This is a genomic window from Okeania sp. SIO1H4 (genome assembly GCF_010672695.1).
Classification (GTDB): Bacteria; Cyanobacteriota; Cyanobacteriia; order Cyanobacteriales; family Microcoleaceae; genus Okeania; species Okeania hirsuta.
Genome location: NZ_JAAHGB010000027.1, coordinates 1 through 57,671 on the forward strand (window position 1 = coordinate 1; position 57,671 = coordinate 57,671).

Annotated in this window: 47 protein-coding genes and 3 pseudogenes; 25 read left to right on the forward strand and 25 right to left on the reverse strand. The window is 35.9% G+C overall.

Features of this window, described 5'->3' with window-relative positions; translation table 11 throughout:
- Nucleotides 1–713: 713 nt before the first annotated feature.
- A complete protein-coding gene (locus tag F6K06_RS18130) occupies nt 714–1,643 on the reverse strand; it encodes a peroxiredoxin (protein ID WP_124143921.1) in 930 nt (309 codons plus the stop codon).
- 296 nt (nt 1,644–1,939) lie between these two features.
- On the opposite strand from F6K06_RS18130, the gene F6K06_RS18135 reads away from it, so the two are divergent.
- Both F6K06_RS18135 and F6K06_RS18140 read left to right on the forward strand, forming a co-directional pair.
- Nucleotides 1,940–4,102 (forward strand): NHLP bacteriocin export ABC transporter permease/ATPase subunit, encoded by a 2,163-nt coding sequence (locus F6K06_RS18135; RefSeq protein ID WP_124143920.1) that lies wholly within the window; start codon nt 1,940–1,942, stop codon nt 4,100–4,102.
- 662 nt (nt 4,103–4,764) lie between these two features.
- Nucleotides 4,765–5,430, forward strand: coding sequence for a hypothetical protein (locus F6K06_RS18140; RefSeq protein ID WP_124143919.1), 666 nt, complete (start codon nt 4,765–4,767; stop codon nt 5,428–5,430).
- Here F6K06_RS18140 and F6K06_RS18145 read toward each other — a convergent pair.
- The 3 genes from F6K06_RS18145 to cruF form a co-directional block, all read right to left on the reverse strand.
- On the reverse strand, nt 5,415–6,611 hold the full coding sequence (locus F6K06_RS18145; RefSeq protein ID WP_287242354.1) for a DNA cytosine methyltransferase: 1,197 nt from the start codon (nt 6,609–6,611) through the stop codon (nt 5,415–5,417). The genes F6K06_RS18140 and F6K06_RS18145 overlap by 16 nt on opposite strands.
- A gap of 435 nt (nt 6,612–7,046) precedes the next feature.
- Nucleotides 7,047–8,225 (reverse strand): 2'-O-glycosyltransferase CruG, encoded by a 1,179-nt coding sequence (gene cruG, locus F6K06_RS18150; RefSeq protein WP_287242357.1) that lies wholly within the window; start codon nt 8,223–8,225, stop codon nt 7,047–7,049.
- Between the two features lie 129 nt (nt 8,226–8,354).
- Complete coding sequence (cruF, locus tag F6K06_RS18155; protein WP_287242360.1) at nt 8,355–9,293, reverse strand: gamma-carotene 1'-hydroxylase CruF; 939 nt, start codon at nt 9,291–9,293, stop codon at nt 8,355–8,357.
- A gap of 814 nt (nt 9,294–10,107) precedes the next feature.
- Between cruF and F6K06_RS18160 the strand changes: the two genes are divergently transcribed.
- From F6K06_RS18160 to F6K06_RS18185, 6 genes are all read left to right on the forward strand, one after another.
- Nucleotides 10,108–11,280 (forward strand): F420-0:Gamma-glutamyl ligase, encoded by a 1,173-nt coding sequence (locus tag F6K06_RS18160; protein WP_124154778.1) that lies wholly within the window; start codon nt 10,108–10,110, stop codon nt 11,278–11,280.
- 231 nt (nt 11,281–11,511) lie between these two features.
- A complete protein-coding gene (locus tag F6K06_RS18165; protein WP_287242363.1) occupies nt 11,512–12,807 on the forward strand; it encodes a GNAT family N-acetyltransferase in 1,296 nt (431 codons plus the stop codon).
- A 759-nt stretch (nt 12,808–13,566) separates the two neighbouring features.
- Nucleotides 13,567–14,055, forward strand: coding sequence for a Holliday junction resolvase RuvX (gene ruvX, locus F6K06_RS18170; RefSeq protein WP_124143915.1), 489 nt, complete (start codon nt 13,567–13,569; stop codon nt 14,053–14,055).
- Nucleotides 14,056–14,476: 421 nt separating this feature from the next.
- Complete coding sequence (locus F6K06_RS18175; protein ID WP_124143914.1) at nt 14,477–15,049, forward strand: DUF3727 domain-containing protein; 573 nt, start codon at nt 14,477–14,479, stop codon at nt 15,047–15,049.
- 139 nt (nt 15,050–15,188) lie between these two features.
- Nucleotides 15,189–16,277, forward strand: a complete 1,089-nt coding sequence (mltG, locus tag F6K06_RS18180; protein WP_124143913.1) for an endolytic transglycosylase MltG — start codon at nt 15,189–15,191, stop codon at nt 16,275–16,277.
- Between the two features lie 162 nt (nt 16,278–16,439).
- Nucleotides 16,440–16,988 (forward strand): YqeG family HAD IIIA-type phosphatase, encoded by a 549-nt coding sequence (locus tag F6K06_RS18185; RefSeq protein WP_124143912.1) that lies wholly within the window; start codon nt 16,440–16,442, stop codon nt 16,986–16,988.
- 696 nt (nt 16,989–17,684) lie between these two features.
- Here the strand turns inward: F6K06_RS18185 and F6K06_RS18190 are convergent.
- The gene (locus F6K06_RS18190; protein ID WP_124143911.1) at nt 17,685–18,287 is read right to left on the reverse strand and encodes a glyoxalase-like domain protein; all 603 of its coding nucleotides are present in this window, start codon (nt 18,285–18,287) and stop codon (nt 17,685–17,687) included.
- 152 nt (nt 18,288–18,439) lie between these two features.
- Here F6K06_RS18190 and F6K06_RS18195 point away from each other — a divergent pair, with 152 nt between their 5' ends.
- Entirely contained in the window at nt 18,440–18,907 is a 468-nt protein-coding gene (locus F6K06_RS18195; protein ID WP_240038835.1) for a gamma-glutamylcyclotransferase, read from the forward strand.
- 265 nt (nt 18,908–19,172) lie between these two features.
- Here the strand turns inward: F6K06_RS18195 and F6K06_RS18200 are convergent, their stop codons facing one another.
- From F6K06_RS18200 to F6K06_RS18210, 3 genes are all read right to left on the reverse strand, one after another.
- Complete coding sequence (locus tag F6K06_RS18200) at nt 19,173–19,649, reverse strand: anti-sigma factor (RefSeq protein ID WP_124143910.1); 477 nt, start codon at nt 19,647–19,649, stop codon at nt 19,173–19,175.
- A gap of 203 nt (nt 19,650–19,852) precedes the next feature.
- Nucleotides 19,853–20,509 (reverse strand): sigma-70 family RNA polymerase sigma factor, encoded by a 657-nt coding sequence (locus tag F6K06_RS18205; protein WP_124143909.1) that lies wholly within the window; start codon nt 20,507–20,509, stop codon nt 19,853–19,855.
- A 385-nt stretch (nt 20,510–20,894) separates the two neighbouring features.
- A complete protein-coding gene (locus F6K06_RS18210; protein ID WP_287242372.1) occupies nt 20,895–21,377 on the reverse strand; it encodes a molybdenum cofactor biosynthesis protein MoaE in 483 nt (160 codons plus the stop codon).
- A 74-nt stretch (nt 21,378–21,451) separates the two neighbouring features.
- On the opposite strand from F6K06_RS18210, the gene F6K06_RS18215 reads away from it, so the two are divergent.
- Nucleotides 21,452–21,631, forward strand: coding sequence for a hypothetical protein (locus F6K06_RS18215; protein ID WP_287308925.1), 180 nt, complete (start codon nt 21,452–21,454; stop codon nt 21,629–21,631).
- Between the two features lie 351 nt (nt 21,632–21,982).
- Here the strand turns inward: F6K06_RS18215 and F6K06_RS18220 are convergent, their stop codons facing one another.
- A complete protein-coding gene (locus F6K06_RS18220; RefSeq protein ID WP_124147429.1) occupies nt 21,983–22,978 on the reverse strand; it encodes an aspartate carbamoyltransferase catalytic subunit in 996 nt (331 codons plus the stop codon).
- A gap of 138 nt (nt 22,979–23,116) precedes the next feature.
- Here F6K06_RS18220 and F6K06_RS18225 point away from each other — a divergent pair, with 138 nt between their 5' ends.
- The 3 genes from F6K06_RS18225 to F6K06_RS18235 all read left to right on the forward strand — a co-directional run bounded on the left by F6K06_RS18225 (nt 23,117) and on the right by F6K06_RS18235 (nt 24,486).
- Nucleotides 23,117–23,266, forward strand: a complete 150-nt coding sequence (locus tag F6K06_RS18225; protein ID WP_161564729.1) for a hypothetical protein — start codon at nt 23,117–23,119, stop codon at nt 23,264–23,266.
- Nucleotides 23,253–23,528, forward strand: coding sequence for a WD40 repeat domain-containing protein (locus F6K06_RS18230; RefSeq protein ID WP_124147430.1), 276 nt, complete (start codon nt 23,253–23,255; stop codon nt 23,526–23,528). The genes F6K06_RS18225 and F6K06_RS18230 overlap by 14 nt, the downstream gene beginning before the upstream one ends.
- Nucleotides 23,529–23,742: 214 nt before the next feature.
- Nucleotides 23,743–24,486, forward strand: coding sequence for a sulfite exporter TauE/SafE family protein (locus F6K06_RS18235; RefSeq protein WP_287242374.1), 744 nt, complete (start codon nt 23,743–23,745; stop codon nt 24,484–24,486).
- A 349-nt stretch (nt 24,487–24,835) separates the two neighbouring features.
- On the opposite strand, the gene F6K06_RS18240 is transcribed toward F6K06_RS18235, so the two are convergent.
- Complete coding sequence (locus tag F6K06_RS18240; RefSeq protein WP_287242376.1) at nt 24,836–25,066, reverse strand: hypothetical protein; 231 nt, start codon at nt 25,064–25,066, stop codon at nt 24,836–24,838.
- 13 nt (nt 25,067–25,079) lie between these two features.
- Between F6K06_RS18240 and F6K06_RS18245 the strand changes: the two genes are divergently transcribed.
- On the forward strand, nt 25,080–25,454 hold the full coding sequence (locus F6K06_RS18245) for a PEP-CTERM sorting domain-containing protein (RefSeq protein ID WP_287242378.1): 375 nt from the start codon (nt 25,080–25,082) through the stop codon (nt 25,452–25,454).
- A 780-nt stretch (nt 25,455–26,234) separates the two neighbouring features.
- A complete protein-coding gene (locus F6K06_RS18250) occupies nt 26,235–27,146 on the forward strand; it encodes a choice-of-anchor L family PEP-CTERM protein (protein ID WP_287242380.1) in 912 nt (303 codons plus the stop codon).
- Nucleotides 27,147–27,573: 427 nt separating this feature from the next.
- Here F6K06_RS18250 and F6K06_RS18255 read toward each other — a convergent pair.
- A pseudogene (locus tag F6K06_RS18255) lies at nt 27,574–27,787 on the reverse strand (IS701 family transposase); the annotation flags it as partial.
- A 545-nt stretch (nt 27,788–28,332) separates the two neighbouring features.
- On the opposite strand from F6K06_RS18255, the gene F6K06_RS18260 reads away from it, so the two are divergent.
- The 7 genes from F6K06_RS18260 to F6K06_RS18290 all read left to right on the forward strand — a co-directional run bounded on the left by F6K06_RS18260 (nt 28,333) and on the right by F6K06_RS18290 (nt 33,432).
- A complete protein-coding gene (locus F6K06_RS18260; protein WP_124143905.1) occupies nt 28,333–28,593 on the forward strand; it encodes a hypothetical protein in 261 nt (86 codons plus the stop codon).
- A 6-nt stretch (nt 28,594–28,599) separates the two neighbouring features.
- The gene (locus F6K06_RS18265; protein WP_124143904.1) at nt 28,600–29,427 is read left to right on the forward strand and encodes an A24 family peptidase; all 828 of its coding nucleotides are present in this window, start codon (nt 28,600–28,602) and stop codon (nt 29,425–29,427) included.
- A 296-nt stretch (nt 29,428–29,723) separates the two neighbouring features.
- Entirely contained in the window at nt 29,724–30,704 is a 981-nt protein-coding gene (gene accD / locus F6K06_RS18270; RefSeq protein ID WP_124143903.1) for an acetyl-CoA carboxylase, carboxyltransferase subunit beta, read from the forward strand.
- Nucleotides 30,705–30,758: 54 nt separating this feature from the next.
- Nucleotides 30,759–30,944 carry a translation initiation factor IF-2 N-terminal domain-containing protein gene (locus F6K06_RS18275; protein WP_124143902.1) on the forward strand — a complete coding sequence of 62 codons (186 nt, stop codon included), beginning with the start codon at nt 30,759–30,761 and terminating at the stop codon, nt 30,942–30,944.
- 131 nt (nt 30,945–31,075) lie between these two features.
- A complete protein-coding gene (gene psbV / locus F6K06_RS18280; protein WP_124143901.1) occupies nt 31,076–31,567 on the forward strand; it encodes a photosystem II cytochrome c-550 in 492 nt (163 codons plus the stop codon).
- Between the two features lie 153 nt (nt 31,568–31,720).
- On the forward strand, nt 31,721–32,224 hold the full coding sequence (gene psbV2 / locus F6K06_RS18285; RefSeq protein ID WP_124143900.1) for a photosystem II cytochrome PsbV2: 504 nt from the start codon (nt 31,721–31,723) through the stop codon (nt 32,222–32,224).
- Nucleotides 32,225–32,733: 509 nt separating this feature from the next.
- Nucleotides 32,734–33,432: a rhomboid family intramembrane serine protease gene (locus tag F6K06_RS18290; protein WP_124143899.1), complete on the forward strand. Its 699-nt coding sequence runs from the start codon at nt 32,734–32,736 to the stop codon at nt 33,430–33,432.
- Nucleotides 33,433–33,781: 349 nt separating this feature from the next.
- On the opposite strand, the pseudogene F6K06_RS18295 reads toward F6K06_RS18290, so the two are convergent.
- From F6K06_RS18295 to F6K06_RS18325, 7 genes and pseudogenes are all read right to left on the reverse strand, one after another.
- Nucleotides 33,782–34,086: pseudogene (locus F6K06_RS18295) on the reverse strand (IS1 family transposase); the annotation flags it as partial.
- A 252-nt stretch (nt 34,087–34,338) separates the two neighbouring features.
- Nucleotides 34,339–34,691: pseudogene (locus F6K06_RS18300) on the reverse strand (IS1 family transposase); the annotation flags it as partial.
- A 482-nt stretch (nt 34,692–35,173) separates the two neighbouring features.
- Nucleotides 35,174–37,375, reverse strand: coding sequence for a tyrosine-protein kinase domain-containing protein (locus tag F6K06_RS18305; protein ID WP_287242389.1), 2,202 nt, complete (start codon nt 37,373–37,375; stop codon nt 35,174–35,176).
- 128 nt (nt 37,376–37,503) lie between these two features.
- Nucleotides 37,504–39,018, reverse strand: coding sequence for an SLBB domain-containing protein (locus F6K06_RS18310; protein WP_124144563.1), 1,515 nt, complete (start codon nt 39,016–39,018; stop codon nt 37,504–37,506).
- A gap of 240 nt (nt 39,019–39,258) precedes the next feature.
- Nucleotides 39,259–39,981 carry a cyanoexosortase B system-associated protein gene (locus F6K06_RS18315; RefSeq protein WP_124144564.1) on the reverse strand — a complete coding sequence of 241 codons (723 nt, stop codon included), beginning with the start codon at nt 39,979–39,981 and terminating at the stop codon, nt 39,259–39,261.
- Between the two features lie 370 nt (nt 39,982–40,351).
- Nucleotides 40,352–41,236 carry a cyanoexosortase B gene (gene crtB / locus F6K06_RS18320; RefSeq protein WP_124144565.1) on the reverse strand — a complete coding sequence of 295 codons (885 nt, stop codon included), beginning with the start codon at nt 41,234–41,236 and terminating at the stop codon, nt 40,352–40,354.
- Between the two features lie 524 nt (nt 41,237–41,760).
- Nucleotides 41,761–42,885: a DegT/DnrJ/EryC1/StrS aminotransferase family protein gene (locus tag F6K06_RS18325; RefSeq protein ID WP_124144566.1), complete on the reverse strand. Its 1,125-nt coding sequence runs from the start codon at nt 42,883–42,885 to the stop codon at nt 41,761–41,763.
- 707 nt (nt 42,886–43,592) lie between these two features.
- Here F6K06_RS18325 and recA point away from each other — a divergent pair.
- A complete protein-coding gene (gene recA, locus F6K06_RS18330) occupies nt 43,593–44,675 on the forward strand; it encodes a recombinase RecA (protein WP_124144585.1) in 1,083 nt (360 codons plus the stop codon).
- A 335-nt stretch (nt 44,676–45,010) separates the two neighbouring features.
- Here the strand turns inward: recA and F6K06_RS18335 are convergent, their stop codons facing one another.
- The 6 genes from F6K06_RS18335 to F6K06_RS18360 all read right to left on the reverse strand — a co-directional run bounded on the left by F6K06_RS18335 (nt 45,011) and on the right by F6K06_RS18360 (nt 55,074).
- A complete protein-coding gene (locus tag F6K06_RS18335; protein ID WP_124144567.1) occupies nt 45,011–45,889 on the reverse strand; it encodes an alpha/beta fold hydrolase in 879 nt (292 codons plus the stop codon).
- 1,701 nt (nt 45,890–47,590) lie between these two features.
- Nucleotides 47,591–47,956: a DUF1815 family protein gene (locus F6K06_RS18340; RefSeq protein ID WP_124155091.1), complete on the reverse strand. Its 366-nt coding sequence runs from the start codon at nt 47,954–47,956 to the stop codon at nt 47,591–47,593.
- Nucleotides 47,957–48,852: 896 nt separating this feature from the next.
- On the reverse strand, nt 48,853–49,065 hold the full coding sequence (locus F6K06_RS18345) for a DUF2839 domain-containing protein (protein WP_124144569.1): 213 nt from the start codon (nt 49,063–49,065) through the stop codon (nt 48,853–48,855).
- A gap of 424 nt (nt 49,066–49,489) precedes the next feature.
- Nucleotides 49,490–51,028: a helicase C-terminal domain-containing protein gene (locus F6K06_RS18350; protein ID WP_287242398.1), complete on the reverse strand. Its 1,539-nt coding sequence runs from the start codon at nt 51,026–51,028 to the stop codon at nt 49,490–49,492.
- Nucleotides 51,025–52,551, reverse strand: a complete 1,527-nt coding sequence (locus F6K06_RS18355; RefSeq protein ID WP_287242401.1) for a pentapeptide repeat-containing protein — start codon at nt 52,549–52,551, stop codon at nt 51,025–51,027. Before F6K06_RS18355 ends, F6K06_RS18350 begins: the two co-directional genes overlap by 4 nt.
- 966 nt (nt 52,552–53,517) lie before the next feature.
- A complete protein-coding gene (locus F6K06_RS18360) occupies nt 53,518–55,074 on the reverse strand; it encodes a pentapeptide repeat-containing protein (protein WP_287242404.1) in 1,557 nt (518 codons plus the stop codon).
- Nucleotides 55,075–55,110: 36 nt separating this feature from the next.
- Here F6K06_RS18360 and F6K06_RS18365 point away from each other — a divergent pair, with 36 nt between their 5' ends.
- Nucleotides 55,111–55,959 carry a prephenate/arogenate dehydrogenase gene (locus F6K06_RS18365; protein WP_124144465.1) on the forward strand — a complete coding sequence of 283 codons (849 nt, stop codon included), beginning with the start codon at nt 55,111–55,113 and terminating at the stop codon, nt 55,957–55,959.
- 6 nt (nt 55,960–55,965) lie between these two features.
- On the opposite strand, the gene F6K06_RS18370 is transcribed toward F6K06_RS18365, so the two are convergent.
- Nucleotides 55,966–57,030 carry an AI-2E family transporter gene (locus F6K06_RS18370; protein ID WP_124144463.1) on the reverse strand — a complete coding sequence of 355 codons (1,065 nt, stop codon included), beginning with the start codon at nt 57,028–57,030 and terminating at the stop codon, nt 55,966–55,968.
- Between the two features lie 335 nt (nt 57,031–57,365).
- On the opposite strand from F6K06_RS18370, the gene F6K06_RS18375 reads away from it, so the two are divergent.
- Entirely contained in the window at nt 57,366–57,560 is a 195-nt protein-coding gene (locus F6K06_RS18375; protein WP_287242407.1) for a hypothetical protein, read from the forward strand.
- The last annotated feature ends 111 nt before the right edge of the window (nt 57,561–57,671 follow it).

A 57,671-nucleotide genomic window follows, 5' to 3' on the forward strand; every position in this document is an offset into this window, starting at 1 on the left:
AAGACCCAGCTAAATGTCCTTTGAACTCTTATCCAATAATGGTTTTGAGCTGCTTGTAACCCTGTGAGGTCAAGGGCATTATTGGGTTTTTAGTCATTTGTCAAAAAAATTAGATGCGTTTTCCCTGTGATGGTGTGGATGAGCGATCGCTTACCTACCACCCTCACCAATAATGATGATTATGATCACAAATTATCTCAATTTTTCACACTCGCCTATAGCCTTTAAACCTTTATTTAACAATGTTTTTGAAGTGTTTGTCACCCCGTGAGGCTAAGATACTCATCATAGCTTTTACAGCGTATTTCATATTAGTGAGGTACACCAGTTGCGGGCCAAATGCCCGCAATACAAACACTTTAGCGAATAATTAATAATTAATAATTAATAATTAAATAATTCTGGTTTAAAGTCTCCCCTTTGAAGGGGAAAAAAGCGGTTGAGGGATGGCGTTAGCGGAGCGGCTCTGTCAAGAGCTAGTCCCCTCGCCATATCCAATCAACCAAGACAGCGGTCGATCTTCGGAGCTTCCCGAAGGATGGGATGGCGAGGTCTCCTCGCCATATCCAATCGACCAAGAGAAGAAATAATATTTCCTTATATTCAATTCCGTAACGGTTTTAACCAGAGGTAATTATCAATTATCCATATCAATTATCAATTAATTAACATTCATCTTTGTACCTCATTTACCTTCAATCTACTATAAATTCCTAAACTCGATTATAGCTATTCTCCCCCTGATTAATTTTATTAATAAACCACATTGGCATTAACCCAATCCATTTTTCTTGAATAACTCCATCTTTCAAAACAACTGCTGTAGGTACTACCTCTATCTTCAATTTTTTATACAACCTTTTATCTACTGCAACAACGGGAAAATTCAAAAAATAACTATCTACAAAATATTGACCTTTTTGAATATCATCAGTATCGATTAATCCAACTATGGCTGGTAAATCATCTTGCCATTGCACTAACTTCAACACACCTAACCAATGTTTACATTGAGAACATTCAGGACTCATAAATACCACAATTACAGACCCAGACATTAGAGATTCTGAATCTTCTCCCAGCCATTCTAACCGCCATTTTCTGTTTTCTTGTAAAGGGGTAAAATCAAGATACGGACGACCATTTTCTTGCATATATTCTAGGGAGCCAGCAGCTAAAGCATAGCTAATGATAAAAGTTATTAATACTACCAGCCATTGCCACAAAACAGTAGGTCGATAAAGACCAAAAAATTCAGCAAATATTAACAGAAAAATATAAATAGCATTGAGAATTAAACTTTGGGTAGGAGTAATTTCTAACAAACCATTATAACAACCACAATCTTCAGTTTTACCAGTTGATGTACTCCAGTAAGTAAGCATTGATAAATTAAGTAATAATAAAATACTTAATGGCATGATTATGGTTGGTAAAACTCTTAAGATTAAAGCAATTCCTAAAGCTGATTCAATAGCAGTAAATGTAAGGGAAATAGGTATAATTAATTGAGTATTTATTAAATCTAGTTTGGCAATATGTTGGCTAAATTTCCAAGGTTCTATAATTTTGGCAATACCAGTAAAAAGAAAAATACTACCTACTATAGTTGAGGCGGTAGAAGCTAACGTAAATAATATCATATTCTAGATTTTTTTTGCTACTAAGGTTGATGTTTTGCTAAATAATGATTGCTATCATTGTATAATAACAATAGTTTGGAGCAAAACAGCAATTACAGGACTTACGCACGGAGACAAATAGACTGAGGGCGAATGCCATTCGCCCCTACATATGGTGTTTTTAAGGTAAATTTGCGTAAGTCCTGATTATGTCTACATCACCAACAAAAAATAAAATTAATTATTATCCATAAATTATTAATTATTTCTCCCTGTTCCCTGTTCCCTGTTCCCTGTTCCCTGTTCCCTGCTATACTATGAATCAAGACCTAAACCGACAAAAGACACAAGAAGCACTAATAGAATTAGCATCAGTGCTGCAACCGGAATTCAGTCAAATACCCCAAACAGGTACTCCCCTATTAATTGCTTTCGGTATAGTAACCAAAGCATTAGGCATAACTGTTAATTATATACCAAAAATAGAAACCGAAGAAACAGAAGCAGGATGGGAAGACCCCATAGAAGCGATCGCTAGTACCTCCCACATTCGCACCCGTCGCGTCACCCTCACAAATAAATGGTGGCAACAAGACTGCGGACCTCTATTAGCATACAACGAAGTCAAAAATCGACCAGTTGCCCTACTAAAAGCAGCAAACTATGAAATTTTTGACCCCATAGAATTTACCCGCATTCCACTCAACCAGACTACAGCTCAAGAATTAGCATCAATAGCTTACACCTTTTACCGCCCTTTTCCCAATAGAGATATTTTAGCCTTCGATATCTTCAAATTAGCTTTTAGAGGTAGATTTAAAGATTTGCTGACAGTTGCTGTCACTGGAGTCATAGCTACCTTATTAGGAATGTTGACACCAGTAGCTACAGGTATCATCATTGATAACGCAATTCCCGATGCCAACGAAAAATTATTAATAGAAATAGGTTTGGGTTTGTTAGCAGCTAGTTTTGGAGTAACAATATTTCAGTTAACCCGCAGCTTTGTCACTCTCAGATTAAAAACCATATCTAGCTCCACCATTCAAGCAGCAATATGGGACCGACTCCTCAAACTTACACCAGCCTTTTTTCGCGAATATTCTACAGGAGACTTAGAAAACCGCGTTTCTGCTATCAGTCAAATTCGCGACCGACTCACTAGCACTATCCTCACAACAATATTCACCAGCTTTTTCTCCCTACTGAATTTAGTATTACTATTCATCTATAGTTTTCCCCTTGCTCTCATCGCTTTTGCTATCGCTTGCCTCACCAGTTTTGTCACCCTATGGTCAGGAGCGATCGCCCGTAGCAAGTTACGCTCCTTTCAAGAAATATCAGGAGAAATATTCGGTTTGACAGTGCAACTCATTGGTGGAGTCTCAAAACTACGAGTTGCTGGTGCCGAAGAACGTGCTTTTGCTTATTGGGCAAAAAAATACAGCCAACAAACAAGACTAATGCTCGGTAAGCAACTCATTGAAGACTTAGTTACTGCCTTCAACACAGCTTTACCAACAATAAGCTCTATTTTACTGTTTACATTAACTGTTTATTTAATTCAAACAGAGGAAACAGTTTTATCCATAGGAAAATTTCTAGCTTTTAACACTGCATTCGGTACATTTATTAGTGGAGCGACAAACTTAAGCAAAACCATCGTCAATATTATAGAAATCACAATCTTATGGGAACGCGCTCAACCTATTTTAGCAGCAAAACCGGAAGTAGACATCAACAAATCTGACCCAGGGCAACTTTCCGGTAGGATAAAACTAGATCGTCTTAGTTTTAGATATCGTTCAAATACTCCACTTATTATTAATGATATTACCATTGAAGCAGAAGCAGGAGAATTTATTGCTCTTGTCGGACCTTCTGGCAGTGGAAAATCAACTATTGTACGGTTACTATTAGGATTTGAAACACCAGTAGCAGGAACTATTTATTATGATGGACGCGACTTATCAACCTTAGATGTATCAAGAGTGCGACGACAGTTAGGGGTGGTGTTGCAGAATGTAGGACTCAATAGTGCTTCCATTTTTGAGAATATTGCTTGCGGGGCGTTAGTAACGTTGGATGACGCTTGGGAAGCAGCTGAAATGGCGGGTTTTGCAGATGATATCGAAGAAATGCCAATGGAAATGAATACTATTGTGTCTGAGGGAGGGGGAAATTTATCTGGTGGGCAAAGGCAACGGTTATTAATTGCACGAGCGTTGGTTTTGAAACCCAGAATTTTGATTTTTGATGAGGCGACAAGTGCTTTAGATAATCGTACTCAAGCTATAGTAACTGAGAGTTTAGAGCAGTTGGGGGTAACTCGGATAGTTATTGCTCATAGGTTGAGTACGATTCGTAATGCTAACAGAATTTATGTTTTGCAAGGGGGAAAAGTTATACAGCATGGGAGTTTTGCAGAATTGGCAAATCGGGAGGGGTTCTTTGCTAATTTGATGGCACGACAGATGTAATTAGGGTTTGCGCTCAAAAGTTTTTTAGTAGGGGTAGGAGACAGGAGACAGGAGACAGGAAACAGGAGACAGGAGACACGGCAAATTTAGAGGAGGTAGAAGTAAGAATTGTCACTAAATTTTTTTGTCCTTGATTTGCCCAAAATGCTAACTTTTTGAACGTTTTTGACTAAAACAAGCGCACTTTTAGGGAAGTTCAGAAGGCTAAAACCTTTATCTATCAATGCTTTGATCATTAATCAGCAAGCCCTAATTATTGTTTATATCAAATCTGTTTTATTGGACATAAAAAATTCTCCAATCGTCATAACTACGCTCATCTTTGTAATTCTCTCTCCTCCTGACTCCTGACTCCTGACTCCTCCTGACCAAAAAATAAGGTCTCAAGCCTCCCCTTTCAAGGGGATGAAAAAAAATAGATTCAGTATTTCAAGCCTCCCTATTCCATTGAGGTACTGATAACTGATAACTGATAACTGATAACTGAAATGACTTAAGCATTCTATAACTGTTTAACCGGATTTGATATTATATAGCAAGGAAAGAGTTGGTTAGGACAGAGATTGATGATCGACCTGAGACAGAGAAAAGCTTTTTCCACTGTTCCCTGTTGCCTGTTCTCTGCTATAAAATATGGTTTGTTAAATTTAGTATGTATATAAATGATAGTCCAAGACGATAGTCGGGAAAAGGAATTAATTCAGTTATTTAATTTAGAAAAACCAGCTAACTCAACTCGTAGTGGAACAGATGCCATCTTAACTTTAAATAAACTAAAAATTCCTTTTGAATTAAAGTCAACTACAAAGACTTCTGTAACTACAGTTAGAGATTTTGGACCAGAGCATATTAAGAAGTGGAAAGGAAAACATTGGTTATTTGGTTTCTATGACAAAGGTGGTAAAAACCTAAAATATTGCTTGTATGCTTCCCCTAAAATGATGAATTCTTGGATTAGTGAAAAATCAGCTTATATCGCATCAGATTATAAACTTGCTCAATTAATACCAGAGCTGATTAGCATATCTTTATTATATGAAATTGTTGGGCAAAAAGAGATTTATACCCTCGAAGATGCTCAACGTTTGCACAAAAGACAATACACAATTCAAGAATATCAAAATAAAATGGATTTAGAATTTGGCTACTCTCCTGAGAGAATGCTTTTAATTTTAAGAGATAGATGTCAATATTTAATAGAGAGAGGTTCAACTTTAAATAATCCTCATATTCCAGCTTCATATTTTCAAGATTTGGAAAGAATAACTAATAATCATGCTCAACGTTTAAGAGAACTTGTAACAGAAGCTATTCAAGAAAATACCTGAGAAATAGATACTGCTATTTGATAAGCCATAGGTGGTGGTACGGCATTTCCAATTTGACCTAATGCTTGATAAACTGCACCAGAAAATTGCCAAGATTCAGGAAAACCTTGGAGGATTCCACAGTCAGGAACAGATAGCCTAAAATGATTATTTTTTGCTACAAATAAATGTGCATTTTCTCTATTTTTAGCTACTCCATTCGGCCAAATTTGTAATTTTTCCCAAGCCTTTTGTGCAGAAACGCTACTTAAAATAGAGGTAGTATGGCGGGGTCCAGTTAATCCACTTCTGAGAGTAGGTGATAAAGCATCAAATCCAATATTTGGTAATCCTAAAGCTTCACGAGTTCCCATACAACATTGTAATTTTTCTGGAGCTTCTAAATTATCAAAAATATTAAGTTGAATTGGTTTTTTAGATTTATTTTTTGGTAGATGATGCCAATAATGGGTAGGCTGAGGAAGTTGATATTTTCCTAAACATTTTTCATCACGAAAGCCAACTAAAAAAACCCGCTTTCTAATTTGTGGAATGCCAAAATCTGGAGCATTCAAGATAAATTTCGTGAGTTTATAGTGAGGAACTAAAGGAAACTCAATAACTTCTTCAACATATTTACTAAATTTTTTACTTATCAATGCAGTAACATTTTCTGCCACAAATATTAGAGGTTTAATTTCCAGCACAGCACGAATAAATTCGGGAAACATATCACGATTATCTTCCTGACCTTTTTGGCGACCAGCAACGGAAAAAGGTTGACAAGGTGGACCTCCATGGATAATATCAACTGTTCCACAATAGGAGCGCCAATCTATCTTTGTGACATCTCCCTTTTCACCTGAAAAAACTTGCCAATCTGGTCGAAGGTTACGCAAAGTATTACCAGCCTCCTTGAGAATATCGTAGGAGGCAATATGAGTAAAACCTGCTCGATCAAAACCAAGGTTAAGACCGCCACCACCACTAAATAAAGACAGGGTTCGCCATTTATTTCTAGGCATTTGTGGCATCAGTTTTTCAGGATTTAGATTGGGAATATTGATCGGATGAATAGGTTTTTGCCCTTCTCCATTTAAGGCTTGTTTTTTAGCACGACTAGATGCTTTTGAACGTTGTCTATAAATTTCTCTTTGCGCTTCGGTAATATTCCAACCATGATGGGATGATAGTGTTGACATTATACTAATTTGATAAATGTTTGCTACAAATAGTTAGGATATTTCTTAGGAGTCAGGAGTCAGGAGTCAGGAGTCAGAATGAATGGTTTCAATACCAGTTTTTAAGTCATCAGTTCTCTTTTTTTCTTGGTGCGCTATCATGTGCAACTGGCGTCATCACGGGGTCGCATTGCTTTGTCAAAGGAACATTTCCTGCACTTGTCTTTTGTCCCACTTATTATTCGCAACACTCTTTTTTCAAGTTGACATTAGACATCTCCAACAATAAAAAATCAAATCAATTATCGTACTCTTATTCATCAATTTTTTCCTCTACTTCCTACTCCCTATTTTTGTAGAGATGTCTATTAGGGAAAAGTTATAAGTTTTATCTTAATTGATGGCGTTGCTGAATCAAGGTATGAAAATAAAAATAATCTCAAGTAAGAGAGTATATTAACCATTATCATAAACTCTACCTCTCCATTTTTTAGGAGTTCTTATAGCAGATAAAAATATCCGCAAAACTGCAAAAGGATCTGCTAAAGGAGATAACCAAAATAACCAACCAACTTTAGCTTTACTTAAATCATAAGAAGGAGCGATCGCTAATAACAAAGCAAATCTAATTAATAGTAAAAATAAATTTAATCCAAACAATAAAAACCTGGAAGATAAAGAAACATCAACAGACAAACTAAACAATAAATAACTCAAAACTATCAACAAAGGTAAACCCTGCGTAGCTGACAATAACCAAAGGTCACTCCAAACTTGAGCAGTAGGGGAAGCATCCTTAAGGTCAAGCGATCGCCCCCACTCCTGCCAAGTTTCTGCCATACCCTCATACATCCTGACCTGCAAAACCTCCGCCCCATCCAAAAACCCCACCTTAAAACCTTGGGCAGCAATATTTCTAGCCAGAGTTACATCATCACAAAAAGAACCCTTAGCACTGCTATAACCCCCCACCTCTGACAACACCGAGCGCCGACACAGAAAACACTGACCATTGGCCATAACTCGTTCCGGCGTTTGTGCCCCCGTGCCAGTTGGTCCAAATCTATAGACTAACGTGATGAGTAAAGCAGGTTGTAGCCACAGTTCTCCTGGATATTTCAGAATAAATTGTGGCGACAACGAAATCAGGTCATAGTTTTCAGCTTCTGCCTTTTTGACCAAACTAGCGACCAACCCAGGGTTTGGTTGAATATCTGCATCGACCCCGAGAAACCATTCACTCTCTGGGGAGCTTCTCAAAAAGCCTGTATGCAAAGCCCACGGACGACCTACCCATCCAGAGGGCAAAGGGTCATCCGTAATTAAGCGAAATCTTGGGTCTGTTTCTGCCTTAGTTTTAACTATATATTGGGTATCATCTACCGAATTACTATCAACAATGATAAATTCCCGCACTTCGTAACTTTGCCGACTCAACCCCAGCAAACAGGGAGTAATGCGAGTGGCCTCATTAAGAGTTGGTATGACAACAGTTACTTTACCTACTAATTCTGGTGTGGGTGAGTCAGGTTTTAATGGTGGTTGGCGAGTAGGACCTTTAATCAGACGCGATAGTAAGATAGCTGTTGCTGGTAGTTGCAACAGTAGAATGACAAAAAAAAAGGCTTCAGGCATGATTTTGGATTCTATTGGGCAGTATTTTAGATTTTATATTATCTCTCAAACAAAGCCAAGAATTTATTCCTTCAAATACCTTTGCCCCTGGTGTTCTCTCTAAAATCTAAAATTGATATAACTTGTGAGTTATTTTACAGCCATATTTACCTGTGTCACAGGTACTTTTACCTGATCATCACTCATAGCATTGTCGAGGGACATATCCACCTCACTCAATTGATTAGCTGGAGATATCCACCACAGGGCGATCGCTGGAATTACCCCTAGCACTACACTCAAACAAGTAGGTAATAAGAATCTAGCATCTAAGGCAACGACAGTAATTGTTGCTCCAAAAGCAAAGTTAACTAAATAGGTAATGAGTGGCAGATTTAAATGTTGGCGGGACAATGAAATTGTTTTCTTGCGCCAAAACCAAGCAGCTACAGAGATATATATTGCACCTGTACCTACCCATCCCAATAAGTTGCGGTAAGGCATACCAAAGAAAGAGCCTTCCTCTTGAAATGTCCAAAACGGAAATGGTGCCTGACTCATGGCTGGGTCAAGGACTAAGTCCCAAGCTGTTAGAAGCATTGCTCCTGTAGCGATCGCTCCTACATGACGCAACCAAGAGCTAGAACTCTTAACCTGTAAACTACAACGAGCTAGTAAATAGCAAACTAATCCCATATAAAACCAAGATAAGGGAATTGTAAAAGGTACTAGACCTGCAATTTTGTATCCTAAGCCACTCAGGTAAGCATAATCCCCAAAAGGAAAACCCGTGCTCGTGCCCAATAGTTCGCTACTCAAAGATAGAAACACAGAAGGCAGCATAAAAGCCAGAGTTGTACCTATTCCTAAATTCCTCATGCTATACAAGGCAACTGCTAATGCTCCAAAGATAATGTAAGTTGCTCCTCCTCCTGCCATGCTCCATTGGAAAGCAGTCTGTCCTACCGGAGGCAAACTGATAATAATTTCAGGATTAGGTAGAACTATTAACAGACCTGCTAGTCCAAAAACTGTTGACAATATATGTACAAGTAATAGATAGCGTTCGGCAATCATAAGTTGCTTCATAAAAGTCCTATTTCTGAGTTCAAAAATCAGTAAATTTCTAGTTTTGTGTTCTTGCGAAAATACTCCAAATCTATTCTGTGCATCAGCAGCAGAGAGTTAGAAGTATTTTTTCTGAGTGGGACTAATTTTTTCTAGAAACCAATCCAGCAAGACACTATCTATTAGTTTACAAATCTTTACAAGAAAAAGAACCCCAATAACTTATATCTTTTGTTTGACTTTGTATTTTTAAAATTTGTTTTAATAAGTTCTCAGAAATTGAAGGTATGTTTTTGTATCATAAAGTATGATATATGTCAATATTTGTGGCGACCATAGTCGTCTGAATCAACATAGTACAATGCGGTGGAAATAGCCCAGTATAGTGCTACGCGCAAGTCAGAAGTTAGAAGTAATCCCTGATTTGAAATATCAAAAGCTTAAAACTCAGACAACGCAATATTTTTCTTCTTCCTTGTGCCTTCTGCTATAAATGAAAAGCGCTATAAACCCATCAGGGAAAAGATGAACGATAAATATAAATGCTTTTTCATACACTTGTTTTTAAACTATTCCCTGTTTCTAAGCTTATGCAAAAAGTCTCCTCTAAAATAAGCTGAATTTTCAAATAAGATTAAGGAAATTATATTAAGCAATACCAATTCACTTTAGAGATGTCACAAATAGTTTCAAATCTTAGATGTGAAATAATTTCCTGAAATTATTGTAGTGTCAAAGTTTTAAGCTTGTAAAATCTTATTTTTAACTTTTGACTTTTGACTTCTGTGAAACGGTATAAACTTAGTTCAAATAAATATTAACAGGAGATTAAGTGATTATAGAAATTTTCACAACAGGAATTATAGTCTTAACTATACTTCTAAGTTTAGGCTGGTTAGCACTAGAATTACAATATCGTAGTCGTCCAGGAAATGCTTTAGAACTAACCTCTGGAGAATGGCATTTAGCAGTTGCAGAACCAGAAAATTACCTATTAGTGGGTGAAATGGAATTATGCAACCGTACCAAAAGCTTAGAAATTATGGTGCCAGAAATACAAGCAGAGGTAAAACTGCTGTCTGGTGCAAGTTTAGAAAAAGTAAATTATCAAACTCAAATTATTCCCTTCCATGAAGATGCTCCAGCTAGACCCGATAACTATTGGTTTGCTTATATCGTTAAAGTAGGAAAAAAGACAAAACTGAAGATATCAATAGATATTCGTGGGGAAAATTTAGACCAACTCAAGTCAGCTTGGATTAAAGTCAATTATATTACCTATGGGCCTCAAGGTCGCATTCCCAAAACTCGCCATATTGTAGTACCTCTCAAATTTCCCGATCCTAAAGCTACTCCAAATCAGCGAGAAGCGCAAAATGCAACAGTATTTCCCATTCGCACTCATTTATTAACAGAGTTAGACGATCCGATAGAAATTGTCCAACGTTATGTCGTTCCTCATGCTCAACCAGGGGACATAGTTACCATCGGTGAAACACCCCTGGCCTTAATACAAGGTCGTTTTCGTCACCCTACTGACGTTAAACCGGGATGGGTAGCCAAACGTATCTGTTACTTCTTTCTGCCCACTTCAAGTCTGGCAACAGCCTGTGGGATGCAAACCCTGGTAGATATTGTTGGACCAATCAAAGTATTTATGGCCTTTTTAGGAGGTGCCATAGCCAAATTATTAGGGAAACCTGGTATGTTCTATCAATTTGCAGGAGAACAAGCCAGACTAATAGATGATGTTACCGGAACTTTACCTCCTTATGACCAATTTATAGTTTTAGGTCCAGAAAATCCTCAAAAATTAGTAGAACAAATACAAAAAGCAACTGGTCTGGGTGCAGCAATAGTAGATGTTAACGATTTGAAAGCAGTTAAAATATTAGCAGCAACCTCTAACGTATCTACTTCTTTATTAGAGGAAGCTTTAAGAAGTAATCCCGCAGGAAACGCGGATGAACAAACCCCAGTAGTTTTGATCAGGTCATCATCATCATAAAACAAGAAGTTGATGGAAATGAAGGCTAAAAAAGTGAAGATTACTGGAATGAGCAAGATATAAAGTATTACTAATGCTTATATAGCTAATCTTAAACAACTATAAACTCACGCCCATTTTAGTCATTCAAAATTATTTGAATGACTAAAAACTAATTTAGCCAAATTTCCAGCTCCACAAAAATCAAAACTTTATTTGATATCAGCACCTAAAAATCTAGAAGAAAAAATAATGAAACCTTTAACCCGCCAAAACAAAAGTCAGGTGGTCATCCGTCCCCTAGAGTACCGCGACCTAGAAGCTATCAAGAACCTATGTAGGGAAACTCCAGAGGTACAACACAACCATCGAGATGTTACCTTTAACCTCTCTCCTATTAGCTTAAGCCAGAAATTACCACAAATTAGTCGTTGGTACTGGCCTATAAAATTATTGAGCCTTTTCCCTAATCCCTGCAAATATTTGTTAATTTCCTATGTTGCAGAAGTAGATGGACAAATTAAAGGGGCAATCCAGGTCTCTCCTAGCAACCGCACTCGCAGCAGTTGGCGGGTAGAAGGAATAGTTACGGAAGAAACAGGGACTAACAGAGGAATAGGTTCTCAACTATTACGATACTGCTTTGAGAAAATTTGGGAAGCACGCACATGGTTATTGGAAGTTAATGTTAACGATAAAGAGACGATGGCCCTTTATCGCCAAAATGGTTTTCAGCCATTAGCTCAAATTACTTATTGGACAATTACTCCCCAACAATTACAAGAGTTAGCCCTTTCTCAGCCAAATTTACCAAACTTACTACCTGTGAGTAATGCTGATGCTCAGTTGCTCTATCAATTGGACACAGCATCTATGCCTCCTCTAGTACGGCAAGTATTCGACCGCCATATCCCAGATTTTAAAACTGGCTTTGTTAGTAGTTTAATAGAGGGAGTAAGGCAATGGCTAAATCATAATGAATTGGTTAGTGGGTATGTATTTGAACCCCAACGTAAGGCAGCGATCGGCTACTTTCAAGTACAATTATGTCGTGATGGTACACAACCACATATAGCTCAATTAACTGTACATCCAGCTTATACTTGGTTGTATCCAGAGTTATTATCTCAAATGGCAACGTTGGCTCAAGATTTTCCCGATCAATCTCTACAACTTGCTTCTGTTGATTATCAACCTGAACGTGAAGCATATTTAGAAAAGATAAAAGCTCAACAAATTGAACATTCTTTGTTGATGTCTCGTTCTGTTTGGCATAAACTTCGAGAGTCTAAGTCTGTTATTTCTGACCTCCAGTTTTCGGAAGTTCTTCAAGGTCTGCAACCAGTTCGTAAACCAGTTCCTAGTCGTAGTTCTTTGTTGAAAATGATGCAAAATAAACATGGTAAAAGTAATAATTCTCAGTTGAAAACTAATCATAATAATTATTATTGGGAAGCTACAAATGAGCAAGTAAATTCTCCATCGCCAACTATTTCTCCTAATTTAACAAGTGGAGAGGAAGATGATAATGGAAAATCTCATAAATGAGGAATTACTTGTGTCTAATTAATATTAATAGACATCTCCAACAATTAAATATATAGCAGTTTGTTTTGGTATATTTACAACTAAAATCTATGAGTTATTATCAAAAGTTGTTATAGATAAAATCTGTAACTAGACGAGTGCAAACTGCTATAAAATCAATTATTATCTATAAGTTAAATTATCAATTGCCGAAAAATTGTGGGTATGCGCCTCCCTTTTTAAAGGGATAAAAAAAGAGACTATTCTTTATGTCAAGCCTACTTATTGCAAAGGTACTGAAGTCCGCAGTTCCTCCGTTAGGAGGCTAATTGATTACTGATAATAGTGAAGTTTTCTCAGCAAATAATTAATAATTTCCAGCTTGAAGTCTTTCGGAACCAGGAGAAAAATAATTTAAGCATTCAGCTATTAGCTGTTAGGTGTCAGCTGTCAGCTCTCATGAGGCAGTTTTAATCAAAATAGACTGTTTCAGCCAGCTTTTATAGTAAAATTTAATTCTGACTCAATTAGTAAAGATTTTATCTAGAACTAAAAAAAAAGCAATAGCTGATGGCTAATAACTAACGGCTGAATGCTTACAAAAGAAAATTAAAATTATTTTGGTCAATCCTATCTGTTTTTCATAATAGAAGAGGTAATTGTTAATTATTAGTTATTAATTTTTGAACATCTCCAACTGACCAAGAGAAGGAATTAGAGATGTGTCATAAATCCAAATAATACAAATAATATAAGTAGAAGTAAGGAGTTGAATTTTCAATGCCTCAATCTCGAATTTCAGCCCTGGGTTTAGATGTAGGGAACAAACGTGTGGGGGTTGCAGGATGTGATGGTACTGGTTTAATTGCTACTGGTATTACTACTATTAGACGTACCTCTTTTCAAGAAGATATAGCTCAGTTAAAAATTATTGTCCAAGAACGTCAAGTACAAGTTCTGGTCGTAGGTTTACCATATTCTATGAATGGTTCTATAGGTTTTCAAGCGAAAAAAATACAAAAATATGCTCAAAGATTGTCACAAGCTCTGGCTCTACCTATAGAATATATTGATGAACGTTTGACTTCAGTTCAAGCTGAGGATATGTTGAAAGCTGCAAATATTTCTCCTTCTCAGAATAAACATTTAATTGATAGAAAAGCGGCAGCTTTGATTTTACAGCAATGGCTGGATGAACGTAGAAAACCAAATATTATTTCACAAGTAAATAATTCAATAGAGATAGATATAGAAAAACCTATTACATAGAAGAGAAATAAATTTAAATTGATGTATATAAAAAAATATAATAATATCTATAAATATAGCATTATGCAAGTATATTAAGACTATTTATGAACGCGAAATCTACACATTATCTGACTATTTTTAATTTTTTCAGTCTTTGTTTTACAGCAGATTCCAAGTATATGAATTACAAATATTAACAATTAAATGTTTGTAGCGCGGGCAAGATGCCCGCTAATCGAAAAATTGTTCAGTATTGAAATACATACTACTTACAGTTAATTGTATGCAGGTATATGGTAATTATCTAGCAGAATCTAAAAATCTGCCTACTGGTAATCAACAAAAACTCCATCTCTTAGACCTTGTTTGAAGCTTAATGAACAGAATTTATCTATACTTAGATCACTACTAAAGTGAAAAAATCATCAAAATACCCAAAATGTATTCATCCCCAGAATCACAAGAAAATGGACAATCTCCAGAAACTTATGTCACTTTAACTGATGAGGCAGAGCGATCGCTATGTTGTACTGTAGAGTATTCTATGGAGTTAGATAACCAAGAGTATGTAATGTTACTACCAGTAGACTTACCTATAGAAATCTTTACTTGGGCACAAGGAGATTTAGACCAAGCAAGTATTCCTGTAGGTGATGAAATGGAAATTGATCGAATTTTTGATACTGCCAAAGTTGTACTTGAAGAACAAAACCTCACACTTCAAAGAACAGCTATAACTTTAACTGTTACTGGGGATTTACCAGAATGGGATGAAGATGAACTAGATGAAGTAGATGAAAATGATGAAGAAGGTGAATATTACGAAGAGTTGGCCACTTTTTTATATAAAGACCAGAAATACGCAATATATACACCATTAGATCCATTTTTAATTCCAGCTCGTAAAAGCAATGATGGAAAACTAGAATTGCTTTCAGAAGAAGAGTTTCAGGAAATTCAGCCAATGGTTCAATCAATGCTAGAAGATCAACTTTTCCATGATATGGAATAGACTCTTTGGAATTTTGAGCAAATTAGGGTGATTTAATTAAATATTTAGATCTAAAATTATGCTCTAGAATAACCTAAAGAATCATCTTCGCTACAAACTCAGCTAAGAGAACCTTGAGGATAAAGTATTAACTAATCAAATGAGAAACAGTATTAAACTAATTTCCAATCGTGCCCTATTCTATTTGGCCATTCTGCCTGTAAGCTGTGGTATTTTCGCTTGGCAGGGATGGGCCTGGTGGAGTTGGGTTAGTGGCCCTCTAGTGACAAACACATCATCTACTCAGTCTCCAGAAGAAAATGCTGTAACAATTACAATTCCAGTTGGAACTTATGGTCAACAAATAGGTGAAGATTTAGAAGCTGCTGGTATTATTCGTTCTGCAACAGCTTGGAATTTCTGGGTCAAATGGTTGGGAATACAAAATCCCGATCTAGAATTTAAAGCAGGAACTTATAAATTATCACCGACAGAACCACTCAGCGCGATCGCAGATAAAATTCTAGAGGGAGATGTAGTTAAACTCAGCTATACCATTCGTGAAGGATGGTCAATTCAACAAATGGCTGAATATTTAGAAGCTCAAGGATTTTTTCCTGCTGCTGATTTTATTGCTGCTACTAGAAATATTCCTTATGATAAATTTCCCTGGTTACCAAGTAATATACCTCACTTAGAGGGTTATTTATTCCCAGATACTTATAAGATAGAAGCACAAAAAAATACTCCTGAAGCTATTATTAATCAAATGCTAGGGCAGTTTGAAAAAATTGCATTACCTGTATATCAGAAAAATCTGAATAATGCCGAAAATTTGAACCTCCATGAGTGGGTGACATTGGCGAGTATTGTAGAAAAGGAATCTGTAGTTTCTGAGGAGCGAGGTGTAATTTCCGGTGTATTTAATAATCGTTTGAAGAAAGGTATGAGGTTAGCAGCAGACCCAACAGTGGAATATGGCCTTGGTATCCGTCAAACAAAAGAGAAACCTCTTACCTATCGTCAGGTTGAAACTCCTTCTCCTTATAATACTTATCTTAATATTGGCTTACCACCAACTGCAATTGCTAGTCCTGGTTTAGCAAGTTTAGAAGCAACTCTTAATCCAGATGATACTGAATATTTATATTTTATGGCCAGGTATGATGGTACTCATATTTTCAGTCGTACTGCTGCAGAACATGAGGCTGCTATTGCAGAGGTAGAAAGAATGTTATCATCTCAGTAGCTAGTAGTTTTTTTTATTTTTTTTTGATGAGTAAGAAAGTCAAAATTAGCAGTTTATGAATAAATAACTTTGATGTATTTTATTTATACTGCGCTAATATTTTACTTTTGACTTTTAACTTATTTATTTAAAATTATTGTGATTATAATAAATATTAATTTTATGTCTTGGGGTAAACTTTTACAGCCAAATTTAGTTTTGGGAAACTCAATTTTAAGTCTAACATCGGGAATTATTCAAAAAAATCAAATTAAAGGGTTAGTTTTAGATGTAGATGATACTCTTGTACCAATTCGTGACAGTAACACTTCTCCTGAATTAAGTGAATGGGTAGAAGAAATTAGAACTATCACAAGTCTATGGTTAGTAAGTAATAATCTGAGTCAATATAGAATAAGTCGCATTGCCGAGTCTCTTAATATACCTTATATTGCTGGAGCTGGTAAACCTTCTCGTCGTAAATTAAAAAAAGCTGTTGATGCGATGAATTTACCAGTAGAACAAGTTGCAATGGTAGGCGATCGCTTATTTACTGATGTTTTAGCAGGAAATCGTTTAGGAATGTTTACTATTCTTGTTGAACCTATATCTAATATTGGCTCAGAATTTCCTAATTACGGGGTTCGCTCTTTTGAAATCAGGGTTTCTCAACTTCTAGGAGCATCTTTAAGTATGAGTGCCTATCGTTTAATGCCTGGAAATAAGAAATAATATCAAATCCGGTTAAACACTTATAGATTGGTTAAGTAAGGAGGAGTCAGGAGACAGGAGACAGGAGACAGGAGTTAGGGGAATTTAGAGGAGCTAGGAGTAATAATTGTCCCAAGATTGTTCTGCCCAACTCTTGTGTAAAATACTAACATCCATGAGCGTTTTAGACTGAAACAAGCGCACTGCAATTCGACGCCAAAAAGGCACTTGTCTTTATATGTCAATGCTTTTAGATTTAATCAACAGAGCAATAATTAGGGTTTGCTGAAAAAGTCTTATGGGTGAGGGTGGGAGACAGGAGACAGGAGGTAGGAGACAGGAGAAATGGGGATCAGCGAGGAGGTAGGAGTAACAATTGTAAGAATGATTTTTCTGCCCAACTATGCGCCTAAAATACGCTCCTTTTTGAGCATAAAGAGCTAAAAACTAGGCAATGCAATTCGACCCCAAAAAGACTAAAACCTTTATCTGTAAATACTTTTAGATTTAATCAGCAGAGCAATAATTAACTAGCTATCAGCTTTTAGCAGCTCTGATTGAAATCCCCTTCTAAACGTCAAAAAAAATGAACAAAGCTGAGTGCTGAGTGCTGAACGGTTCTTTAACAATAGGTTAAGGATGATAATTTTAAGATTATTAATATTATTTTGAGGTGGAATTTATTTCTTCTCAAAGCCGTTATTAACGGCTATATTTTTAGTTTTTGACTTCAGCTATTTCTATTATTTGACCATTCCAGTCTTTAACTAATAAATTCAGGGGTCTCTCAATTCTAATTTTGTATTTAATACCTCGCATTTGTACGCGCATTAATATTTGTTCTAAACAATCTTTATCAAAACAAACATGGCGTTGATTATTTTTTGTACCAAGACTTGCTCCACTAATAATATGTACCTGCGTGTTTTTCATCAATTGATACCACAGACCATCTGAAACTCCTGTTCCTTGGTTAGTAGTGCTTGGTCTGGAATAATCACTTGATAGATAAAGTGGATCTATACCTGTTGCACCTAATGTTTGTTCATAATTATAATAATAATGTAAAGGTACTTCTGCTACTGGTAAATCCAGCATTCCTTCATAAAACTGTTGAGCAAGGGCTAAATCTGAAACCATGATTGTGTGAACTTTCGGGGCGCTAGTAAGAAACATCCACATAGCTACAGCATAAGCTGCTAGTAGCATTACCATTATTCCTTGGGTAGAAAATAAACTATCAAGTGGTAGCTCTGGTAAAAAAGCGCCTAAAGTTAACTGGGGGAGTAGAAAAGCCATCATATTTACTACTAAAATCATTTAATCAGATATTAAGAATTACGATTGATTAATTTTTGTGGTCTTAGCATAAACTCTATTTAAGTTTAACCTTACTATTATATTATAGAGTATTCGTAGTACTCAACAGCAAATGCCGTTTCAGTAGCTTCGATATGTAACTAATAGATAGATTGTTTTACACAGCATCTGGTAGTTTTTACTTGTCTTTAGAAGGTAATTTCTTGAGAAGTAATTATGTGGAATATCTTCAAGTCTTTGTCTACGGTACTCTTAAACCAGGAGAGGTAAACTACAAATCCTATTGTGCTGAATATGTTGTGGATGCTTTTCCGGCAATAACTAATGGTCTATTGTATGAACTATCTTTTGGCTATCCAGCGATGACTAGAGGAGATATGAATGTATATGGATTTATCTTATCATTCACAAATCCAGACGTTTTGCTAGATTTGGATCGATTAGAGGATTATCATCCTGAACGTCATCCAACAGAAAACGAGTACCAGAGACAAAAAATTGATACTTTTGGAATTAATGGAGAATACTTATGGACTGTCTGGAGCTACTTAATGTTACCAGAAAAGGTTAATTTATTTGGTGGTAAATTACTGCCTAGTGGATTTTGGACAAACCATTGACGAAGTCAGATAGGGGAGCCGTCGGATTGGCGACGTACAGAAGTCAGAAGTCAGAAGTTAACCCACTCCTCGCCCCTCCCCCTCCCAGGAGGGGAAGTAGGGGATTTTGAGTAACCCTACAAAAATATTTCGCCTTAAAAGGCGTGGTGAATAACCCAATTATTTTGATAAACCTTTCCACTTCCAAGTATAATAAAATTTATAAATAAATATAGTCATATTAAAGGAATATAATTTGCTAACTACTTGTAATTTTACAATCTTATTATTGATTTTTCACTGGTGAAATTGGAGGTTGAGGAATTTTAAGTACTGGATCGTTTATAGTTAACATCACATTATTAGGATTCACTATTTCTATTACAGGCTCATTTAAAGCAATTTGTACAGTTTCAGAATTAGAATGTTCAGCTAGCTGCAGAATATTAGTCCGACTATTTGAGATTATTCCCGATATAAATGCTATACATAGAGCCGCAATAGCAGTACCACCTAAGACAAATTTCCGTTTTGATCTACGGTCGATTTTATCAAATACTCGATCAACCATTATCTCCACAGGTTCTACTTTTGGAGGTACTGGTATCCTTTGGAATTCAGAATGTAGTTGTAGTAGTCTTTGATAGAGGTGTTTTGCCACTGGATCTGTAGCAAGTAGAAGTTCTGCTTCTCTACGTTGTGATGGAGTTACTTCACCATCTAAATATGCACTTACTAATTCAAACCTTTCTTGTTCCATCATTTTTTTTCACCCTGAATTTGATTATCTAAGTTATTTGAATTAACATTTTTATTCATAGTCAACGCTACATAAAATTTTGATATTTTCTCAGAAAAGCTAATTGAATTATTTTTGTTTTACTCGATTAAATTTGATTAATATTTAGAGATTTATTTTGACTAAATTTCTACTCAAAATCAAATTACTTATTATATGTATATCATTCAAATATCTAGATATTTTTGGAGTTGTAATTGTAATCTTTGCCTAGCTCTAGCAATTCTTGATTTGACAGTACCTAGAGAAACTCCAGTAATTTCTGCAATTTCTTCATAAGATAAACCTTCTATTTCTCTCAAGACAATAGTTACCCTAAAGACTTCTGGTAGTTGAGAGATTGCATCCCTCAGATAATCATAAAATTCTTGTGTACTTAACTCTTCTTCTGGCCCTGGAGTATTTGTAGGAATCTCCCAATCTATAATACCATCATCTAAAGTCAGAGGAGCGTCTAACGATAGAGGAGGGGTAACTCGTTTTCGTTTCCGTAACTCATCATAAAACAGGTTAGTTGTGATACGACTGAGCCAACTCTTAAACTTTACTGGTTCTTGTAACTTTTTAATATTACGGTATACACGAATCCAAACCTCTTGAGCCAAATCTGAGCGGTCTTGCCATTCAGGGGCTAAATGATACAAAATTTTATCTACATGGAGTTGGTATCGATGTAGAAGTTCTGCAAAGATTGCACGATCTGGGCGATGACCTTGTTGGCAGCGCAGTACTAGATCGTAGTTAGAGAGTTTTTCAGGTGGCAATTCCACTTGCGAAAGGGTTTGTTCAACCTTAGACCAGGGTACAAATATATATTGATTCATCAGCGGAACTGGCTCAATAATTTTGTTATTTAGCTCTAGTTCCAATTAGACGAGAAATTTTTTCTAGAGTTCCCAATTATCCACAGTCAAAATTCAAAAGTCAAAATTCAAAAGTAAGAAAAAAAATTATAGTCGTTAATAGGAATTAATAATTCAGTAAGTATTTATGCTTAATATTTTCCTGAGAATTTAACTTTTGAGAAGTAATTTATACTGTATAAATATTTACCAACAATCAAAAATGTATACTACTTTTGATGTTACAAATTGACGTACCGAATGTGGGATAGTAGCGATCAGGAAATTTGTTAAATAACTTTTTCTCGACTTCCTTTTTTTTCTTTATTTAAATTGATTCTACTCCCAATTCCTGACTCTACTATCTCTATTGCTCTTCACAAGCTCCAATACTGACCCAACTACTTGACCCATCGGCCCAATGTTCTTTTTTCCATATAGGGGCTGTATGTTTCAAAGTATCAATGCCATAACGAGAAGCTTCAAAAGCTTCTGAACGGTGTGGACATCCGACAGCCACTAAAACACTTATTTCACCAATTTTTAAACGTCCCACTCGATGATGAATGACCACGGTCTCGACTTCTGGCCATTGACTACGAATTTCTGTAGAGATTTGCTCAAAAACTTTGATGGCCATAGGTTGATATGCTTGATATTCTAAGGCCACTACAGATTTGCCGTCTGTTTGATTGCGAACCATTCCGCTCATTACTACTACAGCACCATTAGCAGGATTATCCGCTAAAGTGTAGATTTCAGCAATAGATAAAGGAGCTATAGTAATAGCAAAATGATTTTGTTCTGGTTTGAGTTTGGTAGATAAAGGTACTTTTAAAATAGAATTCATAATATCAGTAATAATTTGTTTCCAATCATGTAAAAGCTATATTTATTCTAGCAAAATCTCCATGTTTTCATATCATGTCCGGTAGCATCGGTATTGTAAGCGTGAAGGTAAGGAAGAAGGAAGAAGGAAGAAGGAAGAAGGAAGAGGGAAGAGGGAAGAGGGAAGAGGGAAGAAGGCTTAAAAGCTTGAAAAAACCTAAATTTCCTGTAGATATTTACCCTTGGTTTTACACAAATGATAAAGTGCGGACATGATATCAGGGAATAATTCAGGAGTTAAAGAAAAATATTTATGATTTTTCTTCAGGAGTTATTTATTGCTTCAATTTTGTTTTTTTAGATATTTTTGCTTTCTTCAATAAAGTAATTCTATTTAAAATAATTTAAGTATAATTGTTTATATTCAGCAGTCTATATTGGTATTTATCAACTGAAGCATAATTCAAAAAATCGATAAAGTGCCTTTCTGCAAAAAGAAAATATTGCTGCTATATTATGGCATTTTTTAGAGAATGGTACACATTTATTTCTCCTCTTTGTGTTGCTTATTCCTTATTCTCTAAAATCTGTAATTTTGTACCTCACCAATATAATACTTAACTATATTCAAGATTCTGTTTTGCTTCCACCTAAAAGATATAGTAAAGCCATTCGTACAGCAATACCACTGGTGACTTGTTGAGAAATTAAACTTAACTCAGGGTCATCCATTAAGTCAGAACTAATTTCTACTCCTCGGTTAACAGGTCCAGGATGTAATAATTTGACTCCTGGTTGACAAAGTTTGAGGCGATCGCGTGTAATACCAAATAATTGATGATATTCTCGTAAACTAGGTAATAAAGATTCGCTCATCCTTTCTTTTTGGAGACGTAGGGTCATTACAAAATCAGCTTTTTCTAGAGCTGGTTTAATATCCCAATGTACAAATAATTTACTCGGTCTATTTTTGCCAAATTCGGCGAAATATTTAGGTAGTAAAGTAGGTGTTCCAGCTAAATGTACTTCGGCACCAGAAGCCGTCAAACTCCAAATGTTAGATCGTGCTACTCTAGAGTGGAGAATATCTCCCACAATAGCAATTTTTTTTCCTTCTAAAAGTTCTATTCTAGGTTGAGTTGAGTCTAACAACATACAGATAGTAAATAGGTCAAGTAAAGCTTGAGAAGGGTGTTCATGTTGACCATCTCCAGCATTCAGAATTCGCACTCCAGAACCATTGCGATCCATTTCCGAAGCGATCGCTGCGGGAACTCCAGCATCACGATGTCGAATGACCATCATATCTGTGCCCATTGCTAGATAGGTCATTGCTGTATCCAGAATAGTTTCTCCTTTGCTCAAAGAGGAAGTACCAGGGGCAAAATTTAGAGTATCCGCAGACAAACGTTTCGCAGCTAATTCAAAACTATTGCGGGTGCGTGTAGAAGGTTCAAAGAATAAATTTGCTACTACTAGACCTTGTAATGCAGGTACTTTCTTCATCCGGCGACCTAAAACTTCTTGAAAACTAGCTGCTGTTTGTAGTACAATATTATATTCATTGGGTGTAAATTCTGCTAGAGATAAAATATGACGATGAGTCCAGAGATTTGTAGACATTTTCAATTCAACTTTTGTGAGATGATTATCAGTTAATTAATTGGTTTCGATTAATATTATACGGGTTATAGAGATAGTTTTAGTAAAAAAAATCTGACAAAAAAATAGGAAAACAGTAGCTATCACCTAATTTTTTTTATGAATAATTACCAATATTATTTAGGTGGCTGTTTACCCGATGATGCTTCTAGTTATGTCAGACAAAAGGCTGATGAAGAGCTTGATCAAGGGATTAAAGCAGGTGAATTTTGTTTTGTATTGAACTCTCGACAAATTGGTTTCTGGTAGTACAGATGGGATATTGAGAATTTGGCATTTTGAAGGTACTTTGCTCAAAAGTTTGAATACTCATGAGGCTAATGTTTTAAGTGTGAGTTTTAGTCCTGATGGCAAAGTGTTAGTTTCTGCTGCTTCTGATGGCAAGATTATTTTATGGAATTTGAATCTGGATAATTTGTTGATAGAAACTTGTCAACAGGTATATGATTATTTACAAACTAATCCTAATGTGAGTGAGAGCGATCAACTTATATCATGTCCGTTTGAATAATTAGACTTTGGTGGAAGGAAGGCAGGAGGCAGGAGGCTTTAGTTATCTAGGATAGCAGGAGGCAGAAGGTTTTCTCAAGAGTGTCACCTTAATTTTATACACAAACGATGCTACCGGACATAATATTATTTGTGAAATCTAACTTGACATTAATTTTGCTGACTTCTGACTTGCGCATAGCGCTATAACTAATTATCCACACTTGATATGACAAATGAATCTCCAGACAGTGGTTTCCATATTTTTATCATTTTTCTTTGCAGCTTTTCTCAAAGGAATTACAGGATTAGGTTTTTCAACTATATGTTTGCCTACTATGGCAACCTTTCTCGATCCGAAAATAGCTATACCTTTAGTTATTGTACCTTCCCTCTCAAGTAACCTCCTAGTGATGGCACAAACTGGAAAGTTTCAAGATGCACTTAGTAATTTTTGGCCTATCTATGTCTCCACTTTCCCAGGGTTACTTCTGGGGGTATACGTTCTCAATTCTATAGAAGGTACAATTAGTCGAGCTATTCTAGGAGCTATTTTATTTTTCTATGCTCTATGGGCATTGCGCTCAAAATCTATTATCCTTTCTGAGAAAATGAGAACATGGCTGACTGTTCCTGTAGGATTGACAACAGGAGTAATAAATGGTATCACCGGTTCTCAGATTATGCCTATTTTGCCATTCTTACTCGCTTTAGACCTAAATAAAGAAACTTTTGTACAAGCGATCAATCTTTCTTTTACCCTTTCAAGTATGATTATGCTGTTTCTACTGGGCAAAATTGGATTGCTGCAGCCATCTTTGTTAGGTATTGCTGTAGTGGGTATTTTGCCAGTTGCTATAGGGATAAATCTTGGTAGTAGGTTGAGAAAAAGGTTGCCAGAAGAGAAATTTCGCACGGTGGTTTTGTTGTTTTTGTTGGTCGTTGGTTTAAGTTTGATTATTCGGTCTGTGGTTATTTAGCTATTCAGAAGATGCGTTGCATTTTATATTAGTGACGATAGAAAACATATCCTACAATTTAAAACAATTATCCCGATTTTTAAAGATTCAGTAAAGTTCCGGAAAAAGAGTTGAGATTTAGGAAAAATTGATGTTAACTACAAATACTTTAATATGAAGATTCGGTAAATTTTTGCATAATTTTTGACGGTTTTATGAAGATTCAGTAAATTTTTGAATAAACTCTTGCCATTCAAAAAAAATCTCTGCCATGATATATGTCATGGAGTTAATTACAGACTGCTAACTCACAGAAAACTGAACGAACAAATCAATTTAAGGATGGAGAATTAATTATGATGGTCAACAATCAGGCAAGCTCAAAAAAAATTTTAAACTTTTTACGGTCGTAGACCGTAAAAAGTTTAGCTGGTACTTTTGCTACTACCCTAGCAATTATTTCTTTTCCTTTAAAATCGGAAGCATTAACTTTTAATTTTGAGTTTAATGATGGTAATCCTGACAACATTGTAGGTAATGGAACATTTAGCTTTGATGGGGATATAGGCGATGGAACATTTAGTCTAAGCGATTTACCCAACTATGAATTTTCCTTGAGTTTTGGTGGAGATACCTTCACAAATACTGATATTGTTACTCCTTTAGAAGAAGTATTAGCCATTATTTCTACCAGTGAAAGTGATCGTTTTTTGAACTTCAGTAATATTAATCCTTCTGGTTCTGGAGATTTCGGTGGTTCTATAGATTTTATTAATTTCAATAACAGCAGTGAAACAGTACTTTCTTTTGAACCCCCTGGGTTTGAAGGAAATTTAGACCTTTATTTCACAGATAGTTACTTTGGCAACTATCAGGCTTCTATTAAGGTCAATGATGATACTGTCCAATCAACACCCGAACCAGCTTCAGTTTTTGGCTTGTTAGCTTTTGGTGCTATTGGTGCTGGTTCCAAGTTAAAGCGCAAGTAGAGTTATCAAGGTTATAAATATTAGGTGAGAGCGATCGCTTGTTAGTTTCAGGGGCGATCGTTTTTCATTTGGTTTCGATGGCAAGATTATTTTATGGAATTTGAATCTAGATGATTTGTTAATAGAAGCTTGTCAACAAGTATATGATTATTTGCAAACTAATCCTAATATCATAAACAGCGATCGACTTCTCTGTGATTATTGAAAAAAACTAAGTAATATGTCGTAAGTGATATGTCGTAAGTGATATGTCGTAGGTAAAAAAAATGGTCGTCTTGCATATGTTGCCTTGAATACTTATCTACTACTTTTGCAGTATGTGAAGAAGAAGTCGGGAGTTAGTAGCTAGATACAGTTCTTTATTTATAACTATTCCATCAATTTAGCTATTGGAGCGCATTCCCAATACTAATTACCGAAAAATTGTGGGTATCCGCCTCCCCTTTTAAGGGGATAATAAGCGGTCGTTAGCGCAGCTTCCCGTAGGGTGGGATGGCGAGGAGACCTCGCCATATCCAATCGACCAAGAGAAGAAAAATTTTCATGATTAGTCAATCCTCTTCTTTTCAAGGAGAGGTAATAATAAATAATTAATAATTAATTATTTATTAATTGTTGAACTGCCTTCACAGATATTACTAAATAAATATCACCACCTCTTCAAGATCCGGATCACAGTACAATCCCGAAAAATTACTGAAAATAAGAATATGTTGAGGAACAAACAAAGAACTCAACTATGTATTGTCAACATCTTACTTTTTTAGGGTCAATCTAATCATGACTATTTCACAATTCATCAAAAAACTTTCAGCAACCTTTGCTGGAACAGCTTTCGCTGCTCTCAGTGGCATCACAGCAGCTCAGGCAATTTCCATAACTCTCACCAATAACGGCAATGATTTAGTTAATGAAATCTTAGGCAGTGGGATTACCATTGCACCAGATTCTATCAACTATATAGGTACAGGAGGTGCTTCAGGAATTTTCACCAATGGATTATCATCTGGTATTGGCATCGATAGCGGTATTATTCTGACTACAGGTACAGCTACGGATGCCGAAGGTCCGAATAGTTCAGATCACCAAACTACCGATAATGGATTGCCTGGAGATTCAGATTTGGATGGGTTGATTCCTGGATTCACTACCGAGGATGCAACAATTCTGGAATTTGACTTTGAAAGTGAAGGAGGAGACCTTTACTTCAATTATGTATTTGCTTCTGAAGAATATGTAGAATGGACAAACTCTGAATTTAATGATGTCTTCGGTTTCTTCCTAAATGGAACCAATATTGCTCTAATTCCTGGTACATCTACTCCAGTTGCCATCAATACAGTTAATGGAGGAAAACCTCTAGGAACTAAAGCGAGTAACCCGGAATTTTTCAATAACAATGACCCTAGTGAGGGGGGGCCATTTTTTGATATAGAATATGATGGTTTTACTAATCTATTTACTGCCCAAGCATTAGGACTGAGTGCTGGAAGTCATCGTATTAGATTAGCGATCGCTGATGCTGGTGATGCGAAACTCGATTCTGCTGTATTTATCCAGGCAAATAGTTTTTCAGATATACCTATTGATCCTCAATCAATTGAAGATGTTCCTGAACCTTCTGTATTAATTGGATTATTAGTAGTTGGTTTTGCTGGTTCGTGGCTCAAGAAAAATATCAACAAAATTTAATATTATGTTTGTTGAATAGTTACAGCATATTCGAGATTAATGTGCTATAATTAAATCGGTAAATATTTTTTGCTTGTTCGATATCGGGCCTCCCCACCTTCCCGGCCTCCCTACTCCCTACTCCCTAAAACCATCAATACAATATATTTACTTCGTGTCTGTAAGAAACTGTTAAGTCTTAGATGGCATTTTTCTCGACATTTATGGACAACTGTTGACAAAATGTATAGGTATAACCGTCTTTTTTATATACAACTTTTAATTTGCTCACATGAACACTTTTTGCTTTCTGTCCTGGCACTGGGAAGTTAAAACTATTTGATTTTGAGAGAGGATTAACTCTACCTACTTCCTCAGTTTCAATGAAAGATACTAAATCTCCACTATTCCAACCTCAGAAATACCTGTGAGAAATGCTTAATCATGTTTCTGTAAAATTTGTCAAAGGTTTATGAGCACGGGCGTTTTCTCAGCCCTCCCATTAATTGTTGATACAGGATGAAATTATAGGCAGTAAAAACTAGAATAAAGTGACGCATTAAACTGGTTTTATTTATCACTTGATACTCTCTTAAACCTAACCAACCCTTCGCTTCTCTATAAAATTTTTCGATATAGTTTCTCTGGGAAAAAGTAGTAATATCATGTCCGGATAATTAGTGATCAAAAACTTCCTTCTTTTTTTATCCTGACTCCTGACTCGGTATTCATGACTCCTGACTCTTCCGTCGTTATTTATAAATATTCAACCGGCCATCATATAACTATCCATTCTCCTGTCACACTTTTATATGGTTTATTTGTAATTAAATAATCAATTTCAGTTGCCGATTTTACAGAACTACTATTCATCTTGGATAAATACGATACTTATATCTGAGCTTTCATAATTTAACTCGTGCACTAACGAAATGATACCATATTTATCAAACCAAAAGTAAATGAAAAGTCGCCCTCAAAGGACGAGACTTCAGAACCAGTTTTTCGGTGAAATAATCGTTCAAGATTAGTGTCAATAAAAATTTTCAGTTTGTATAATCTCAATCCATGACTGTAATGAAGTGTGTCCTATATTCTGTTTGCGTAGCATTTCCGAAAGAAAAAGGACCTCAGAATTACACACTCGATGGATGACTTGTGAAACAGTATCAGTCCTACTGACTACTTCTTCAAATCAGGGTTCCTCGTGGTAAAAGCTACACAAAAAAGACCAGTAAAATACTTAGATCCAACTATTGCTTTATTACTTCCCCCGTCCCTACAGAAATTGGCTAAACTACTCTATCGCACTTATCTGGAAACTCATCCTGATCTGCTAAGACATCCCTTTGGTGTAGCCATTAGTCCTGTAAGTTACAGAGCTAGTCTAATATTCTCCCATCAGCCAATTTTATTACCAGGTGAATTTTTCGTCCCTGTAGAACTAATTGAATCAAAAATTTATTAACCGAATATGGACTTACTGAGAATATGGCCTCTTACCCTAATTGTATTTGCCCTTGGTGCATCCATTGGCAGCTTTCTCAACGTCGTCATTTATCGCATACCTTCTAAATTATCTATACTCTTGCCTCCCTCTCACTGCCCCCGTTGTCAAAGTAAATTAAAACCCTGGGAAAATATCCCAATATTTGCTTGGTTATGGTTATGTGGACGTTGTGGCCACTGTGACAGTCCAATTTCTATCCGCTATCCCTTAGTAGAAGTCATTACAAGTTTCTTATTTTTGCTCGTTTTCTGGAAATTTGGAACTACAATTCCCACCTTAGGTTATTGGACTTTTTTTAGTTGGCTACTAGCTCTATCTATGATTGACCTAGACACCATGACTTTACCCAATCCTCTCACACAATCTGGATTAGTCTTAGGTTTAGGCTTCCAGTTGCTGACCATATTAGAGACAAATATTCAAGAAAATAATCTAATCAATTTTTTAATGGTTGGTATTATCGGCGCAGTCCTGGGTTTATGGTTGTTTGACTTAATCTCTATATTCGGTTCAATAGCTTTCGGGCAAACAGTTATGGGTGGAGGAGATGCCAAATTAGCAGCCATGATCGGAGCTTGGTTAGGTTGGAAATATCTACTATTAACTTGTTTTCTCGCCTGTACTATGGGAGCATTTGTAGGTGGAGGAGCGATCGCTTTAGGTTGGCTAGACCGAAAACAACCAATGCCATTCGGGCCTTTTTTAGCAATGGGAGCAGGTTTGACTGTTATGTGGGGTGATGGTATATTATCAACCTACTTCAATCTATTTTTCCCTGGATTCTCATCCTAATTTTTCTGGATGAAGTCAATTACTCTTAGATAGAGTGTATTACTCAGGAGATGTAAAGTATAGATATTTAGGGCTAAAACTTTTCTAAGCAGACAAAAATTAAGTAGAATAACCAGAATTTAAAGCCAAACTTTTTAAACTATGACAGAATTTTTTTGAATTAAAACGACCTTAGTTTATTTTGTATTAGCTGATAGTCATAGCTCTATATTGTATACTTATTAACCTGAATAGGTGAAAAACACAACGCTTTAGCAAAAATTTAATCACTTAATAATTAACTCTAATTTATTTTAATGTCTCTATTTGATTGGTTTGCAAATCGTCAAAAATCAGCCCAGAACTCTCAACAGAGACCTGAACGAGAAATTGCTGATGGACTTTGGATCAAATGTGAAGCTTGTGGTGCTTTAACTTACACAAAAGACCTCCAAGCTAATCAAATGGTTTGTCTCGAATGTGGATACCACATGAAAATATCCGGCAATGAGCGGATTCAGCATTTGATAGATAGTAACACATGGATGGCAATTAACGAAAAAATTAGAGGGACAGACCCTTTAAAATTTCGCGATCGCAAAGCATACAGCGATCGCCTCCAAGGATATCAAAGAAAAACAGGACTTTTAGATGCTGTACAAACAGGTATCGGCAACATCGAAGCTGAACCCGTAGCTTTGGGAGTGATGGACTTCCAATTTATGGGAGGAAGTATGGGGTCAGTTGTTGGAGAAAAACTGACTAGGTTAATTGAACAGGCGACTAAAGAGCGTTTACCCGTAGTAATTATTTGTGCTTCCGGTGGGGCCAGAATGCAAGAGGGAATGTTGAGCCTGATGCAAATGGCCAAAATATCTGGTGCCTTAGAATGTCATCGAGAAGAGAAACTGCTATATATTCCAGTTTTAACCCATCCAACTACAGGTGGCGTTACTGCAAGTTTTGCCATGCTTGGAGATATTATTATCGCTGAACCAAAGGCAACAATAGGTTTTGCGGGACGACGAGTTATTGAACAAACTGTCCGTGAAAAGCTACCTGAAAACTTTCAAACCTCTGAATATCTATTGGCACATGGTTTTATAGACATAATAGTACCTCGTACTCAGTTAAAGAAAACTCTGGCTCAGTTAATTCGCCTTCATAAAATTCATCCTGCTGCTCCTACTTCTACTAAGTCATTAGAAGCAGGGCCATACTGCCATTTACCCTTTCAGGCAGAACAACATAATTCCATTACAAATGACAATAAAATTCAAACTATGCCTCAGAATTAGATTTTGAGTGCTTCAAGGGATTTTTTTTAATTATTTATGAATTGAAGAAATGTTATGGGTTTCGCAGATATATCAATCCAGGAAATAGCAGAAGATTTTAATGTCCATGTAGACGAGGTACTTCGTCTTTGTGACCAAATGGGAATTTCTTATAAACACTCTCAGACCCGTTTGGCCTTAGAGGATGCTAAAGCAATCATGTCTCATTTATTAGCCCAAGAACAAAAATCTAATTCTTGATCGGAGTTGATAAATACTTGACGAATTGACACATGACCACTGATAAATAAAAATTAGATCAAAGTTCAGTAAATCTGAAGTAATAAATGTATCTGTGTTAGTTGATTAACTTGCCAGTTTTAAGGAGAAGAATGTTGAAAAAATTTTTCATAGCTGTAGTTGCCATTGTATTTCTGACGTTTCAAACGTTCGTTAACATAGCCACAGCCGCCGAATTAACAGATAACGACCGGACTCTACCTCTGAATGATGAAGGTGAAAAAGTTGTACTGAGTATTAAGGAATACATCAGAGGCAAGCGCGAATTTAATAATGTTTGCTCCCAGTGCCATGTCGGAGGGATAACCAAAACTAATCCTGATATTGGCCTTGGTCCAGAAGCTTTAGCTTTGGCCTATCCGCCACGAGATAACATAGAAGGTCTCATAGACTACATGATAAATCCTACTACCTATGATGGGGAGGTTGAGATATTTGAGTTTCACCCCAGCATAAAGAGTGCCGATATTTATCCAGAAATGAGAAATCTCACAGAGGATGATTTATATGCGATCGCTGGTTATATTCTCGTACAGCCTAAAGTTTTAGGCAAACAATGGGGCGGCGGCAAAATCTTCCGTTAAAATTCCTTTTTCTTTGAAATATTGACTAATGATTTTAGATTATTGGTTTTTTGATGGGAGACAAAAAAATTGTTTTTTTCTTCATTAAACCCTAATCTAAAATCGATTATTTTTTATTCTAGATTTGTACTTAATTAAAGTTAGAAAAATAGTATGTTAAATAAATCATTACTGATTCGTTTTCTGCTAGCTATATTAATTATTATTCAAGTAATAATTGTTGATACTCAATCAGCCGAAGCTGCTGTAGATTCCTATGTAAAAAGATATTTAGACGCTAAACAACCAGTAGAAATTAAACTGAATGAACAAGGAGAAACAAAGAAATTTTCTGCTGAAGATTTATCCACAGGCAAACAGATTTTTGCCAAAAATTGCCTTAACTGTCATGTAGGAGGAGCAAATTTAGTCAACCCTCCAATATCTCTATCCCTCAAAAACTTAGAAGGAGCAACACCACCACGAGATAATATTAATAATTTAGTTGCTTTCTTCAGAGACCCTATGATATATGACGGTAGTGATTATACTTATTTTTGTCGTCAAGTTACCGAAAACTGGATGTCCCAAGCTGAAGTAGAACAGATGGGCGCATTTATTTTGAGAGCTGCACAAAAAGCTCCTGCTTGGGGAGCACAAGGGGTTGAACAAAATTGACATCGTTCTAGAAAACTTCAGACTAATATCCTTACTGACAAATTAAAAAACACCCTCCTTAAATCACTATAGCGCTTCGCCCTCGTTTATTTACAACTTATAGCCTAGGATGTAGATTGTAAGACTCAACAATTGATAGTTGAGAAGAAAAAGTGGTGTATTAATTTCAATTCAAATATAAATCTCCAGAAAAGGGGGTAGAGAGTAGGGAGTAAGGGGAAATAATTGATAATTTATGTGGGATAATTGATTTTATTTTTTATTATTGGAGATGTCTAATAATTGTAAATACTTTTAACTTCTATCTAAAAAGTTTCAAGAAAATTAAAATATACAGGACTTGCGCAAAATATCAAATCATACACCATCTGTAGATGGGAACGGCCGTTCACCCCTATCAGATACAGTAGCTCTAGGTAAGTCCTGATATATAGAAGTAGGAAAGAAGAACATAGTGGTATAGACACGACTATTATTAGTTAACAAGTTGCAAAACAGGAAAGATAACTGTGGTTCCACTAAACGACGAAAACCCTACTAGCAAAACAGCCTTTGTAGTATACGGCTTAATTGTAGCTAATGTCCTATTATTTTTGTACGAGATTAGTTTGTCAGATATTCAACTTAGGCAGTTTTTTTATTCTTGGGCTGTAGTTCCTTGTCAACTCAGCAATACTTGTTCAGTTCCACTGCCAACTTCCCAATTTCCTGAGTGGGTAACTTTATTCAGTTCTCAGTTTCTACATGGAGGATGGTTGCATTTGGGTGGAAATATGCTATTCCTCTGGATTTTTGGCAATAATGTAGAAGACTGTTTAGGTCATGTGAAATTTTTAATTTTTTATCTCGCTTGTGGTGTACTAGCATCTTTATCCCAGTGGTTTTTCTCATCCGGTTCAGCTATTCCCACCTTGGGTGCAAGTGGAGCGATCGCTGGTGTTATGGGAGCATATATTCTCAGATTTCCCAAAGCTAAGGTTCTCACATTATTACCCATAGGATTTTTTATTACCACCGTTCGTATTCCAGCATTTTTTTTCCTAGGTTTTTGGTTTTTGCAGCAAGCATTTTATGGTGTTGCTAGTCTTAATGCACCAGCCAATATTGGCATGGAAGCAGGTGGTATAGCTTATTGGGCTCATGCTGGAGGCTTTGTCTTTGGAGCTATTCTAGGTCCTTTATTAGGATTATTTTCCTCGCCAGAATAAATACTTAAAGCTTCATAGGGCTTTGTTGCACAAAGAAAGGAAATAGGGTAAAAATAACAGTGCGTGGCACAAAAAACCTACATCAACGTAGACATGAGTAATTCCAAGTCCAAGTTTCAGTCTAAAGTACCTCCTCAGCAACTGGTATGAATATGATGTGTACTTAAAACAGAGGGGGAGTTTGACATTTTGGTTATCTCCAGAGGTAATAGGGCAATGGTTGAATCAAAGGAAGACTGGGCTTAGAGGAGCATCTAAATGTATATAGTTATACAGTAATGAATGTGGCAATTGAATTAATGGTGACACTACAATCTATTTATAGGGCGTTGTCAGATTAAAGGATGAATTATAGGGACAGGGTGGGAACAGGGATTTCTTTCAACTTAAGGTAATGAATCAGTAGTCAATTGAGTGCTTTAACATTTCAACAGACTTGGAATAGCACAAGGTTTTGCCATCTAACATAGCTCAGTCATGACGTAAAGGTGTATTTTCTCCCTCTACACCAGTCATGTAAGTCTTGCTGACAATCTGATCTCCTGCTGGAATACATTTGCGATAAACTGGATTACCATCCCTCACCCAAAAGTAACATTGCCACCAGGAAATAGTCTGCCATAGTACCATAAATGTTTCTGCACTATGGTTACCTAGGGCTTGCTGATTAAATATCAAAGCATTGACTGATATTGGTTTGCTGCCTTTTTTTGTCTTTAACAAAGTGCAAGCTTTTCGGTCTAGGGAGCTCATGCATGCTAGTATTTTGGGATGATTATGGCAGAAAAATAAAGGGACAATTTTTACTACTACCTCCTCGCTCATCCCCATTTCTCCTGTCTCCTGTCTCCTGTCTCCTGTCTCCTACCCCCACCAACAGACTTTATGAGCGCAAACCCTACCTACTACCCAACCTAAAATCCCGGTGGGAAAATGCTCTACAGCAGCTCCTCTGCCAGATTTGATTTTTTTTTCCAACAAAGGTTTCCAGTTGCTCCAATTCTCCTACCTCTGGGATAGTTTCTGCGCTCGTAAGCATCTGGTAGAAGTGTTCCCACGAGTTTAACCCCGTCCATAATCGTTGTGCGTGAAACTCCTGTAATTCTCTCTATGGCACGAAAACCCATTCCATTAACATACATTTTCCAGCAGTTGCGCTTGAGATCATCACTGTATCCTCTATGTTGATATTCTGTGAGCAACTGACGGCCACACTTGACACAGATATAATTTTGCTTACATGCTCTATGACCATCTATGACATCTCTCCTTGAACTCTAGACGCTGGTCATTCTCTCAATCATCTTCTTTTCTGACAACGCCATTTATAGTATGCCAGGACGACAAACAGAGGGCTTTTTGGAATCTATATTTACCTTGATGGAACTAGATTTATATCATATCCGGTAGCATCGGTATTGTAAGCGTGAAGGTAAGGAAGAAGGAAGAAGGAGGAAGGTTTTAGTTATCTAGGAGAGAGGGAAGAAGGCTTAAAAGCTTGAAAAAACGTAAATTTCCTGTAGATATTAACCCTTGGTTTTACACAAATGATAAAGTGCGGACATGATTTTATTAGTAAAATGTGTCATGCTTAACCGTATGATTTAAAAAGGTAAGTCTAAGAGCTACAAAGTTGAAATCTAGTTAACTTCAACAACAGCGTTGGCTTGCGATCGCCAATTTCATGGAACAAAGCCGCTTCATAGCGAAAGAAGCGCAGGAAAGAGAGTAAATAAAGTCGTTATCGATCGCGAACCTGTGTCAATGTTCCCACTCCAGTGTTCAGACTAGATATTCTCCGTGAGTCAGCGAGCTGTGGTTCGGGTATATCCAAATCATCAAATTGTTCCAATGGATATTCCATTGGAATATCAGCAGCGTTGACCACAACCCCCAAAAGCTTAGGAATATATTTATCAGATTCTTCTTCATCATCACCTGTTAACTGTTCTATGACCTCTGTTAGTACACCTGACATAGTGAAATTTGGCCTAGTTACAATAATCATGCCATCAGTATAAGGTTCTAAGATCAAAGCATCATTGTTTTTACTTATGCAAGGAGAGTCAAGGATAACAAAATCAAAACGATGTCGCGAATCTGAAAGTAACCTTTTCATCTCACTTGATTCAATAATACCTCCTGCTTGTTTCACAGGACCGGGACTAGGGATGATATAGAAATTTTCTACCTCTGGAACTTGTTTGATACAATTACTGATATCACTGTAATAACGAAGCGGTTCAAAAGTTCTTTGTGGTTCGGGAACAATTTTAAGAGATTGAACTTTTGAAGGAGTTCTTAAGTCTGTCTCAATTAAAAGTGTCCGCCGACCTGCTCGTGCAGCAGCGATCGCTAAATTATAAGCACAAAATGTTTTACCCTCCCCTTTTTCTCCACTGCTCAACAGCACAACTTTCACAGGTTTAGTTCCTTGACGTTGTAATTTTGTCCGTAACTTTTCATAAGATTCAAGATAAGGAGAATTATGCTCAACTAATAAAGGCATTTCCTCTGCATCCATATGGTCAAAAAATATTACATCTGGCAACAAACCCAACAATGGTACATCTTTTTCTTTCAATGCTGTTTGAATTTCTTCCCAAGAATAGAACTTGCCAGAAAGCATTCCCAAAACAAAAATTAAGCCTCCACCAACAACTATGCCTGCTAGTCCCCCTATTGCCAACATCAAAGGCATACTTTTTTCTCCTCCTGGTTCACCCTCCTTGAAAACAGCAGCTTTCTCAGCAATAGCTAGACTGCTAATTATCTCTGCCTCAGCGGCTTCAGCATCTTCTAAAGTTGCTCGCATCTTATCCAAACGAGACTTTTTGATGGCAACTTCTTCTTGCAACTGAGTTAATTTTAATTGCTTATTCGGAATAGTCGCATACTCAGCTAGCAATTCTTGCTCAGTTTGAATTGTTGTTTCTAGTTGTCTTTGTAGTTGCTCCTGCTGAGTTTTCAGAGCTATTAAGGCTTCTGCTAACTGTTGTCTTGTGGGGTCTAAAGAAGCATCTACTCGAATTTGCTCTACCTTTCTCAATGGTGCTGCTATGCCATTACCCCCTAAAACTTCTGCTGCACGTTGCTGTAGTTGTTGTTCTGCAACTTGTTTTTGCCTACGCAACTCAACTACAGGTGGATATTCTTCTGTAAAATCTAATAATAACTTATCTAACTGATTTTCTACTTGATACAACTGCACTCGGAGATTTGCTATAATTGGATCAGCAGCGAGTGCCCGTGCTACATAAGCTTGATCTGCAGTTAACCCTAACTGCTCTTCTAAACTCTTAATCTGAGCTTCTACCCCATCTAACTCAAGTTTAATCTGAGTTTGTTGTTGTCGGCTACCTGCGATCGCCCCTGGTAAAGCTACTGCCCTTGCTGTAATCAGTAATGCTTCCTCTTCTCTCTCAAATTTCTGTTGCTGTTGTTGAGCTTTTCTCAATTCTTCAACTGCTGCGGGTAAACGTTTTCTGACTTCATCAATAATTGCTCTTTGAGATGTAGTATTAATTTTTCGGCTTTGCTCCACTATTTGTTCCATAAGAGCATCTACTATTTCTACAGCTTTTTCTTTATCTGTATCTTCATAAGATAAATAGAAGATCTCTTCTTGTAAAACAAATGTTGCTCCTTTGAGTTTCCTTGGATCTACCAATACTTTTTCTGCTACTGCCTGTCTAACTTCATCATTCAGTAGTATTTCTGGAGTAACTGCTTGAGCGTTTTGTTGGATTTGAGCAGCAGTCTCAGAAAATAGTAAAACAGGACTAATTTTCCTCAATGTACCTAGAATTGTACTTTTTGTTTCTGGATTTGGCTGCAAAGCAATTATTCCTGAAACACCTACTGCTACAGTGAAAGTTGCTACTCCTACCCACTTGTATAGTCCTAAAGCCATCAAATAGCGTTTAATAATTGGTATAGCCATAATCTAGTATTTATTAATATATTTAGAAATGATTTTTTTAGTCTTGGTTCTGTTTAACATTTTATTCGATATTAGCTAGTTATTCTATTGTTTTCCTCTGCCTAATTCTCATCAATTATTGATTATGATTAATTATTATTCCTGTTTCTATTCCCATTATTACCATTACCTCCACCGAAGAACACATTAGAAGTATCTTGTTCCAAAGCCCGGAAAAACAGGAGAAATTCCAGGGAACTTCTGATCGGAAGTGTATACTTCTCAAATAAATTGGTAATATTACCTATCCATGTTCTATCAATAACAATTATATCCTCATTCTGAAGTAAAATATTTTGAGAACTATCGCCAAATATTGCTTCTTTACCATTAAGTTCACGTCTAACTATTTTTCTTGTTTCCCGATCAAATCGAATCAAATTAATTTCTTCCAAATTGGCTGAATCTAATTCTATACCATTGAGAATATCTATTAATCTACTACCGTTCGGAAGATTAGTAGTAGCAAGGGCATCGTTAGGATTACTAAAAATACGAATAGTAATCTGCTGTTGGCTCAAAGTCGATTTCCCCACTAGATCGCGATCATAACCAAAATCCGAGCCTGGTTTTAATGTAGGTACAATTACAGCATCCCCATCCTTGAGAAGAATATTAGGCAACTCCGTAGAATTTTGCAAGGGAGTATATAAGTCTATTGTTTCTTCAACGACACTACCATCACTTAATTTCCTACGTACTAAAATGCTTCGTAGATCAGCAGTTAGAGATGCACCACCAGCAGCGAGTAAAGCAGAAGATACTTGATTTGCCTGATAATAACCAGGTCTTTCTACTTCCCCATTCACAGTCACAATACCAGTAGCTAATGGACCTGCTTGGCTATAGTTAGTTAGTAATTCTCGATCGCTATCTTGGGCTGTAATAGAAGTCTGATAAGGTACAATCACTACATCTCCATCTTCTAGACGCAGATCGGGAGGTGAACCACCCATCTGTAATGGGGTTAAAATATCAACTCCCTGAGCAACTACAGATCCATCAGCTAAAGTTCTACGCACTTCTACATTTCGCAGGTCTGCCGTAAAAGTGGTACCACCTGCTGCATTTAAAGCATCTGAAATTTGATAATTTCCTCCTACTGGATAATAGCCTGGTCTAGTGATTTCTCCGGCGATCGTGACTCGGACAGGACGTTGAACAACTAAGGATATGGATACTTCTGGATTAATAATAAATTGATTTAATTCAGAGGTGATTTTTGCTATTGCTTCTAATATTGTCAAATCTTGCAACAGCACTGTTCCTACTAAAGGTATTTGAATAGTACCTTCCGGACCAATAGTTGTCGCTACATTCAGGTCTGGAAATCTCTGAACTTGAATCGACAGTTGGTCTCCTGGTCCCAGTAAGTAACGTTTTAATCGTAAATCTGGGTCTGAGTCAAAATTCGGATTTAAGGGGGGGGAACCTATGGATGGTGCTTTAAGCTGTGAAATATTTTGCTGAGAGTTATTTGGTAATTGGATTTGTCCATAAGCTCTTTTGGGAAAAACTAGAGTTGCTAAGGAAATAGTTACTGCACTAGAGTAGAAACTGCCTAAAAATAAAGAAATTAACTTTTGATAATGGCGGTTAATCATAGGGTTTAAAGTAGCTTAATCTGATTAAGTTTTCCTAGTCGGGTGGTTAAATTTTTGGCGTTGGTAAATCAAGAGATGAAACTTTAAGAGTAGTCTGTTTCTGATACCTCTAAAATATTTTACCAAATTAAGTGATGGGTATCACCCCTAGTAGAAAATTATCTTACCAATTATCAACGCCAAATTTTTGGCTATATTACTATCTGATGAAATCTCGATCACTAACTATCTATTGGCAGATTATTTGAATGCTTCTTTTGTTAATAATGATGCTTGAATTTTTTGTCCAATAGATGTTAGTTGTGGCAAATAGGGGTCAATATCTCCTAAAGGTTCAATTGGAAATAAAATATTTACTGCTACCCAAGGCACGCGATTCCGAGATACCATAGCTAGTCTATCGGTCCAAAACCAATCACCAGGTTTTGGACTACCACCTCCAGGCCAGGCGTACCATTGCATAACTGCATAGGTTTGTTTATTTGTCCAACTCCTAAAAAATCTAGCTTCTATATCTGATTTATTTTGTTTTCCTGAGTCTGTAATGCTATCTCCATCAGGTGTCTGTGAGGTAAAACTAACTCGCTTGTACGAATCAGTCTTCCAACGATAATACCCATTTATATCCATCCATTCTACTTGAGGCTGGTCTTTTTGTCCATTTTGAGTTAAAAGTAACAAAGTGACAGATTTATTTTCATAGTCAATTTTTTGAAGCAACCACTTATGATCGGCAATTGTTATTTCTTGATGAGATGTTGTTGTCAAATCAGGAATAGTTAATCCATCTTTTCTTATTTGTTTTAAGCTTTTAAGATTAGTAATTTTAGCGGTATTTTCCCATGACCATTTTCCTGCTACATAACCTGGTAAAGTACCTACTACTAAAATGATTAAAAGAAATACCAGTAATACTATTTGTGGAAATTGATACTTTTGGAGATTTTTTAAACTATAAACCATATTGAAGAAGGAAGAAGTTGAGAAGGAAAAAGAAGGAAGTAAATGGGGATAGTCTTTAACAACGGACTTCCTGTCTACAAACCCTAACCAATTGTAGACAGTAAAGGTGAATGTAGGCTATTAAACCCATAAAGAAAAATATTGAAGAAGTTGATAAGGAAGAAGTTGAGAAGGAAGAAGAAGGAAGTAAATGGGGATAGTCTTTAACAACGGACTTCCTGTCTACAAACCCTAACCAATTGTAGACAGTAAAGGTGACTGTAGGCTATTAAACCCATAAAGAAAAATATAAAATCAAAGAAAATTTTATTGATTTTTTGACATTTATTTTAGTTAAGATAAATCTCAAAGCTAGACTCGATCAATAACTTTATTGATTTGCAGGTTCAACTGATGTTGTCAAATGACTGTCTATCCAATTCATCATCAAAACTAATAAACCCAACATACAAGCAGAATACATATCTCCACCCCATCCATCATGCAGCCAATGAAAAGCTTCATCTTGACCTGTACCATGAAAAATTGTTAGTATAGTGTTTCTGATAATATTTGCACTGACGCTAACCACTGTTGCACTAGAAAGTAAAAAAATTGTTTTAACACGACTAGCTATAGCACCAGTCCAGTAAAGTAGCATTAGTGAAACATAGAGACTGGTGAATAACATTTTTAAACCTGCACAATGAGGTGCAACTTCGACAATTCTTCCCCCTACATATAGATATATTTGTTCTACAGTAACATCCATATTTAATTGTGTTAAAATGAAGCCAGCTACTGCAGCAATAAATTTTTGTAGAGGCAAGGCATAAGGTTCTATTAGATAAGGAATATGGTTAGGACTAGCAAGCAAAACGAAAATTAGCGGCATAACCATTAATTTTAATCCAGGAATTCCTTTAAACCAAAGACAAATTCCTGCTAGTATTAATGGAAAAGATAAGTTAATCAGGTCTGGGATACCACTTACATACCAAGCTCCTGCAAGTCCTAATAATATGCCTCCCAATGGGTGAAAAATATTGGGTAATTCTTGCCATTTATGACGATTATTCCAAACAATATAACCAGCAAAAGGTAGACCTATTATTCCATGACTAAAGTATTCATGTTCTATACTTATACTTTTATTTAGCCAGCCATCATACCAATAGATGATTAGAGGAATATACATTAGAAATACTAAGGCAGCGATCGCTATTGTGAGTATGTTCTGTTCAATAGCAATGGGAAATTTTTGGCGAGTTTGCATATTTTTTAGTGTTATTGATATTAATTCAAAATATTAAAGTTTTAGACAGATATGAATCTTTGAAAGAAAACTTCACAAGTTTAACTAGCTTTCAGCTATTAGGTCGGGTTTAAATCACCTTTTTAATTACATTTCTCTCGATTTCAGTATAAATCACTCGCTGTTTGCGTTAGTGCTGCTCCTGCGGAGCATTCCGTCAGGAAATACTTTTTAAATTTAATTTTTGGATAATTAATATTTGGAGATAGCAAAAAAAAGATGCTTCTCATCTTATTATTTATTCTACTTTTTCCTCAATTTTATAGCTAAAATTAATTGTTTTTAGGTGATATTTTTCTGAGAAGACCCTGAATTTTAAAATCAATTAAATTAACAGTTATTAATTAACTATTTTAGAGCTGATTTATCAAGTAAATATTAAGAGGCTGAATTCCTTGCAATACAAAGGTTTTTGGAGTTATAGCCCAATAATACCTAAATCCCTGATAGTTAGATGACATAAGGGTTTTAGCTAAGTTTACAAATCAGCTCTTACTAATTGTCTCAACAACTTGATTAATTTGTTCTTCACTAATGACAGGATACATAGGTAGGGATAAAATCTGTTGACTGAGAATTTCACTATTGGGAAAATCTCCTTGTTTATAGCCTAAATTTTTATAGGCTGGTTGGAGATGACAGGGTATAGGATAATGTATACCAACAGAAATACCTTCGGCTGTTAATTTCTCTTTTAGGGTATCCCGGTTAATGGGAGATTTGTCGGTGACTCGAATCACATATAAGTGATAAATATGCCCACTCCCACTCAAATTCTGTATGGGAATAATACCTTTTTCTTTCATTGGATTGAGAAGGCTATCATATTTTTGAGCTGCTTGGTTACGATCGCTATTCCAGCTCTCTAAATAAGGAAGCTTGACATTTAGTACTGCAGCTTGTAAGGTGTCTAACCTACTGTTAGTACCTACTTCCTCATGAACATATTTACACGGTGCGCCATAATTACGGAGAATTCGCATTTTATCCGCCACCACCGAATCGTTAGTAATAACCATTCCTCCATTACCAAAGCAACCTAAATTTTTACTTGGATAAAAGCTAAATGCAGCAGCTGTTCCTATGCTTCCAGCACGATATCCTTCTGTTTGTGCCAAATGAGCTTGGGCTGCATCTTCAAATATAATCAAATTGTTAGCTTGAGCAAAGTCTTGTAATTTACTAGGAGCTACCATTTGACCGTAAAGATGTACTGGTAATATTACCTTAGTCTTGGAGGTGACGGCCTTTTGAGCTGCTTCTAAGTCAATTAAGGCATTGTCAAGATTACAGTCCACTAGAACGGGGATAGCACCAGCATGAAGTACCCCAATTAATGTGGCGATAAATGTATTAGCAGGTAAAATTACTTCATCACCCGCACCAATACCACAAGCTTGAAGTCCTAGTGTTATGGCATCCGTTCCACAAGCAACTCCAATAGCATTTTTAACTCCACAAGCTTCTGCAAATGAATACTCAAATTTTTCTACTGCCTGACCAAGTATAAAGTCTCCTCTCTCTAATACTGCCTGGATGGAATTTTCTAGTTCTGTTTTTAGTGGTTGATGTTGGAGCTTGAGGTCAACGAAAGGAATATTTTTTGCCATTATCTATATAATGTTGATGACTAAAAATTTACTCAGATGTATTAGCTAACTGAAATATTGATTTACACTATCTTAAGTGTCTAGAGTAATAATTTATACACTGACCCTGACTATATTACTAAGTATAAGATAGCACAAATAATTGCTGAGAAAGAGCAAGACAGCCAATAAGCTTCAACATTTTTTTTTATTATTGCTACAAATAATCCTTGTTTATATAAGTAAAAATGTTATAAAAATTATAATAGAAGCATCTGAATAATATTTATATGTATTATCTAATCATAGAAAATTAAAAATGCTACTATTATGCAGTATGCAAAACTACATTGATTAACTTGGGTAGCCATTCTGTAGAGGTTTTCGTTTACTAGCAGCCTCTGGAGACTATGGTAAATAAAATATACCTAGAAAATTAAGTAAAGCTATGGGTTTTGTGACACGGATATTTTTTAGAGTAGAACCTTGGCCGTGTCCATCGACAGTGGCTTTAATCCTAGAGAATAAGGTGACTGAGTATGGTATGTTTCGCACAGCTTAGTTTTCGTGAAATCGAAAATAGGAAGGTTTTGGCTCTCCTAATCTAAAGTGTAGAGTAGTGGGTCTAGCAGTTAGCTACCTCCAAGTCTCTTCAAAATCTCAGGCTATAGCTAGGGGTTTAGTCTCAGAGAATGTCAATGTCTAGTGTTAAGTTGGGAAAAAAATACATGGCTTCAGCTACAGATAACAAAGAAAAACAAAAAGCTTTAGATTCAGTCCTGAAAACTATAGAAAAAAGTTTTGGTAAAGGGTCAATTGTCCGTTTGGGAGATGCTACCCGCATGAAGGTGGAAACAATTCCTAGTGGGGCATTGACTTTAGACTTAGCATTGGGAGGTGGCTTACCCAAGGGCAGAGTTATTGAAATTTATGGCCCAGAAAGTTCGGGGAAAACTACCCTTGCTTTACACGCGATCGCCGAAATTCAGAAAACAGGAGGTATTGCAGCTTTTGTAGATGCGGAACACGCTCTTGACCCCACTTATGCTGCTGCATTAGGGGTCGATATCGAAAATTTACTTGTCTCCCAACCTGATACTGGGGAGATGGGTTTGGAGGTAGTGGATCACCTGGTTCGATCTGTAGCTGTTGATATTGTGGTTGTTGACTCGGTAGCAGCATTAGTTCCTAGAGCTGAAATTGAGGGGGACATGGGAGATTCTCACATGGGTCTTCAAGCTCGTTTAATGAGTCAAGCGTTACGAAAAATTACAGGTAATATTGGTAAGTCTGGTTGTACAGTTGTCTTTCTCAACCAACTTCGACAAAAAATCGGTGTTGTGTATGGTAATCCAGAAACTACTACTGGTGGTAATGCTCTTAAGTTTTATTCTTCGGTAAGACTTGATATTCGTCGTACACAAACTCTGAAAAAATCTTCAGAGGAATATGGTATTCATGTTAAGGTAAAAGTTGCTAAAAATAAGGTTGCCCCTCCATTCCGTATTGCTGAATTTGATATTATTTTTGGTAAAGGAATTTCTAGTTTCGGTTGTATTATTGACCTAGCTGAAGAGACAGATGTAATTAAGCGTAAAGGTGCTTGGTATAGCTACGGAGGAAGTAATTTTGCTCAGGGTAGAGAAAAGGCGATCGCTTATATGGAAGAAAATCCTGATTTTGCCAAAAAAGTTGAACAGCAAGTTCGGGAAAAGTTAAATCATGGTGCTTTGGTTTCTGCTAATTCTGTGGCACGACCTGATGATATGGAAGAGGAAGAAGGTGAAATAGAAGTTTTGGAAGAAGAGTAAATTTTATTAGCAGAAGAGTAAATATTTCATAGTTGCAGTTATTTTATTATGATAAATCTACAAATTATGCAACTATGATTTTTTTGCTTTTTGGTGACATCTCCCACACTAAGCTGATGCTATAGTGTGAGCTTCTCGTTTCGTAGTCCCGGTATCCCGTCGGACTCCACGAGCTTTAAGGACGGAATGCCCTACCGCCCTATTTTTGATATTTATAGCGACATTTAACTAAATTTGTCAATAGTTGCAATAGACAGATAAAAGGCGGACATAGACAACTTTAGACAGGGAAATATTTTTTCTACTGTTCCCTATTCCCTGTTCCCTGCTATAAATTATTTCTTCCTTAAAAAATCAAGCAACTCTCTATTCACTGTATGAGGTACTTCCTGCTGAATCCAGTGGCCACATTCAGGGATAACTTTTAACCAAAAGGGAGCTGCTATTAGTTTATCTAAACCTTCTGTAAGTTTTTGACTTAAAAAAGAATCTTCTTTTCCCCATAAAATTAAAGTTGGTGCTGTAATTAATGATGGCTTAGGATTAAAGCTCTTTAGCCAGTTTTGAGGTAAAAGAAATTGACGATAGTGATTAATTGCGGATACTAGCGCTCCTGGTTTTTCCAGAGCTGCCTGATAAATTTGAGTAATTTCAGTAGTAAAGACACTTTTGCGAATAGCTTGTCCTTGAAAAACCCCTTTAATAAACTCTCTTAAATTTTGCTGAATCAGCCATTCTGGAATACCAGGAACTTGAAAAGCGAATATATACCAACTTCTGCGTATTTGATCTACATTTCCTGCCAGTTCTTGAATCAGTTTTTGTGGATGAGCTGCATTCAAGATTGCTAGACGGTTCAAGTATTGAGGAAATTTTTCAGCTAGATGCCAGGCGATCGCCCCTCCCCAATCATGGCCAACAATATGTGCTTTAACATAACCCAAACGTTCAATTAGTCCCCGAATATCAGCAGCTAAAGTATCTAGGTCATAGCCATTATCTGGTTTGTCTGAATCATTATATCCCCGTAAATCTGGAACTACAACCTTGAAATGACGGGCCAATGCAGGCATTTGATAGCGCCAAGAATACCAAAATTCAGGGAACCCATGAAGGAGTATAACTAACTCTCCTTCGCCTTGAGTAACATAATGTAGCCGTACATTATTAGTGTCTACGAAAAAATGTTGCCATTGAGACTCTAGAAGACTCATAGTTTGCAATCAACTCTCCTCTATTACCACCAGACTTGTCTAATTTAGTAGTAGCTTTTGTCTGGCTAATGTTAAATTTGTGATTTATCTATTTCTAGATTAACATCTGTTCAAGCTAGATTTAGCGAAATACAACTTAAGTAGCTTTTCCTCTCTGAATTACAGATATTTTCAACAATTAATAATTAGCAATTAATATAGCAATGTGCGCTGGCATATTTACAAATTGCAGGAATTGTCCAATAGCTAAAAGTCTTATATGATTCCTACGGAATGCTTGCGCAAACAGATTTTTATTCCCCCAGATGAGCTGTTGCCAGATGAGCTGTTGCCTGCGCGCAGCGCTATAATTATATCTCCTTGAAAAGAAGAGGATTGACGCGGAGCGTGAAAATTTTTTCTTCTCTTGGTCGATGGTTGGCCAGCGAGGAGACCTTGCCATCCCACCCTACGGGAAGCTCCGAAGATCGACCGCTGTCTTGGTTGATTGGATATGGCGAGGGGACCTCGCCATCCCTCAACCGCTTTTTTCTCCTTTAAAGGAGAGGCTTTAAACCTACATTCCGCGCTTCAATTTGTAATATTAAAAGTAGTATATAAATCCGTAGTTTGGTAAGTATTTATACTATGCAAATCATCTCAACTACTTTTTTCGTTGATCAAATTCCGAGTAAACAATTAAGCATAAATACTTGCTTGATTGTTTACTCAATCACAGCAGCTATGATTTTCTCCTAAATTCTGACTCCTGACTCAGTCCTCCTGACTCCTTCTTATATAATACATTTTGTGGTGCGGAATGTGGGTTTAAACCTTAATTATTCGGTAAGTTGCTAATTTTTATACAAATTTCAGAACAATTTTCCCGATCTACTCAGACTTGATGGAATTGAAGAGAGATTTATCTGAAATACTAAATTTGTTTCCATTATACTTCCCCATTAAATCATAGATTATAATGGGAGATTAAAAACTGAATTTGAAGTTTCTTCCTTTGGTGGATAATTAATATCTTACGTCTCCACAAGCAGACAAGATTAGCTGTTCCTCCCTTGAACAGCTATCCATCACCAATATCTTTTATTAATTTTATTAACAGAAAATTTGACAAAATAGACAAGTTATGTATTAGTATTTGAGAGGCTTTTCCAAAAAAAAGTGGGTTGAAAAATACATTTTTTTGAGAACTCTAGACAAGATTCTTACTCCCCAACCTCCCCATACTTCCCACAAGGTTTTCAGGAATTCCGTATAAGGGATAGCTCTATAAGGGGGGATTAATGCTTTATTTAATATTTGTAATTTAGATTAAACTCAGCGTCATACCCACAAGGTTTAACGAAGGAAATTATTGATACTCTCACCGTTAAATCAAAGATTATAACGGGAGATGCTTGCGAGTGCTGACGCAAAGCTAAACTAACACAGATTCTTAACTAGATAACAAATCAAACCAGTCGAGTTGCACACCCGTCAGACCATATCCACAAGCTTTCTTGCTCCGTCTTTACGCCCTCGGAAACCTCAGGGCAGGCGGTGCGCTTTTATTCAACCGTTTGCCCCACGGGTATTGGTCAGATTATAACACCAAAAATGTGCGCGCCTATTGCTCAATTATTTTTCTGGTTGAAATTCATCTCACCCATCACCCATTAAATCAAAGATGATAACGGCTCGAGATCTTTCAACATTTATGATAAATTAGATAACCTGGTTCAGACTTAAGTCTTCCTGGGGAAGTTGAGTAGAGTTTGGACAAGGCTGAATCTGATTTTTCAGTAAATTAGCTAGCTCTTGTAACTGACTAATTGCTTCAGCTCCTTCTAATTTCATTAGTTCACGATCATCTCGCATCTCTGTCCAAGTAATACCATAATCTGATACTAGAAAGCGAATCAGATGATTCTCTCCCAAGCTGACCATAAATGAGGCACTATTCATTTTACCTCCGCAGGTATAACAAGATGCCAAATATCCTCTATTCTCCAGCACAATTGCCAGAGCTTGCAAGTTCATTACTAGGTCTTGTACAAATTGACGATGTTGTTCTGCAAGTCTCAGAAACACTGTTATCCTCCTATCACCACACCCCTAAATTTTAGACTTTGTTAAGGTCTCATAAAAATTTGGTGTTTAGCTTTTGAACATTAAGTATATCCCTAATAATTTTTTTAGCAAATCTCTCGAGTAGTCTTTAATGACTAGATACTTGATTAGGTTAACTAAGTAGGATTTTTGAGCAAGGTATCAAGAGCAACATCCACCTATGCCTTATGTCTTTACTTTCAAAGACTCAAACACTAAATTTAGGTTCCAAAATTAGAGATTTGAGGAATTGAAACCAGAAAATTATACAAATAATTAATCATGGTTATAAGTTAAATAGTATCCAGGTGGATTAAAGTAGCTGTAAGCAAGAGTTTTGAATGGGAACACAATTCAATCTAAACTTTTCTAGAGGTGAGTTGTTGATTTTTTATAGATATTAGATTGTATTTATATTGAAAACTATTTATAGACAAAATACTGAAAATTGAATCAGGATTCACAACAATAAAATGTATTTGCTTATTGATTTTATTGATTGTGATAATTGAATTTTCCTAGAGTCAATTAAAATTCTACATAATAGAGTTTTTATACTGCCAAATTATCTTGAATATTGATTTTAATAAGTTGTTTTTGACATCTATAAATTTATCAAAAATCAAACTGTCACAAAAATTATTCATAATTTCAAATTTTTTAGAACAGATTTTATCTAGTATTTTAAAAATGTCAAAAATTTGTATCAGGTTTAAATTGATTTAATCTTGATGCTAAATAAATACTCATTAATCTGATCAAATAAATATTTTAGAATATTTGACTCTGAGAATACTCTTATTAATGCTTGCTAATTAAAAATTAACTATTAGCTATTAAATTTTTCTAACTGTTATCTTAACTTCATAGATAAGGAATTATTGAATTTGCCACCATCCAAAAGCAGGACCAATAAATCTAACTGTTAACCAGCCAACAATCAGAAATCCAATACCAATCCATGCACCAGTTGAAGTCAACTGGATAAATTTCTCACTTTGACTTTTAGTAATTGGCAACCAAGAAATAAACCGTGCTTCTTGGCCATACTGTTCTCCTAGTGATTCTTTACGACGCTTTGCTTCACCCATAATTATTTCAATAGTTATTTAAGTGATTTTAATTTAGATCATAACAGTGAGGCTTGACAGGAATAAACTTTTTTTGTTAAATCTATTTAAGAAAGGATCAAAAAAGTTAACTTTAAGAATTAGTTCTTAATCAATTGGTTAATTTAGCTACTATTCAGAATATTGGCAGAGAACTAATGTTATAATTGCATCTTGATCCAAAGATACCAAAAACAGTATCTATAGTTTTTCTATTTGAGGCGTGAAACTAGATTGTAATTTTTTGAGTACAAAAAAACTCTCTGAATTAGAGTTGGCTAAATAAATGTAAAATTTTAATTAATCAAAGTTTTGAGGACTATTATCAAGATTTATAAAGTACAACAAATAAGCTGAATTTAGTGTCAAAATTCATCTAACTTCTAACTTATGACTTCTGACTTCGTTAAGTTAACCATGTAGTATCTAAGTAATCAATCTTGGCAAAAGGACTAAGAGCTACTAAAAATTGCTTGCCATAACTACGACGAATTACACGACTATCAAGCAAAGCAACAACACCTTGAGATTCTCTGATAGAGGCAATAGCACTTTGCAATTCCTGTAATGCCTTTGGTAAAAGGTATAATCTAAACCAATCTAAACCCCGTTGCTTATAAAAATTTACTCGTCCAGATACTAAGGGATTTTCCAAAGATGGAAGGGGTAAAGTGGCAATTATCAATAATTTAGGTGCTTTTAATTCCCTTTGATGCTTTTGCCAAAATTCCCAACCAGTAATCAAAATGCCTTGTACTCCAGGAGAAGTAGTTTCCACTTGAACTCGGGAACCAAATTCAGAGGCCAAAACAGCGCCCACTTGAGCTTTAAGTGGTACATCTCCGATGACGATCACTATTAATCCATCAACAGCATTAGAACTGATATACAATAAAGTCCTTATTTCTTGAATTAATGCTTCCTGAAATTTAGGTGTATTTGGCATCGGCAAACCATTGGGCAGATATAATTGAATCATCTCATTGCGACGATCAGGGGAAAATTTAACGCAGGTCAAGTCCTCTAACCCCATCATCTTTCTATAGGTAGAAGCTTTGGCCTCTAGGTCTAATGCTCCTCCAATAATTACTACAGGTTGTTGAGTCCATATATTATTAAGAGCTTCAGATAAATCACAAGGAGTACAGTATAAAGAAAACGAGCCTCTCTGGCGATGAATTTCTGCCCACCTTAATTGTCCATCGCTTTGCCACTTCAACCAAAAATCATTATTCAAATGATTACGATGTAATTCCTTGTTTGTTGGAGTCAATGACAAACGTTCGATGAGATTTTGTAAAATCTGCTCCTCATCTTGTTCAATTAAGTAGCAACTGTAGGGGTTTGCTGGATGTTGGAAGAGCGATCGTGTTAAGTTTATCCTGGCTTCACGAATAAAGTCAGCTTCATCGGAGTAAGCTTGCATCAGTTGATTCCAGTCAGCAGATAAAAAACTGGTAGTTAAATAATTTTGGACCCAAGTTTCTAGATCGTCTGCCCAATCTATAATTGTGGGAATACCTTGAGAAAACTGCCCATCTGGCCATTGGTTAATTAACCAAGCTTCAGGAGTTATTAGTAGTAGTCCATTAAAGTCAGAATCTTGTTGTGGATAGGTTTGGATTGGCTTATTGGGCAGTGATGAGCTACTGTATGAATTATTTCCAAGCAACTTAGGAATTTCTACCCTAAGTAAATGTTCCTGTACTGGCCGAGGAGCGACTAATATTGTTTTTTGAGGCCACATTAAAATTGGTACTAGGTAGCTTAACTGATATTGTTGATTATGACTACCTGGCGGACACCCCGTTTGAATCAAAGCACTACGCCCCAGCCGCAAGGCCCTCGCGACTAAACGTGCCATCGTCAAATTATGAGGCCATTGAGGTTCATTTTGCGATCGCAGGAAATTACGCAGGGATCTATGGACTTCTACTTCGATCACAAACTTTGACCCAAATAATAAAAGCTGTTGATAAAATCAATTACCTTATTTTTAGGAGGCAAAGAAAAGGTTTGCTCTGTTATATTTTGACAGTTTTTTTTACCAAATCCTGGATTACTACTTAATACTAAACTCTGACCACTTGAATTATTTAAAATTAATTGAGTAGGGCTTGAAAAAAAAGCAATTTTGTCCCTAACAGACTCAATGATTGTTTGGATTCGTTGATTTTTTTTGACAAGCTGTTCCATTTTTATTTCCAATTCTAATATTTTGGTATTCATTTTTTGTAAAGGAATATTTTCGACAATTTCTATCACATTAACTTGAGCTTTTCTAGCATCAGCAAAAGGAAAAATCACAATAAATGCAAGCAGAAATAACAGTTCATCACTATCTACTCTAAAATTCAAAATAGTTTTTTGGTAACTAACTTCAATACTGGGAGGACGAGTAACAAAATTATAATCCTTACCCAAATGATAGTAGGTTGTAGCAAGAGCTACATTAGCTTTTAGGTCTAAAGGTGAATCAACAATAATTTGAACTGTTGGAGATTGTTGGCTAAAAAATTTCTTAGATTCTGCTGATGATTTAAAATAATAAACTTGGCTATGATCTCCTTTGGGACTAGTATCAATCCATTCACAAACAATTTCATCAGCTTTAATATTTAATCTGGGAACTTCATAAAGTTTTGCTCCAGTCAAAATTGCCCCTGATAAATCTACTCCCACTAAATCAGTTCTCATTAAATTGGCTTCAGTTAAATCAGCATGAACTAAACTAGCATTAGTTAATTTTGTATTAGTTAAATTTGCTTTACGAAGATTTGCCCCACTCAACTTAACATTAGTCAGGTTAGCATTAGTTAAGTCAGCTCCATTAAGAATAGCCCATCTAAGATTAGCTCCATTGAACTTGGCATTCCTGAGATTAGCCATACTTAGATTAGCCTGTCTTAATTCAGCATTGGTAAAATCAGCTCCTTGTAAATCTGCTTTTGTTAGATCAGCACTATGGAGGATAGCTTGTTCTAGATTAGTTTCTTTTACTGTGGCAACTCGAAGATTTACACTGCTAAGGTTAGCTTGCTTTAAGTTTGCTTCTGTCAGGATAGCTTCTCTCATATCAGCACCACTGAGATTTGCTCTGTTGAGATTAGCTAGAGTCATGTCTACTCTAACTAATTCTCCTCTAACTAATGTAGCTCTAACTAATGTAGCTTCCCTAAGATTAGTTCGGACTAGATTGGCCACATTTAAAGTGGCTTGGTTCAATATTGCCCTGTTGAGATTGGCATTGCTAAGGCGAGCTACATTAAGATTAGCTTTACTAAAGTTTGATTCACTAAGATTAGCACCACTAAGATTAGAGACAAATAGAGTAGCATTACTGAAATTACTTTGACTTAAGTTCATCTTACTGAGGTTAACTTCTGTCAGGTTGATAGCAGTAAAATTTCTTTCCCCTTGTGCATATCTTTTGACTAATTCAAATCTTCTGAATATTTCTTCTGGCATCTGTTGTTGATTAAGTCAAGTTGAATAAATATATTTTTCTACTGAATTTTAATATAATTTTTTTATCTAAATTAGTTATTTGTACAAAACAAAAGTAGGTAATCTAATCAAGTTAACTGTTAAACTTGAAGTCAATATTAATTTTCTGGATATAGTAGTCTTAAATCATTTGTAAAAAATCTAGGAATAGAAAATAAATCGAACAGTCTTTTTCCTAATTCCAAAATATTTTATGCAAAATTTAAATTAACACTGCTACATTAATCATAAAGATACAAAAGATTTCATCTAAGTGAGGTACACCAGTGGCGGGCAAGATGTCCGACCACAAAATTTTTATTGTTAATTTTTATACTTTATATACTTGTAATTTACTGTATTTATCTTGCTTTGACTTTTAATATCAATTTGGAGTCTAGTTTTTTTACTCTATCATGTTATAGTTTTTTGCAATTAGGTGAAGTACAAAATTCAAGATTTTAGGGAATAGGGAAAAATTATAAATCTCTGTTAGAAAACAGGGTTTTCTATGAAAAAGTTTGTAGTTAATCTAGAGCCATTGTATTCTATACAAGTTTTCTATTAGACCTCTCCATAAAATAGGGAGTAGGGAGTAGGGAACCCACCCCTAACCCCTCCCAGGAGGGGAAATAATTGATGATTTATACGTATGGGATTGATTTTATTTTTGATTATCGGAGATATAGCAATGAGCGCTGGTATATTTACAAATTGCAGGAGGGGCTAAATAGCTAAAAGTCTTATATTATCAGCAATTTATTCCCCCTGTTGCCTGTTGCCTGTTGCCTGTTGCCTGCGCACAGCGCTATATCTATTGTGCTAATGTAACAAATATTTTATTCTGTTATCGGTGGCATTAATGAAAGTATAACAAATCCCTCTTAAGAATAAAACTTTGATATTTGAGATAATAATTATCAAGAATAATTTTGCATTAGTAAACTACTATTTAAAGTCATGAAAACCATCAAGGAAATCCATGATTTTATTTATGGAACATGACTCTGCTTGAGGTACTTGAATGATAGTTTCTACTTCATTATTTTTACTAACTTTATTAACTATTTGCTTACCAAATGTAGGATGATTATAAACATTAAAATTTTGATTGCTTGAATTAACAAGAGTTATTTTTGTTGGTGTCTGAAAAAACTTAATTCCGTTGCAAAATCTCAGTAATTCCTTGTCTTTATTAACTTGATTAACTTTTTTAATAGATTGGTTGAAAACTGCAGTTAGCTGCTGGATTTTTTTAGCCGTTCTAGGAGTTAAATAGTTTACATCTTGAGAGTTAAGCATTTTCATCATATTGCTAATTTTCTCTTGAGTCTTAGCAGCATCATTAAAAGCGATAATAGCAGCATAAGCAATACCAAATAGTTTCTTATCGCTTTTCATTTGAAACGAGATTATTGTTCGACAAGAGTTAATTTGTATAGAAGGTGGTTGATTTAGCTCTGGTAAATACTTACTAATTTGATAATATATTGCTGCTAGAGCATAATGACTAGAGCTATCTAAGGGAGCATCAACAATAATTTTCACTTTAGGAAGAGTCTCGTGAAAGAAACTTGTTATTTTTTCAGCATTGAGATAATGGACTTTACTTCGATCTCCATTAGCACTCAAATCAAACCACTCGCAGATTGCTGCTTCTGTTTTAATTCCTAAGCGAGAAGCGCCATAAATTTTTGCACCTGTTAAAGTTGCACCTGTTAAATCTGCTCCAATCCAATCTACTTCAATTAAACAAGCATTTGATAAATCAGCATGAACTAAGCTAGTATTTAAAAGATTAGCCTGGGACAAGTCAGCTCTACTTAGGTCAGCACCACTAAGCTTGGCATCACTAAGATTAGCGCACTTTAGGTTAACCCCAATCAGACTAGCCCAACGTAAATTAGCCCCACTTAAATCAGCTCCATTCAAGTTAGCACCAGTCAAATTAGTTTGTCTGAGTTCAGCACCACTAAGGTCAGCACCACTAAGATCAGCACCACTAAGATCTACTCCTTGCAAGTTAGTTTCTATTAAATTAGCTCCTGTTAGAGAAGCAAAGCGTAGGTTAGCTCCCTTTAAGTTGGCACCACTAAGATTCGTTTTTCTGAGGGTAGCTTCTATCAGACTTGCTCCACTTAAGTCGGCAAAAGAGAGATTAGCCTCACTTAATTCTGCCCTAATCAGCTCTGCTCTAATCAATTTAGCAGCAACTAATTGAGCTTTTTTTAGATTAACTAAAACTAGATTAGCTACATTAAGATCGGCATCATTTAAGTTAGTGCCACTAAGATGAGCGCCATTAAGTTTAGTAATATTAAGTTTAGCTTTACTGAGATTAGCATCAGCTAAATTTGCCCCATTGAGGTTGGCAACGCTGAGATTGACTCCGCTAAGATTTGCACCACTGAGATTAATACCACTAAGATTGGCCTCAAAAAGATTGAAGTCAGTAAAGTCTCTTTCACCAGCGGCATATTTTTTTTGAAGTTCTTCGATTATCATTAGGGCGCACCCTGGTATAATCCCCATTTAATTATGATTAATATAGGTATTGTCGGATTAGGTTTAATCGGTGGCTCAATTGGATTGGATTTAAGAACCCTAGGTTATCATGTTCTTGGGGTATCTCGTCGAGAACAAAGTTGTCAAAAGGCACTCGCTCTTGGGGCTGTTGATGAGGCCAGTTTGGATCTATCTTTACTATCTATTGCTGATGTAATATTTATTTGTACTCCCATAGCTGTTATTATTCCTACTTTAGAAGAGCTGATTCCAATTCTTTCTCCCACTACAATTTTAACCGATGTCGGCTCGGTTAAGGCTCCTATTGTGGAAGCTGTTTCCGACATTTGGCCTAATTTTGTAGGTGGACACCCCATGGCTGGCAAAGCAGAAAATGGTATTGAAGTGGCTCAGTTGGGTTTATTTCAAAATAGACCTTATGTTCTAACTCCGACTGAAAATACTCCCCTAGAGTCTATAGAGAAAGTTGAGGCAATAGCAAGGATGCTCAAGAGCAAAGTTTACTTTTGTGACCCTTATGAACACGATAGAGCTGTTGCTTTGATTTCTCATTTGCCTGTTATGGCCAGTGCTAGTTTGATTCTTGCTTGTATGAGCGAGGCTAATCCTACAGTTTTCAAGTTAACACAAGATTTGGCTAGTTCTGGCTTCCGTGACACTAGCAGGGTGGGAGGAGGTAATCCTGAATTAGGACTAATGATGGCCAAATATAATAGTGGAGAGGTGTTACGATCGCTCTATTCTTTTCGTGAACAAATTGACCAGTTTATTCAACAAATTGAACAAGAAGATTGGCAGACTCTGGAAGAAAAGTTAAGGTATACAGAGCAAAATAGAAAACTCTTTTTACACCATGAAATTTGAGATTCTTCAGTTTTTATTTTCATACCTTGATTCAGCGACGCCAAATTCTGAATAGTAGCGGAGGTAATTAACAGTATTTTTGACAAAACCTGCTATGGGGAGAGCAATTAATAAACCCAAAATTCCCCATACTTGTGCCCCTACTAATAAACTGACTAAAATCCAGACAGGATTAAGACCAGTAAAGCCTCCTAATATTCTAGGAGCAACAAAGTTTTCAATTGCTTGCTCTATTAAAACTATCACTATTAAAACCTTTATACCTAGCCAAAAATCTTCTAAAGTTATTAATAAACTTACGAGAGTTACACCTAAAGCTGTACCAAAAGGAATTAAAGTCATTAAACCAATTCCTATGCCAAATAATAAACCAAAAGGAGTTCCTAGAAATAATAAACCGATGGTCATAGCTACGCCCATTAAACAAGCTAATGTTGCCTGACCAATAAAATAATTTTGAAAGTTTTGTCTTAATGATTTGCGTACATGAATCTCTAGGTGATTAGGCAACCAATTAAATATCCCATCCCATAAGCGATCGCCATGTAACATTAGGTAAAAAGTGATAATTATGGTGATTAAAATATCAAAAATCCTACCTAATGTATTAACAATAAAACTAATAATGTCTCCTGTAATATCTTGCAATTGAGAAGATAAACTTTCTGTAAATTGATTTGTCCAAAGGGTTAAGTTAATCGGTAATTTACGCTTATATGCCCATTGGTCAAATGATTCTAATTGTTGATTTCCTGATGCGAGCCAACTAGGAAATTTTTCAATAAATCCGGTAAGTTGCTCTAATAATAAGGGAATTAGAATAACTCCTAAAACTAATATAATTACTAATGCTACTAAGAATACTAAAATAACTGCTCTGGGGCGTTTAACTTTATGTTTCTCTAAAAAAAGCACTGGGTAATCTAATAAAAATGAGAGTAAGGTTGCAGAGACAGCTATTGTAATTATTCGACCAAAATATTGAAATATTTGGAGCAAAGCCCAACCATTTATGACAATTATTGGTAATGCTAAGTACCACAATAATCTTTTATTTAGTAAATTCAGCATAAATTAGCTTGTACTTTTAATTTTTAGTGATTTCTCTTCTATAGATGAATAGATTAACTTAAAAATGATGACTATTTTGGGAAAAGATGTTGATTTTTAATTATAAATTAAATGATATAGCGGTTCTCATATTCATCAGATACAGCATTTTTTTCTCTTCCCTATTCCCTATTCCTTATTCCCTACTCCCTATTCTCTAAAATAGAAAACTTGTGTATCTCACCAAGGGTAATAATTGTTATACTATATACTACTAAATATTATATTTAAACAAAAAATAAGTTTTACATTATGAGTAAAAATCTCACATAATATCATGTCCGGTAGCATCGGTCTTGTATAGCAAAGGTAAGGAAGAAGGAAGAAGGAAGAAGGAAGAAGAAAGAGGGAAGAGGAAAGAAGGCTACCCTCGCAAGAAAAAACCATCATTTCCTGTAGATATTCACCCTTGGGTTTACACAAACGATATAAACGGACATGATATAATAACTATAATTAAATTTTTAATACTTGTAAAAAAGGTATGGTAAGGCTTAAATATGCGTGATTTTTTGCAGGTTTCACTGTTATTAGCTTATTCTTTATAAGAATTATAAAAAAGGTGATTATGCCTGTATTAATTATTTTTAACAATGGAAGTT

Bases quoted from the DNA above. Each gene is read 5' to 3' on its own strand.
- F6K06_RS18310 (WP_124144563.1), bottom strand. From the start codon at position 39,018: ATGATTAACCGCCATTATCAAAAGTTAATTTCTTTATTTTTAGGCAGT.
- F6K06_RS18165 (WP_287242363.1), top strand. From the start codon at position 11,512: ATGAAACCTTTAACCCGCCAAAACAAAAGTCAGGTGGTCATCCGTCCC.
- F6K06_RS18175 (WP_124143914.1), top strand. From the start codon at position 14,477: ATGTATTCATCCCCAGAATCACAAGAAAATGGACAATCTCCAGAAACT.
- ruvX (WP_124143915.1), top strand. From the start codon at position 13,567: ATGCCTCAATCTCGAATTTCAGCCCTGGGTTTAGATGTAGGGAACAAA.
- F6K06_RS18140 (WP_124143919.1), top strand. From the start codon at position 4,765: ATGATAGTCCAAGACGATAGTCGGGAAAAGGAATTAATTCAGTTATTT.
- recA (WP_124144585.1), top strand. From the start codon at position 43,593: ATGGCTTCAGCTACAGATAACAAAGAAAAACAAAAAGCTTTAGATTCA.
- F6K06_RS18345 (WP_124144569.1), bottom strand. From the start codon at position 49,065: ATGGGTGAAGCAAAGCGTCGTAAAGAATCACTAGGAGAACAGTATGGC.
- F6K06_RS18210 (WP_287242372.1), bottom strand. From the start codon at position 21,377: ATGAATTCTATTTTAAAAGTACCTTTATCTACCAAACTCAAACCAGAA.
- F6K06_RS18325 (WP_124144566.1), bottom strand. From the start codon at position 42,885: ATGGCAAAAAATATTCCTTTCGTTGACCTCAAGCTCCAACATCAACCA.
- F6K06_RS18370 (WP_124144463.1), bottom strand. From the start codon at position 57,030: ATGCTGAATTTACTAAATAAAAGATTATTGTGGTACTTAGCATTACCA.
- F6K06_RS18225 (WP_161564729.1), top strand. From the start codon at position 23,117: ATGAATAATTACCAATATTATTTAGGTGGCTGTTTACCCGATGATGCT.
- cruG (WP_287242357.1), bottom strand. From the start codon at position 8,225: ATGCCTGAAGCCTTTTTTTTTGTCATTCTACTGTTGCAACTACCAGCA.
- F6K06_RS18135 (WP_124143920.1), top strand. From the start codon at position 1,940: ATGAATCAAGACCTAAACCGACAAAAGACACAAGAAGCACTAATAGAA.
- F6K06_RS18315 (WP_124144564.1), bottom strand. From the start codon at position 39,981: ATGGTTTATAGTTTAAAAAATCTCCAAAAGTATCAATTTCCACAAATA.
- F6K06_RS18305 (WP_287242389.1), bottom strand. From the start codon at position 37,375: ATGGCTATACCAATTATTAAACGCTATTTGATGGCTTTAGGACTATAC.
- mltG (WP_124143913.1), top strand. From the start codon at position 15,189: ATGAGAAACAGTATTAAACTAATTTCCAATCGTGCCCTATTCTATTTG.
- F6K06_RS18275 (WP_124143902.1), top strand. From the start codon at position 30,759: ATGGGTTTCGCAGATATATCAATCCAGGAAATAGCAGAAGATTTTAAT.
- cruF (WP_287242360.1), bottom strand. From the start codon at position 9,293: ATGAAGCAACTTATGATTGCCGAACGCTATCTATTACTTGTACATATA.
- F6K06_RS18215 (WP_287308925.1), top strand. From the start codon at position 21,452: ATGTCCGGTAGCATCGGTATTGTAAGCGTGAAGGTAAGGAAGAAGGAA.
- psbV2 (WP_124143900.1), top strand. From the start codon at position 31,721: ATGTTAAATAAATCATTACTGATTCGTTTTCTGCTAGCTATATTAATT.
- F6K06_RS18265 (WP_124143904.1), top strand. From the start codon at position 28,600: ATGGACTTACTGAGAATATGGCCTCTTACCCTAATTGTATTTGCCCTT.
- crtB (WP_124144565.1), bottom strand. From the start codon at position 41,236: ATGCAAACTCGCCAAAAATTTCCCATTGCTATTGAACAGAACATACTC.
- psbV (WP_124143901.1), top strand. From the start codon at position 31,076: ATGTTGAAAAAATTTTTCATAGCTGTAGTTGCCATTGTATTTCTGACG.
- F6K06_RS18360 (WP_287242404.1), bottom strand. From the start codon at position 55,074: ATGATAATCGAAGAACTTCAAAAAAAATATGCCGCTGGTGAAAGAGAC.
- F6K06_RS18200 (WP_124143910.1), bottom strand. From the start codon at position 19,649: ATGATGGAACAAGAAAGGTTTGAATTAGTAAGTGCATATTTAGATGGT.
- F6K06_RS18335 (WP_124144567.1), bottom strand. From the start codon at position 45,889: ATGAGTCTTCTAGAGTCTCAATGGCAACATTTTTTCGTAGACACTAAT.
- F6K06_RS18185 (WP_124143912.1), top strand. From the start codon at position 16,440: ATGTCTTGGGGTAAACTTTTACAGCCAAATTTAGTTTTGGGAAACTCA.
- F6K06_RS18130 (WP_124143921.1), bottom strand. From the start codon at position 1,643: ATGATATTATTTACGTTAGCTTCTACCGCCTCAACTATAGTAGGTAGT.
- F6K06_RS18355 (WP_287242401.1), bottom strand. From the start codon at position 52,551: ATGCCAGAAGAAATATTCAGAAGATTTGAATTAGTCAAAAGATATGCA.
- F6K06_RS18205 (WP_124143909.1), bottom strand. From the start codon at position 20,509: ATGAATCAATATATATTTGTACCCTGGTCTAAGGTTGAACAAACCCTT.
- F6K06_RS18190 (WP_124143911.1), bottom strand. From the start codon at position 18,287: ATGATTTTAGTAGTAAATATGATGGCTTTTCTACTCCCCCAGTTAACT.
- F6K06_RS18250 (WP_287242380.1), top strand. From the start codon at position 26,235: ATGACTATTTCACAATTCATCAAAAAACTTTCAGCAACCTTTGCTGGA.
- F6K06_RS18145 (WP_287242354.1), bottom strand. From the start codon at position 6,611: ATGTCAACACTATCATCCCATCATGGTTGGAATATTACCGAAGCGCAA.
- accD (WP_124143903.1), top strand. From the start codon at position 29,724: ATGTCTCTATTTGATTGGTTTGCAAATCGTCAAAAATCAGCCCAGAAC.
- F6K06_RS18220 (WP_124147429.1), bottom strand. From the start codon at position 22,978: ATGTCTACAAATCTCTGGACTCATCGTCATATTTTATCTCTAGCAGAA.
- F6K06_RS18235 (WP_287242374.1), top strand. From the start codon at position 23,743: ATGAATCTCCAGACAGTGGTTTCCATATTTTTATCATTTTTCTTTGCA.